The sequence below is a fragment of the Cryobacterium sp. TMT1-62 genome (genome assembly GCF_004403145.1).
GTDB classification, from domain to species: domain Bacteria; phylum Actinomycetota; class Actinomycetes; order Actinomycetales; family Microbacteriaceae; genus Cryobacterium; species Cryobacterium sandaracinum.
Window position 1 is genome coordinate 1 of sequence record NZ_SOGZ01000035.1, and the last position, 57351, is coordinate 57351.

54 protein-coding genes and 3 tRNA genes (1 of these 57 only partly in view) are annotated in these 57351 nt (G+C 67.5%); 34 read left to right on the forward strand and 23 right to left on the reverse strand.

Annotated elements, in window-relative coordinates:
* Nucleotides 1-205 (forward strand): transposase (locus tag E3T34_RS10350; RefSeq protein ID WP_166785881.1); only part of this gene is annotated, 205 nt, incomplete at its 5' end.
* 107 nt (nucleotides 206-312) lie between these two features.
* Here the strand turns inward: E3T34_RS10350 and E3T34_RS10355 are convergent.
* Nucleotides 313-1677, reverse strand: coding sequence for a zinc-dependent metalloprotease (locus E3T34_RS10355; protein ID WP_370327501.1), 1365 nt, complete (start codon nucleotides 1675-1677; stop codon nucleotides 313-315).
* A 130-nt stretch (nucleotides 1678-1807) separates the two neighbouring features.
* Here E3T34_RS10355 and E3T34_RS10360 point away from each other — a divergent pair, with 130 nt between their 5' ends.
* The 3 genes from E3T34_RS10360 (at nucleotide 1808) to E3T34_RS10370 (ending at nucleotide 6164) form a co-directional block, all read left to right on the forward strand.
* Entirely contained in the window at nucleotides 1808-2911 is a 1104-nt protein-coding gene (locus tag E3T34_RS10360; RefSeq protein WP_134342931.1) for a PDZ domain-containing protein, read from the forward strand.
* A gap of 95 nt (nucleotides 2912-3006) precedes the next feature.
* The gene (locus E3T34_RS10365) at nucleotides 3007-5922 is read left to right on the forward strand and encodes a UPF0182 family protein (RefSeq protein WP_174721900.1); all 2916 of its coding nucleotides are present in this window, start codon (nucleotides 3007-3009) and stop codon (nucleotides 5920-5922) included.
* A 165-nt stretch (nucleotides 5923-6087) separates the two neighbouring features.
* Nucleotides 6088-6164: transfer RNA gene (locus E3T34_RS10370), tRNA-Met, on the forward strand.
* 181 nt (nucleotides 6165-6345) lie between these two features.
* Here E3T34_RS10370 and E3T34_RS10375 read toward each other — a convergent pair.
* On the reverse strand, nucleotides 6346-7983 hold the full coding sequence (locus E3T34_RS10375) for a galactose oxidase-like domain-containing protein (protein ID WP_255570934.1): 1638 nt from the start codon (nucleotides 7981-7983) through the stop codon (nucleotides 6346-6348).
* Nucleotides 7984-8163: 180 nt separating this feature from the next.
* Entirely contained in the window at nucleotides 8164-8559 is a 396-nt protein-coding gene (locus E3T34_RS10380; protein WP_166785882.1) for a discoidin domain-containing protein, read from the reverse strand.
* A gap of 406 nt (nucleotides 8560-8965) precedes the next feature.
* Between E3T34_RS10380 and E3T34_RS10385 the strand changes: the two genes are divergently transcribed.
* The 7 genes from E3T34_RS10385 (at nucleotide 8966) to E3T34_RS10415 (ending at nucleotide 14141) form a co-directional block, all read left to right on the forward strand.
* Nucleotides 8966-9042: transfer RNA gene (locus tag E3T34_RS10385), tRNA-Met, on the forward strand.
* A 215-nt stretch (nucleotides 9043-9257) separates the two neighbouring features.
* Nucleotides 9258-10220 carry a sugar ABC transporter substrate-binding protein gene (locus tag E3T34_RS10390; RefSeq protein WP_134342934.1) on the forward strand — a complete coding sequence of 321 codons (963 nt, stop codon included), beginning with the start codon at nucleotides 9258-9260 and terminating at the stop codon, nucleotides 10218-10220.
* Entirely contained in the window at nucleotides 10217-11257 is a 1041-nt protein-coding gene (locus E3T34_RS16085) for an ABC transporter permease (RefSeq protein WP_134342935.1), read from the forward strand. Before E3T34_RS10390 ends, E3T34_RS16085 begins: the two co-directional genes overlap by 4 nt.
* Nucleotides 11254-12048 (forward strand): ATP-binding cassette domain-containing protein, encoded by a 795-nt coding sequence (locus E3T34_RS10400; protein WP_134342936.1) that lies wholly within the window; start codon nucleotides 11254-11256, stop codon nucleotides 12046-12048. The genes E3T34_RS16085 and E3T34_RS10400 overlap by 4 nt, the downstream gene beginning before the upstream one ends.
* A gap of 616 nt (nucleotides 12049-12664) precedes the next feature.
* Nucleotides 12665-12871: a hypothetical protein gene (locus tag E3T34_RS10405; protein WP_166785883.1), complete on the forward strand. Its 207-nt coding sequence runs from the start codon at nucleotides 12665-12667 to the stop codon at nucleotides 12869-12871.
* Nucleotides 12872-12979: 108 nt separating this feature from the next.
* Nucleotides 12980-13249 carry an HNH endonuclease gene (locus E3T34_RS10410; protein ID WP_370327503.1) on the forward strand — a complete coding sequence of 90 codons (270 nt, stop codon included), beginning with the start codon at nucleotides 12980-12982 and terminating at the stop codon, nucleotides 13247-13249.
* A 160-nt stretch (nucleotides 13250-13409) separates the two neighbouring features.
* Nucleotides 13410-14141 (forward strand): maleylpyruvate isomerase family mycothiol-dependent enzyme, encoded by a 732-nt coding sequence (locus E3T34_RS10415; protein WP_134342939.1) that lies wholly within the window; start codon nucleotides 13410-13412, stop codon nucleotides 14139-14141.
* 91 nt (nucleotides 14142-14232) lie between these two features.
* Here E3T34_RS10415 and adhE read toward each other — a convergent pair whose 3' ends face one another.
* The 8 genes from adhE to E3T34_RS10455 form a co-directional block, all read right to left on the reverse strand.
* Entirely contained in the window at nucleotides 14233-17034 is a 2802-nt protein-coding gene (adhE, locus tag E3T34_RS10420; protein WP_134342940.1) for a bifunctional acetaldehyde-CoA/alcohol dehydrogenase, read from the reverse strand.
* 264 nt (nucleotides 17035-17298) lie between these two features.
* Nucleotides 17299-18444: a cysteine desulfurase family protein gene (locus E3T34_RS10425; RefSeq protein WP_134342941.1), complete on the reverse strand. Its 1146-nt coding sequence runs from the start codon at nucleotides 18442-18444 to the stop codon at nucleotides 17299-17301.
* A gap of 11 nt (nucleotides 18445-18455) precedes the next feature.
* Nucleotides 18456-19316 carry a carboxylating nicotinate-nucleotide diphosphorylase gene (nadC, locus tag E3T34_RS10430; RefSeq protein WP_134342942.1) on the reverse strand — a complete coding sequence of 287 codons (861 nt, stop codon included), beginning with the start codon at nucleotides 19314-19316 and terminating at the stop codon, nucleotides 18456-18458.
* Nucleotides 19310-20968: an L-aspartate oxidase gene (gene nadB / locus E3T34_RS10435; protein WP_134342943.1), complete on the reverse strand. Its 1659-nt coding sequence runs from the start codon at nucleotides 20966-20968 to the stop codon at nucleotides 19310-19312. Before nadB ends, nadC begins: the two co-directional genes overlap by 7 nt.
* Nucleotides 20969-20970: 2 nt before the next feature.
* On the reverse strand, nucleotides 20971-22281 hold the full coding sequence (gene nadA, locus E3T34_RS10440) for a quinolinate synthase NadA (protein WP_134342944.1): 1311 nt from the start codon (nucleotides 22279-22281) through the stop codon (nucleotides 20971-20973).
* Between the two features lie 82 nt (nucleotides 22282-22363).
* On the reverse strand, nucleotides 22364-23074 hold the full coding sequence (locus tag E3T34_RS10445) for an NUDIX domain-containing protein (protein ID WP_134342945.1): 711 nt from the start codon (nucleotides 23072-23074) through the stop codon (nucleotides 22364-22366).
* A gap of 97 nt (nucleotides 23075-23171) precedes the next feature.
* Nucleotides 23172-23927, reverse strand: coding sequence for a polyprenol monophosphomannose synthase (locus E3T34_RS10450; RefSeq protein ID WP_134342946.1), 756 nt, complete (start codon nucleotides 23925-23927; stop codon nucleotides 23172-23174).
* Between the two features lie 4 nt (nucleotides 23928-23931).
* Nucleotides 23932-25467, reverse strand: a complete 1536-nt coding sequence (locus E3T34_RS10455; protein ID WP_134342947.1) for a glycosyltransferase family 39 protein — start codon at nucleotides 25465-25467, stop codon at nucleotides 23932-23934.
* Nucleotides 25468-25578: 111 nt separating this feature from the next.
* Here E3T34_RS10455 and E3T34_RS10460 point away from each other — a divergent pair, with 111 nt between their 5' ends.
* A complete protein-coding gene (locus tag E3T34_RS10460) occupies nucleotides 25579-26454 on the forward strand; it encodes a carbon-nitrogen hydrolase family protein (protein WP_134342948.1) in 876 nt (291 codons plus the stop codon).
* A gap of 13 nt (nucleotides 26455-26467) precedes the next feature.
* Here E3T34_RS10460 and E3T34_RS10465 read toward each other — a convergent pair whose 3' ends face one another.
* A complete protein-coding gene (locus E3T34_RS10465; protein WP_233191304.1) occupies nucleotides 26468-26872 on the reverse strand; it encodes an ATP-dependent DNA ligase in 405 nt (134 codons plus the stop codon).
* A gap of 147 nt (nucleotides 26873-27019) precedes the next feature.
* The gene (locus E3T34_RS10470) at nucleotides 27020-28051 is read right to left on the reverse strand and encodes an alpha/beta fold hydrolase (protein WP_158250232.1); all 1032 of its coding nucleotides are present in this window, start codon (nucleotides 28049-28051) and stop codon (nucleotides 27020-27022) included.
* Nucleotides 28052-28214: 163 nt separating this feature from the next.
* Between E3T34_RS10470 and E3T34_RS10475 the strand changes: the two genes are divergently transcribed.
* Nucleotides 28215-29288: an alkene reductase gene (locus tag E3T34_RS10475; RefSeq protein WP_134342950.1), complete on the forward strand. Its 1074-nt coding sequence runs from the start codon at nucleotides 28215-28217 to the stop codon at nucleotides 29286-29288.
* Nucleotides 29289-29328: 40 nt separating this feature from the next.
* Here E3T34_RS10475 and E3T34_RS10480 read toward each other — a convergent pair whose 3' ends face one another.
* On the reverse strand, nucleotides 29329-30528 hold the full coding sequence (locus E3T34_RS10480) for an aminotransferase class I/II-fold pyridoxal phosphate-dependent enzyme (RefSeq protein ID WP_134342951.1): 1200 nt from the start codon (nucleotides 30526-30528) through the stop codon (nucleotides 29329-29331).
* 78 nt (nucleotides 30529-30606) lie between these two features.
* Here E3T34_RS10480 and E3T34_RS10485 point away from each other — a divergent pair, with 78 nt between their 5' ends.
* From E3T34_RS10485 to E3T34_RS10515, 7 genes are all read left to right on the forward strand, one after another.
* On the forward strand, nucleotides 30607-31194 hold the full coding sequence (locus E3T34_RS10485; RefSeq protein ID WP_134342952.1) for a hypothetical protein: 588 nt from the start codon (nucleotides 30607-30609) through the stop codon (nucleotides 31192-31194).
* Entirely contained in the window at nucleotides 31194-32054 is an 861-nt protein-coding gene (locus tag E3T34_RS10490; RefSeq protein ID WP_134342953.1) for a hypothetical protein, read from the forward strand. Before E3T34_RS10485 ends, E3T34_RS10490 begins: the two co-directional genes overlap by 1 nt.
* Nucleotides 32055-32173: 119 nt before the next feature.
* On the forward strand, nucleotides 32174-33754 hold the full coding sequence (locus E3T34_RS10495; protein ID WP_134342954.1) for a S1C family serine protease: 1581 nt from the start codon (nucleotides 32174-32176) through the stop codon (nucleotides 33752-33754).
* A 134-nt stretch (nucleotides 33755-33888) separates the two neighbouring features.
* Complete coding sequence (locus E3T34_RS10500) at nucleotides 33889-34950, forward strand: glycosyltransferase family 2 protein (RefSeq protein WP_233191302.1); 1062 nt, start codon at nucleotides 33889-33891, stop codon at nucleotides 34948-34950.
* Nucleotides 34947-35759 (forward strand): CDP-alcohol phosphatidyltransferase family protein, encoded by an 813-nt coding sequence (locus E3T34_RS10505; protein WP_134342955.1) that lies wholly within the window; start codon nucleotides 34947-34949, stop codon nucleotides 35757-35759. The genes E3T34_RS10500 and E3T34_RS10505 overlap by 4 nt, the downstream gene beginning before the upstream one ends.
* A complete protein-coding gene (locus E3T34_RS10510; RefSeq protein WP_104100224.1) occupies nucleotides 35746-36645 on the forward strand; it encodes a glycosyltransferase family 2 protein in 900 nt (299 codons plus the stop codon). Before E3T34_RS10505 ends, E3T34_RS10510 begins: the two co-directional genes overlap by 14 nt.
* Nucleotides 36646-36718: 73 nt before the next feature.
* Nucleotides 36719-38020, forward strand: coding sequence for a hypothetical protein (locus tag E3T34_RS10515; protein ID WP_104100223.1), 1302 nt, complete (start codon nucleotides 36719-36721; stop codon nucleotides 38018-38020).
* Here the strand turns inward: E3T34_RS10515 and E3T34_RS10520 are convergent.
* Nucleotides 38017-38904: a hypothetical protein gene (locus tag E3T34_RS10520; protein WP_241977390.1), complete on the reverse strand. Its 888-nt coding sequence runs from the start codon at nucleotides 38902-38904 to the stop codon at nucleotides 38017-38019. The two genes, E3T34_RS10515 and E3T34_RS10520, sit on opposite strands and share 4 nt — an antisense overlap.
* Before the next feature lie 90 nt (nucleotides 38905-38994).
* Here E3T34_RS10520 and E3T34_RS10525 point away from each other — a divergent pair, with 90 nt between their 5' ends.
* Nucleotides 38995-39288, forward strand: coding sequence for a helix-turn-helix domain-containing protein (locus E3T34_RS10525; protein WP_104100222.1), 294 nt, complete (start codon nucleotides 38995-38997; stop codon nucleotides 39286-39288).
* On the opposite strand, the gene E3T34_RS10530 is transcribed toward E3T34_RS10525, so the two are convergent.
* From E3T34_RS10530 to E3T34_RS10540, 3 genes are read right to left on the reverse strand one after another with little or no spacing between them, the layout of a single operon-like run.
* Nucleotides 39285-40031 carry an ABC transporter ATP-binding protein gene (locus E3T34_RS10530; RefSeq protein WP_104100221.1) on the reverse strand — a complete coding sequence of 249 codons (747 nt, stop codon included), beginning with the start codon at nucleotides 40029-40031 and terminating at the stop codon, nucleotides 39285-39287. The genes E3T34_RS10525 and E3T34_RS10530 overlap by 4 nt on opposite strands.
* A complete protein-coding gene (locus E3T34_RS10535) occupies nucleotides 40031-40831 on the reverse strand; it encodes an ABC transporter permease (RefSeq protein WP_233191298.1) in 801 nt (266 codons plus the stop codon). Before E3T34_RS10535 ends, E3T34_RS10530 begins: the two co-directional genes overlap by 1 nt.
* A gap of 46 nt (nucleotides 40832-40877) precedes the next feature.
* A complete protein-coding gene (locus tag E3T34_RS10540) occupies nucleotides 40878-41570 on the reverse strand; it encodes an NTP transferase domain-containing protein (RefSeq protein ID WP_134342956.1) in 693 nt (230 codons plus the stop codon).
* A gap of 804 nt (nucleotides 41571-42374) precedes the next feature.
* Here E3T34_RS10540 and E3T34_RS16540 point away from each other — a divergent pair.
* The 3 genes from E3T34_RS16540 (at nucleotide 42375) to E3T34_RS10555 (ending at nucleotide 45568) form a co-directional block, all read left to right on the forward strand.
* A complete protein-coding gene (locus tag E3T34_RS16540; RefSeq protein WP_241977391.1) occupies nucleotides 42375-43550 on the forward strand; it encodes an ABC transporter ATP-binding protein in 1176 nt (391 codons plus the stop codon).
* The gene (locus tag E3T34_RS10550) at nucleotides 43526-45100 is read left to right on the forward strand and encodes a PAM68 family protein (protein ID WP_241976694.1); all 1575 of its coding nucleotides are present in this window, start codon (nucleotides 43526-43528) and stop codon (nucleotides 45098-45100) included. The genes E3T34_RS16540 and E3T34_RS10550 overlap by 25 nt, the downstream gene beginning before the upstream one ends.
* 177 nt (nucleotides 45101-45277) lie before the next feature.
* Nucleotides 45278-45568, forward strand: a complete 291-nt coding sequence (locus tag E3T34_RS10555; RefSeq protein ID WP_104100218.1) for a DUF3039 domain-containing protein — start codon at nucleotides 45278-45280, stop codon at nucleotides 45566-45568.
* 15 nt (nucleotides 45569-45583) lie between these two features.
* Here the strand turns inward: E3T34_RS10555 and E3T34_RS10560 are convergent, their stop codons facing one another.
* Together E3T34_RS10560 and E3T34_RS10565 are read right to left on the reverse strand one after the other, a co-directional pair.
* Nucleotides 45584-46906 (reverse strand): nicotinate phosphoribosyltransferase, encoded by a 1323-nt coding sequence (locus tag E3T34_RS10560; protein ID WP_104100217.1) that lies wholly within the window; start codon nucleotides 46904-46906, stop codon nucleotides 45584-45586.
* A gap of 52 nt (nucleotides 46907-46958) precedes the next feature.
* Nucleotides 46959-48191 (reverse strand): beta-ketoacyl synthase, encoded by a 1233-nt coding sequence (locus tag E3T34_RS10565; protein ID WP_198411977.1) that lies wholly within the window; start codon nucleotides 48189-48191, stop codon nucleotides 46959-46961.
* A 243-nt stretch (nucleotides 48192-48434) separates the two neighbouring features.
* Here E3T34_RS10565 and murI point away from each other — a divergent pair, with 243 nt between their 5' ends.
* From murI to E3T34_RS10585, 4 genes are all read left to right on the forward strand, one after another.
* Complete coding sequence (gene murI / locus E3T34_RS10570) at nucleotides 48435-49298, forward strand: glutamate racemase (protein ID WP_104100215.1); 864 nt, start codon at nucleotides 48435-48437, stop codon at nucleotides 49296-49298.
* Nucleotides 49295-50029 carry a ribonuclease PH gene (gene rph, locus E3T34_RS10575; protein WP_104100214.1) on the forward strand — a complete coding sequence of 245 codons (735 nt, stop codon included), beginning with the start codon at nucleotides 49295-49297 and terminating at the stop codon, nucleotides 50027-50029. Before murI ends, rph begins: the two co-directional genes overlap by 4 nt.
* Nucleotides 50030-50033: 4 nt before the next feature.
* Nucleotides 50034-50624, forward strand: a complete 591-nt coding sequence (gene rdgB, locus E3T34_RS10580) for an RdgB/HAM1 family non-canonical purine NTP pyrophosphatase (RefSeq protein WP_104100213.1) — start codon at nucleotides 50034-50036, stop codon at nucleotides 50622-50624.
* A gap of 92 nt (nucleotides 50625-50716) precedes the next feature.
* The gene (locus E3T34_RS10585; RefSeq protein WP_104100212.1) at nucleotides 50717-51628 is read left to right on the forward strand and encodes a cation diffusion facilitator family transporter; all 912 of its coding nucleotides are present in this window, start codon (nucleotides 50717-50719) and stop codon (nucleotides 51626-51628) included.
* Nucleotides 51629-51710: 82 nt separating this feature from the next.
* Here the strand turns inward: E3T34_RS10585 and E3T34_RS10590 are convergent, their stop codons facing one another.
* From E3T34_RS10590 to E3T34_RS10600, 3 genes are all read right to left on the reverse strand, one after another.
* Nucleotides 51711-52475, reverse strand: a complete 765-nt coding sequence (locus E3T34_RS10590) for a DedA family protein (protein ID WP_370247015.1) — start codon at nucleotides 52473-52475, stop codon at nucleotides 51711-51713.
* Nucleotides 52476-52584: 109 nt separating this feature from the next.
* Nucleotides 52585-53268 carry a DedA family protein gene (locus tag E3T34_RS10595; RefSeq protein ID WP_134342957.1) on the reverse strand — a complete coding sequence of 228 codons (684 nt, stop codon included), beginning with the start codon at nucleotides 53266-53268 and terminating at the stop codon, nucleotides 52585-52587.
* A 1-nt stretch (nucleotide 53269) separates the two neighbouring features.
* Nucleotides 53270-53351 (reverse strand) — tRNA-Leu (locus E3T34_RS10600).
* Nucleotides 53352-53537: 186 nt separating this feature from the next.
* Between E3T34_RS10600 and E3T34_RS10605 the strand changes: the two genes are divergently transcribed.
* From E3T34_RS10605 to E3T34_RS10630, 6 genes are all read left to right on the forward strand, one after another.
* Nucleotides 53538-54770 carry a CpaF family protein gene (locus E3T34_RS10605; protein ID WP_134342958.1) on the forward strand — a complete coding sequence of 411 codons (1233 nt, stop codon included), beginning with the start codon at nucleotides 53538-53540 and terminating at the stop codon, nucleotides 54768-54770.
* The gene (locus E3T34_RS10610; protein ID WP_104100209.1) at nucleotides 54767-55624 is read left to right on the forward strand and encodes a type II secretion system F family protein; all 858 of its coding nucleotides are present in this window, start codon (nucleotides 54767-54769) and stop codon (nucleotides 55622-55624) included. Before E3T34_RS10605 ends, E3T34_RS10610 begins: the two co-directional genes overlap by 4 nt.
* Complete coding sequence (locus E3T34_RS10615) at nucleotides 55621-56559, forward strand: type II secretion system F family protein (protein ID WP_134342965.1); 939 nt, start codon at nucleotides 55621-55623, stop codon at nucleotides 56557-56559. The genes E3T34_RS10610 and E3T34_RS10615 overlap by 4 nt, the downstream gene beginning before the upstream one ends.
* A gap of 92 nt (nucleotides 56560-56651) precedes the next feature.
* A complete protein-coding gene (locus E3T34_RS10620; RefSeq protein ID WP_104100207.1) occupies nucleotides 56652-56840 on the forward strand; it encodes a hypothetical protein in 189 nt (62 codons plus the stop codon).
* A 6-nt stretch (nucleotides 56841-56846) separates the two neighbouring features.
* The gene (locus E3T34_RS10625; protein WP_233191293.1) at nucleotides 56847-57257 is read left to right on the forward strand and encodes a TadE family protein; all 411 of its coding nucleotides are present in this window, start codon (nucleotides 56847-56849) and stop codon (nucleotides 57255-57257) included.
* A 25-nt stretch (nucleotides 57258-57282) separates the two neighbouring features.
* Nucleotides 57283-57351 carry the 5' portion of a hypothetical protein gene (locus E3T34_RS10630; protein WP_104171587.1) on the forward strand. It continues 375 nt past the right edge of the window, so the window shows 69 of its 444 coding nt (coding positions 1-69); it begins with the start codon at nucleotides 57283-57285; the stop codon falls past the right edge of the window.

Genomic DNA, 57351 nt, shown 5'->3' on the forward strand with positions numbered 1-57351 from the left:
ACTCCAACGCTCCATCGTCAAGCACCGGGCCGCGATCCTTGCATCGATCGAGCACGGCCTCTCCAACGGCCGCATCGAATCCATGAACACCAAGATCCGACTACTCACCCGCATCGCCTTCGGCTTCAAATCACCCGACGCCCTCATCGCCCTCGCCATGCTCAGCCTCGGCGGCCACAAACCCGCACTCCCCGGCCGGGATTAACCCACAGAAGCAGCAGGAGAGCCGAGATTTTGCCCAAAACGGCGCAAAACCGCCTTCCGGGCCTCAGAACCCCAAAATCTCCGTCGAATTCGTCAGGGCCAGCCGGGCTACGCCTCGTGCGGCCGCTCGGTGTCGTCGTCGCGCAACAAGTCTTCCAGGGCCTGGTCCACCTCGTCGAGGACCGGCTCAACCCCGGCTGCCGAGCTGGTCAGGCGGGCCACGAGGGCCTGTGGGTCGTCGAGGTCCGCTGACGAGGGCAGAAGGTCCGGGTGGGCCCACAGCTCGTCGCGCTTCTCGTTGCCAACGGCATCCGTCACGGCCTGCCACAGGGCGGCGGCCTCGCGCAGGCGCCGGGGGCGCAGCTCGAGCCCGACCAGGGTGGCGAACGCCGACTCGGCGGGCCCACCGGATGCCCGGCGCCGCTTCACCGTCTCGGCGATCGCGTCCGCGCGGGGCAGCCGGCTCGTGGCCTCGAGGGTGACGACATCGACCCAGCCCTCGATCAGGGCGAGCATCGTTTCGAGCCGGGAGAGCGCGGCCAGCTGGGCCTCGCTCTTCGGCGGGATCAGCGAGCCGTCGACCATGGCGGCGCGCAGTTCTTCCGGGTTGGCCGGGTCGAAGCCGTCGGCCAGCTGCTCGAGGCGGCTTGAGTCGATGTGGATGCCGCGGGCGAAGTCGGTGATCGAGCTGATCAGGTGCAGGCGCAGCCAGCGGGAGTGGCGGAAGAGGCGCGCGTGGGCGATTTCGCGCACCGCGAGGTAGATCTGCACCTGGTCGGCGGGAACGTCGAGGCCTTCCCCGAACGCGGCCACGTTCTGGGGGAGCAAAGCGGCCTGCTGGTCGCTGAGCAGAGGGATTCCGACGTCTCCACCGGAGACGACTTCGCTGGACAGCTGACCCACGACCTGGCCGAGCTGCATGGCGAACAGGGTGCCGCCGATGCTGCGCATCACCTGGCCGGCACCGGCCATCATGCCCTTGAGCTCTTCCGGGGCCTGATCGGTGAGCACCCGGGTCAGGGAGTCGGAGATGCTGGTCGCGACGGGCTCGGCGAGCTGGGTCCAGAGCGGCATGGTCGCGGAGACCCATTCCTTACGGGTTATCAGGCGCGGAGGGGTGGTGAGCTCGGCGACCGAGATCACCTCGTCCAGCCAGAGGGAGGCGATGTGGAATGCCTGGTCGAGGGCGGCGCGTTCGGCCGAGGTCACGTCGAGCTGACTCTGGGCCGCGCGCTCCTGGCCCTGGTTGAGGGCGGCATCCCAATTGATGGATCCGTCGCCGCCGCCGCGCAGAGCACCCTGCAACTGATTCATCAGCGCGGAAATGCTCGCCGGGTCGCTGGGAAGCCCCGCCGCGCCGGCCAGCTGGCTCGGGTCGATGGACGACTTCCCACTCAGGATGTCGCGCAGCATGTCCCGAAACTCATCTTCGGGATTGTGACCCTCGTCGGGTCGGGAGTCGTCGTCGGCCACTTCAGGCACCTCTCAGTCGCGTCCTTCTACGCTAGCCGGAGATCCCCGGCGCGGACTGGGAAATGACCTACGCTGGTAAACCGGTGTCCGCCTGCCGCGAACAGCCAGCACAATCCCTGGAAGGAGACCGGTGGCCCTCTTCACCGATCACCCAGTACAGCCGCCCGACCGATCCGCGCGCGCCGTCGGGACAGGCTGGGTGGTGCTCGGGATCGCGATGGTCATCGGCCTCATCCTCGCCGTGACGCCGTCACCGTATGTGATCGAGAAGCCAGGACCGGTCTACAACACCATCGGCACGGCCGAACAGGACGGCAAGCAGGTGCCGCTCATCTCCATCTCCGGCGAACCCGTTTACCCGACCGAGGGCAGCCTCGACCTGCTGACCGTGTCGCTGCTGGGCAACCCCGACAACCGGCCGAGCTGGCTGACGGTCGCCGCCGCCTGGCTCGACCCGAACCAGGCCGTGATCCCGATCGAGTCGGCGTTCCCGCCCGACGTGAGCACGAAGCAGCGCGAGGAGCAGAGCCAGGCGCAGATGGTGAATTCGCAGCAGGATGCGATCGCCGCCGCTCTGACCAGCCTCGACTATGACTACCCGACGATCCTCTCGGTCGTCTCCCTGCCGGGCGACTCGCCCGCCGAGGGAGCCATCGAAGCCGGCGACGAGGTGGTCTCGGTGAACGGTGAAGACGTCGCCGACATCACGGCCCTGCGGGACGCGCTGACGCGAAACGGTGTCGACGACGCCGCCTCCATCGGAATCATCCGGGACGGCGCCAGCGAGACGGTGCAGGTCACCCCGGTTGAATCGGGCGACGCCGTCGTGGTGGGCATCAATGTGACGAGCGACTACGACTTCCCCTTCGACGTCACGATCGAACTCGACTCGGTCGGCGGGCCCAGCGCGGGCATGATGTTCGCCCTCGGCATCATCGACACGCTCACCTCCGGCTTTATTCAGGGCGGTGAGGATGTCGCGGGCACCGGCACGGTAAACCAGGCCGGCGAGGTGGGTCAGATCGGCGGTATCCGACAGAAGCTGATCGGTGCCGACCGAAGCGGCGCCGATTGGTTCCTCGCGCCCGCCGACAACTGCGACGAGGTCACCGGTCACGTGCCCGACGGGATGACGGTCTTTTCCGTGGACACCCTCGACGACGCGCTGGCCGCGCTGGACGCCATCCGCACCGGTTCGGACACCGACGCACTGGAGCAGTGCGCACTCGGCTAACCCCGGGCCGCTGCCCAGCGAATGTGCGGCTTTCGTTCGCGGCGGCTGTCTAGAATGGGCGATGACCGCCGATTTCGAGATCAAGAGGCCAATTCGTGACGTCACAACAAGCCCGAAGCGCTCCCGCGCCACAGCGCAGCCGTGCTCCCCTTGCCATTACGGCAGCGATTATCGCGGGGCTGGTGATCATCTTCTTCGTTTTCGCCGGGCTATATGCCGACGTTCTCTGGTTCGACCAGTTGGGCTTCCTAGCCGTGCTGACCACGCAGTGGTTCGCCGGTGCCGTGCTGTTTCTGATCGGGTTCGTAGCGATGGCGGTCCCCGTCTGGGCGAGCATCCAGATCGCTTACCGCTTGCGGCCGGTCTATGCGAAGCTCAACTCGCAGCTCGACCGCTACCAGCAGGTCATCGAGCCGCTGCGCCGCCTCGCCATGTACGGCATCCCGGCTCTGCTAGGTCTGTTCGCCGGCGTCGCCGCGGCCACCCGCTGGCAGGTCGTTCTGATGTGGCTGAACCGCACGGACACCGGCCGAGTTGACCCCCAGTTCAAACTGGACATCTCGTTCTATCTGTTCGATCTCCCCTTCCTGCACTCCGTGCTCGGCTTCGCGTCGGCCGTGGTGCTCATCTCGGCCCTCGTCGCCGCGGCTACGAGCTACCTGTATGGCTCGATCAGGGTGAGCGGGCGCGAGGTCATGGTTTCCAAGGCCGCCCGCATCCAGATTGCCAGCACGGCAGCCCTCTACCTGATGCTGCAGGCCGTGAGTATCTGGCTCGACCAGTACTCCACGCTGACCAACACCAACGACATCATCACCGGCGCCGGCTACACCGACGTGAACGCCACGATTCCGGGCCGCGCCATCCTGGCCGGAATCGCCGCCGTCGTCGCTATCCTGTTCCTCCTCACGGCCTTCATCGGCCGCTGGCGCCTGCCCATTGTCGGCACCGCGCTATTGATCGTGAGCAGTCTCCTGCTCGGCTCGCTGTACCCGTGGGTCGTGCAGCGCTTCCAGGTGGTGCCGAGCGCCAAAACGCTCGAAGAACCCTATATTCAACGCAACATCGACCTCACCCGCGACGCCTACGACCTGGCGGATGTGGAAGAGATTCCGTACAACGCGATCACGACGGCCGCGCCCGGCGCCTTGCGCGCCGACGCTGAGACGACCGCCAACATTCGTATTCTCGACCCTGCTCTGGTCAGCGACGCGTTCTCCCAGCTCGAGCAGTTCAAGCAGTATTACCAATTTCCGCAAAACCTCGACGTCGACCGGTACCCGATTGACGGCAAGTCCCAGGACACAGTGGTCACCGTGCGCGACCTCAACCTGGCCGGTTTGAACGCCGGCAACACCTGGGTCAACTCGACCGTGGTCTACACGCACGGCTACGGCGTCGTGGCGGCCTACGGCAACCAGCGCTCGGCCGCCGGCCAGCCCGTGTTCCTCGAGTCCGGCATCCCGACCACCGGGTCGCTGCCCGAATACGAACCGCGGATTTACTTCGGCGAGACGTCGCCGCCGTACTCCATCGTGGGTGCGCCCAAGGACAGCAAGCCGGTCGAACTCGACTACCCGTCGGGCACGGATGGGGCGCAGCAGACCTACACGACATTCACGGGCGACGGTGGGCCGAAGCTCGACAACGCGTTCAACAAGCTGATCTACGCGCTCAAGTTCCAGTCGGAGCAGATCTTCCTGGCCAACGCCGTGAACGAGAAATCGCAGATCCTTTACGACCGTGACCCGGTCACCCGGGTGCAGAAGGTGGCTCCGTACCTGACCCTCGACTCCGACGCTTACCCGTCGATCGTCGACGGCAAGCTCAAGTGGATCGTCGATGGCTACACCACCTCGGCCGACTACCCGTACTCCACTTCCGTGGGCCTGAGCGACGCGATCGCCGACACGGAAACGCCCCCGCAGCCATTCGCGCTCGACAACATCAACTACATGCGCAACTCGGTCAAGGCCACGGTCGACGCCTACGACGGCGAGGTCACCCTCTACGCCTGGGACGACGAGGATCCGCTGCTCAAGACCTGGCAGAAGATCTTCCCGTCGACGATCAAGCCGATGTCCGAGATGAGCGGCGATCTGATGAGCCACGTTCGCTACCCGGCGGACATGTTCAAGGTGCAGCGCCGGGTTCTGGGTAAGTACCACGTCACCGACCCGGGTTCCTTTTACTCGGTCGACGACGCCTGGACGACGCCGAATGACCCGGTGTCGCCGTCGACGAACACGACCCTACAGCCGCCCTACTACCTGACCATGCAGGTTCCGGGCCAAGAGAAGCCATCCTTCTCGCTGTACACCACGTTCATCCCGGACGCGAGCGGCGCGACGAGCCGGAACGTTCTGACCGGCTACCTTGCGGTCGACGCGGATGCCGGTTCGACCGACGGGGTGCGGGCGGAAGGCTACGGGAAGCTCCGCCTGCTCAACCTGCCGGAGGACGTGACCGTGCCTGGCCCCGGCCAGGTGCAGGCCAAGTTCAACGCGGACCCGACCGTCTCACAACAGTTGAACCTGCTGAAGCAGGGCCAGTCGAAGGTGCTCAACGGAAACCTGCTCACCGTGCCTGTGGGTGGCGGCCTGCTCTACGTGCAGCCGGTTTACGTGCAGTCCACGGGTGAGACCAGCTACCCGCTGCTGCAGAAGGTGCTCGTCGCCTTCGGAGACCAGATCGCGTTCGAGGACACGCTGGACAAGGCGCTTGACGTGCTCTTCGGAGGCGACTCCGGCGCCAGCGCCGGAGACACCGATGTGCCGCCGTCCGAGACGCCCGTGGAGGGGGAGGCCCCTGCCGAGGGCGAAACCACCCCGTCGACGTCGACCGGTGACCCGGCGACGGATGCTCAACTGAAGTCGCTCCTCGCCGCGGCCAGGCTGGCCGTCACCGAGAAGCAGGCGGCCCTGACGACCGGTGACTTCACCGCCTATGGGGTAGCCGACAAGAAGCTGAACGATGCGATCGCCGAAATGCTGGTGCTGCTCGACCAGTAGCGAGTCGTTCGCCGTTTCATCCGCTGCGCGGGTGCTGCGCCGTTTCGCCGGGGGCACGCCTCCCGCGGAACGGCGCAGCATCCGCGTTCCGCGGGCCGGGACGGCCGGTTCCGCAGCCCGTGTGGTCGGATCGCGCCGGAGGCTGTGGTAAATTTATCGTTGCAGCGCGGGGTGGAGCAGTTCGGTAGCTCGCTGGGCTCATAACCCAGAGGTCGTAGGTTCAAATCCTGCCCCCGCAACCAAGGGCGTTTCAGGCAATGCCAGCGTGATTTTCATCACATACGCAGAAGGACCGGTTCAGCAGAAATGCTGCACCGGTCTTTTTGCTTTAACTCACGGAGGCCAGTGAATGTCCGGACTTTTCAGAGAAAGTGTCGGGGAGGCCATCACCCTGACTCCACATTCATCACGGCCGTAGTCCGACTACTCGATCCGGATCGTCTGGGCGACGCTCGGCACCCCGTTAACGTCCATGGCGAACAGGAGATAATGCCCGGGGACCACGACTCCCGGATCGGACGGAATCGTCAGGGATGCGGTATTGCCGGTTACGCCGGTGGGCGTGAGTGGGATGCGACGCTGGTCAGTGTTGATCGAGTGGGTGACCGTGCTCATGCGGATGAGGGGGAACGCTGGTGTGGGCCCGGACGTCGTTACGTGGATGGTGGAACTCCGCACCGCAGCGGTAGGCGCCGTGGTGATCGATGGACGAGGGCGGGCGGTGCCGTCGGCGTTGAACAGGTAGGGCGGGGTGAATATCTGCCCGTCCGGGTGATTGGTCGTGCAGGTGCCGCAGAGGCCGCCACCGCCGACGAAGACCCGGGCATCAGGCAGCAGTAGCCCCACGCTGTGATATGTGCGCGGCGCAGTCATCGGCGCGAGCGCGGTGAACTTGCCTGTCACCGGGTTCCAAACCTCAGGCGCCATGGCGGCCGTTGCGTCCGAGAACGGCTTCGCGTACGCCTGACCGCCCAATGCCAGAACCTGTCCGTCGGGCAGCACGACGGAGTTCAAGAAAGCCCGTCGCGCCGCCATGTCGCCGGTTCGCGTCACCTTGACACCATTGTTGATGTCGATTGCATAGGCCCGCGCGGTCGCGTCACTGTCCTGGTACGCGGGCGAGCCACCGAGGGTGAGTATCTTGCCGACGTCGTACATGACCGAATTTCCGTTCATCGCGTCGCCACTGTCGGCCCGGAGACCAAGATCCTGAACAGCGCTGGTGCTGCTGGTCATGTACATGTTCATCCGACGGCTCGGGCCGGCATTGAACACCTTCCCGTCGGCCACCGCGAACAGCCACGCGTGGTGGTCGGATCGGAACACCCCTTGCGGGTCGTTCGTCAGGATCGGTGCGACAGGCACGTTGGCCAGCCCGCGCCACCCGGCGCTAGTCGACCAGATTTCACCGTTCTTACCGCCCTGGCCGCCCGCCCAGGAACCGCCGAGAAGGAACACCTGCCCATTGCAGAGCGTGACGTTCGACTGATAGGCGCGCGGGATGTTCATGGGTGTGGCGGCTGACCACGTGTTGTTCGCCGGGTCGTAGATCGTCGACGAGGCGGCGTTGCTCCCCCCGCTGATCAGGATCCTGCCGTCCGAGAGGATCGACACTCCGGGGCAGAACATGTCGTGCCCCGTATTAGCGACAGTAAGCGGGGTGACCACGCCGGTGTTCAGAGCGAGGATGGCGGTCTGGGTCTTGCCGTTGGCCCCGCCGAAGGTCGTGTTGGAGTACGAGAACCAGGTGAGCACTTTGTTGCCGGGCAGGAGGGCTGCCGCCGTGGTCCACTGTCCGCGATTGCCGGCCTCGGTCGTCGCGGTCAGGCGAACGTATCGCGCCTGAACAGCCGGGAACGTGAGGGCCTTCGCCTGGCTGTTGTCAGCCCAGATTCCGCTGGCGACCGGTGCACTCCAGCTCGTTCCGTCGGAGCTCACGGCGATGGCGTATTGGCCGATGGCGCCGTTCCGGGACGTGCCGGACCTCGGGGTGTAGGTGAAGCCGGAGACCTCGTTGATCGCCCGCATGTCGAGAACAATGCTGTGCGGAAACGGGATCAACGGGGGGGGGGGGGGGCTGGGAGTGCCAGATCGTGGTGAGGTCGCCGTCGAGCATGTTCGCGGCGCCGCCGCTTTCGCGGGTTGTCTCTTGGTCGCTCGCCGTCACTATCCAGCCGGTCCGGGTGAGCGCCGTCGGCGCTGGCGCGGGTGGGGGCGGCGGGGTGGTGCCTGTTTCTGCGATCAGATGGAGTTCGGCGGCGCTGGTCCAGGGCCGCCGTGACCTGCCTCCGTGATCGCGGTCAGCCGGATGAAACGGGTCGCCACAGGGGTGAATCCCGTCGTCTTCTCCAACGCGTTGTCGGCCCAAATTCCTGTTGCGACGGCGGCACCCCAGTTCGTGCCATCCGGGCTGGCATGGATCTCGGAACGGCCGATTCGTCCATTCGAACTGCATGTGCGCGGCAGGTACTTCAGGGCTGCGACGGTGTCGGTTTTGTACATGTCGATGGTGATCGAATGGGGCAGCGGCACCGCGGTTCCGCTCCACTCACTGTGCCAGTAGGTCGAGGCGTTGCCGTCGAGCACGTTAACGGCTGCGCCGTTCTCACCTGTGGTTTCCTGGTCACTCGCGGTCACGGTCCACCCTGTGCGCGGCAGCGGAGTGGACGAGAAGCCGGGCAGCAGTCGGCTTGCGGCGCATGCGGAATACCTCGTTGGGTACCTCGGGGAAGGTGCAGGCACTGTCGATAGAGTCCCAGATCCACCGTCAATGAAAGGGTGTGGGGAGAGCAATTCGACGAACGTCGACATCCCCGGCACAGCGTCGCGCGCGGTCGCCCAGGACGTCCGAAATCAGTTTCCGGACTTGTCGCCGAAGCCCTCGGCATAAGCGGCGGTGTCGGACAGGACTTCTGTGAGAACGGTCACGGGTGAATCTCTCTCTATCGAGAGCGGTTTCAGGAGTACCCAGAGCGTGGCCATCACCTCTGAGGTCTGACCATGCGTTTCACAACCCGAGGCTGTGGTAAGTTTGTTCTTGCAACGCGGGGTGGAGCAGTTCGGTAGCTCGCTGGGCTCATAACCCAGAGGTCGTAGGTTCAAATCCTGCCCCCGCAACCATCAGCCCCCGGAACCACACGGTTCCGGGGGTTTTTTTGTGTCTGGCACACGTGGCTGTGCGCCGAACGAATCGTCACGAAGGAGTCACTCATGCCACTGGTTCGAATCGATCTGAATCGAGCGGGCCCCCAGTCCAGTAAGTTCGATATGCATCAGGTCACCGGCGAACCCTCGCTGTTTCAGGCCGCCGCACGACAGTCGGGAACAGTTCAGATATGAAGCTCAAGATCAGCCTGCTGGCCGTTTTCGGTGTCGCGTCGCTGGCGCTGACGGGGTGCACCGCCACGGGAACGGATGCTGACGGGGGAGCGGCAGGGGAGCCGGTCACCATCGCCGTGGTCACTCACGGCACCGCGGGCGATTCCTTCTGGGACGTCGTCAAGAGCGGCGCCGAGCAGGCAGGCACCGACCTCGGAGCCACGGTCACGTATCAGGGCGACGGCGACCCGGTCAAGCAAAGCCAGCTGATCGAAGCGGCCATCGCGGCCCAGCCCGACGGGCTCATCATCTCGCTGGCGAACCCCGACGGCGTGAAGAGCGCCGTCGAGAAAGCCGTTGCCGCCGGCATCCCAGTGATCACCATCAACTCGGGCCTGGAGAGGTCCGTCGAATTCGGCGCCCAGACCCACGTCGGCCAGAGCGAGTTCATCGCGGGCCAGGGAGCCGGTGAACAGCTGGCCGCCGCCGACGTGACCAACGTGATCTGCATCATCCACGAGGCCGGCAACTCGGGGCTCGAAGAACGCTGCACGGGTGCCGCCGACACGGTCGGCGCGGACGTCAGCAACGTGCAGGTCGACGTCGCCAACCTCGCGGATGCCCAGAACACCATCAAGAGCAAACTCCTGGCCGACCCGTCCATCGACGCCGTCCTCACCCTGCAGACCGGGGTCGCCGTGGCCGCGAGCCAGGCCATCGACGAGGCGAAAAGCCCAGCCACGCTGGCCACGTTCGACGTGTCCGCCGACGTGACCCGGCTCATCCAGGGCGGCAAGATACTGTTCGCGGTCGACCAGCAGCCGTACTCCCAGGGCTACTTGCCCGTGACCTTCCTCACCCTGCAGAAGCGCAACGGCGACGTCGTCGGCGGCGGGCTGCCGGTCTATTCAGGCCCGGGCTTCGTGACGAAGGACAACGCGGCCCAGGTCGCGAAGTTCGCGGAGAACGGCACGAGATGACCGTCGCTGTGGGCGCGGGGATCGATGAACGGCCGACGAGGGCGCATCCGCTGCCCACCCTGCTGCGCAGGCCTGAGGTCGGCGCACTCGTGGCGACCCTGGCGATCTTCCTCTTCTTCTCGCTCTCCACGCAGGCGTTCCTGACTCCCGCGGGCATCTCCACCTGGCTCTACTCGGCCTCCCTGTTCGGCATCATGGCCGTGGCCGTCGCCCTGCTCATGATCGGCGGGGAGTTCGACCTCTCGGCGGGCGCGATGACGGGCACCACGGGGCTCATCGTCGGCGTGGTCACCACTCAGTGGGAGCTGAACATCTGGTTCGCCCTCGTGCTGGCCCTCGCGGTGGCCCTCCTGATCGGCGCCGGCAACGCCTGGGTCGTCATGAAGACCGGCCTGCCGAGCTTCATCGTGACCCTCGCGGCCTTCTTCATCCTGCAGGGCTGCAACCTGGCGTTGACGAAACTCTTCACGGGCAGCGTCGCCATTCAAGGGATGGGGGCGGTGCCCGGGTTCGACCAGGTCAAGGTCTTCTTCGGCTCCTCGTTCCCGTTCCTGGGCATGGACGTCAAGATCTCGATCGTCTGGTGGATCGCGTTCACCGCGCTGGCCACCTGGGTGCTGCTGCGCACCCGGCCCGGCAACTGGATCTTCGCCGTCGGCGGCCAGGTCACGAGCTCCCGGCAGGTCGGCGTTCCCGTGTTCAAGGTCAAGCTCGGGCTGTTCATGACCACGGCCAGTGCCGGCTGGCTCGTCGGCATGCTTCAGCTCTTCGACGTGTCGACCGTGCAGGCCACGACCGGGGTCGGTCAGGAATTCATCTACATCATCTGTGCCGTCGTGGGCGGATGCCTGCTCACCGGCGGTTACGGATCGGCAATTGGTGCGGCCCTCGGAGCCCTGATCTACGGGATGACCCTGCAGGGCATCGTGTTCGCCCAGTGGGACAACAATTGGCTCAAGGCATTTCTCGGCGGGATGCTGCTGCTCGCCGTGCTGGTAAACCTGCTCGTTCGCCGCCAGTCCGGGGTGCGCGCATGACGCCGGCCCCGATCCGTCCGGAGCCGATTCTCGAGGTGCATAACATCGGGAAGTCCTACGGTTCGGTGCGGGCGTTGGCGGGCGTGTCGGCATCCGTCGGCGCCGGGGAAGTGCTCTGCGTGCTGGGCGACAACGGCGCGGGCAAGTCAACGTTCATCAAGATCCTCTCCGGTGCCCACCAGCACTCGGAGGGCAGCCTGCGCGTCTTCGGGGTGGAGCGCCGATTCGCGCATCCGCGGGAGGCGCTCTCCCTCGGCATCGCCACCGCCTACCAGGACCTGGCCGTGGTGCCGTTGATGCCGGTGTGGCGCAACTTCTTCCTCGGTTCCGAGCTCACCCGAGGCCGAGGCCCGTTGCGGCGCCTCGATGTCACCGGCATGCGGGCCACGACCAAAAACGAGCTCGCCCGGATGGGCATCAACCTACGCGACGTGGACCAGCCGATCGGAACGCTTTCCGGCGGGGAACGGCAATCCGTCGCCATCGCACGCGCCGTGCATTTCGGGGCGAAGGTCGTCATTCTCGACGAGCCCACGTCGGCCCTGGGGGTCAAGCAGGCCGGGGTGGTGCTCTCGTACATCGCCCGGGCCAGGGACCGCGGGCTCGGCGTCGTCTTTATCACGCACAATCCGCACCACGCCTATCCGGTCGGCGACCGTTTCCTGCTGCTGCAGCGCGGCACCAGTATGGGTGATTTCGCCAAGAGTGAGATCACGATCGAAGAGATGACCGCGCTGATGGCGGGAGGGGCCGAACTTGAGGCGCTGGCCCACGAACTGGAGCGTGCGTAGGGCCTGAGATGGCCGCCCCGTCGCCGCGCGGGCGGTGGAAAGGCGTTGATTCATTCGTATACATTTACTAAACTAGTTCTCGTTATTTGTGAGCTACTCTCGGCTTCAGGTTCTAGTCAGGGTAGAATTATTCCGTGACCAACCTTTTGGAACAGCCCGAAGCGGATGCCGCGCACGGCCTGTCCGCGGCGGCTCGGGCGGTCGCGGGGCTGCCGCAACGCCGGAGAACTACTCGAGCGCCTGACGCTCGTCTCCGGGCCGACCGCGGGGCGACAGATGCGGTTGGGCACGCAGCTGCGCACCGGCCGCTCCTTGGGGTGGCGAACCACTGCCGCTCACCTTCCCCGCCACGGCCATCGGCCTGGCCGCCGGGCGATCGGCGTCGACGCGGCCGACGCGATCCTCACCGCGTTGACGCCGACGCTGCGGTACACCGACCTGGACTCGGTGCAGGCAGCCGAGAGCGAGCTGGTCGCCTCGGCCACCGGCACCATTTCTGAGACCCCGGTGCCGGCGTCGGTGCCGGCGTCGGTGCCGGCGGATGAGATCCGGTTGCAGGGTGCGGTCTGGAAGGCCGTGCTCGCGCCCGACGGGTCCCGACCAGCGGCGCCACGACGTGCTCGCCGTGATCCTCGACGTCGTCTCCCGGGCCGGGGAGGCCCCGACCATCGGCGGCGCCCCGGCCACGGTTCTGGTCAGTGTGCGGGAACAGGACCTGAACGCGGACTTCGGTCAGGGCCGCGGCGTCGGCTGGATCGACGGCGTCGAAACCCCGATCTCGATCAGCGCCGTCACGGACCTGATCAGCAACGGCGGTCAGTAGAAAGTCGTCATCACCGACGAGGGACGCATCATCGCCCTCGGCTCACCTGAACGGTGCTTCACCGCCGCGCAACGCCGGGCGATTCAGCTCCGCGACGGCACCTGCGTCATCCCAGGCTGCAAAATCCCGGCCGGGATGACCGAGATCCACCACGTGATCCCGCACTCCGAGGGCGGACCGACGCACACCGACAACGGCGTCTGTTTGTGCTGGTGGCATCACCGCTACCTCGCCGCCTCCGGCTGGGCAATCCGGATGGTCCGCGGCGCCGTGCAGATCATGGCACCACCCTGGCTGGAGACCGGGGCCCGCAAATGGCGGAACGAGACCAAGTCCCGCCCCCGAATGACGGACGCGGTCGAACGGAAAAACGGATAGGGGGTCCCTGGCCCCTGGTCCCTGGTCCCTGGTCCCGGTCCCAGGTCCCAGGTCCCTAGTCTCGGTCTCGACAGGCTCGACCAGCGTCGAGGGAACGTTGGGGAGGGTGGGTCGCCGGGTAGCGTGGGGACCATACGCGTTGACCCGAGAAAGGGGCCTCATGAGCGCACCCCACGATCCGTTTGAGCTTTCTGCACGCCGGTTGACGCTGGACCTCGCCCGGCGGGGCACGGAATTCTTCGGTCGCGAACTGCAGGGGCTAACGGACGATGAACTCGACGGGGACTCCCTGCTGCCGGGCTGGACCCGGCGCCAGGTCGTCGCGCACGTCGCGTCCAACGCCCGCGCGATCGGAAGGCTGGCACAGTGGGCCGACACCGGAGCCGAGACGGTGATGTATGCCTCGATGGAGGCGCGGAATGCGGAGATCGCCTCGGGCAGCATCCTCAGTTCCGACGCGCTCCGAGAATCCTGGGCGGACTCGGCCGCCGACCTGGACCGACGCTGGCTGGCGCTGGCGGACGACCGCTGGGTCGTTCCGGTCAGGAACGGGCAGGGTGCCATGGTGCCGCTGCGGGACACGATCTGGGTGCGCACCCGCGAACTCTGGATCCACGCCGTCGACCTCAACCACGGTGCCGGCTTCCGGGACCTGCCGGAGGAGGCTCTCGAGCGGCTTCTCGGCGAGATCGTCGGTGCCTGGGCCGCCCGGGGTGACACGGGCCGCCGGCTCACCGCGACGGATTCGACGCACACAGGCTACGGCGATCCGGATGCCGCCCACCAGGTCACGGGGTCGCTCGCCGACCTGGCCGCCTGGGCCGCCGGCCGTGCCCGATCGGGCGTTACTTCCGATGCGGGGGAGACCCCCGTGGCAGCGCGCTGGCTCTGAACCGACTGTGACCAGGCTCGCTCCTGCCACAGGGTGGGCCGTACACGAGAACGGCCCCGCACCAACAGGTGCGGGGCCGTTCCCGAGTCAATCAGGCGGTGACGGCTACTTGCCTGCCTTGCGGGCCAACTTCTTTTCTTCGGCCGGTGCCACTGCTTCGACGGCCGCGCGAGCGGCGCGGACCTCGTTGAAAGAGGTGCCGTAGTACGCGGCCTCCATGATGGTGTGCATGTCGNGCGGCGCGGACCTCGTTGAAAGAGGTGCCGTAGTACGCGGCCTCCATGATGGTGTGCATGTCGTCGAGCATCGGCATGCGCGGGTTGGCCGGTGCGCACTGGTCACCGTAAGCACCCATGGCCAGGCTGTCGAGGCGGCTGATGAAGTCCTCTTCCGGCACACCCTGCGCCTGGAAGGACGGCTTGATGCCGGCCAGGTCGCGCAGCTTCTCCACGGCCAGGGCGTAGGACTCGACGCCCTCCGCCGGGGTCGACGCCGGGAGGCCGAGGTGCTTCGCGATCTGCTGGAAGCGCTCCGGGGCGATGTAGCTCTCGTACTTGGGCCAGCTGGTGAGCTTGGTGGGGATGAGGCCGTTGTAACGGATCACGTGCGGCAGGTAGGTCGCGTTGACCCGGCCGTGGATCAGGTGGAGCTGCGCGCCGGTGACGTGAGCCATCGCGTGACAAATACCCAGGAACGCGTTGCCGAACGCCATCCCGGCGATCGACGAGGCGTTGTGCATCTTCTCGCGGGCCTTGATGACCTCACCGTCGGTGCTGGCGGTGGTGCCGTTGACGCTGGTCACGATGTTCTCGAAGATCAGCTTGATCGCGTGCAGGCAGAGGCCGTCGGTGAAGTCGTTCGCGTAGACGGACACGTAGGCCTCGGTGGCGTGTGTGAGAGCGTCGAAACCCGAGTCAGCAACCAGGAACGACGGCATCATGGCCGTGAGCACGGGGTCGATGATCGCGACGGTCGGCAGGAGGGCGTAGTCCGCGAGCGGGTACTTGACTCCGGTGACTTCGTCGGTGATCACGGCGAACGGGGTCATTTCCGAACCGGTGCCCGAAGTGGTGGGGATGCAGACGAGCTTGGCCAGTTCGCCGAGGTCGGGGAACTTGAACGCGCGCTTGCGCACGTCGAAGAACTTTTCCTTCATGTCGGAGAATTCGATTTCGGGGTGTTCGTACAGCAGCCACATGACCTTCGCGGCGTCCATCGGCGAGCCGCCGCCGAGAGCGATGATGGTGTCAGGCTTGAAGGCCCGCATTTCGGCGGCACCCTTTTCGACCGCTGAGACGGTCGGTTCGGGCAGCACGTTGTCGATGATCTGCAGTGCGACGCGGCCCTCGCGCCGGTTCAGGATGTCGAGGATCTTGTCGACGAAACCGAGGCGGGTCATGGTCGAGTCGGTCACGATCGTGACACGTTCGACGTTGCGCATGTCCGCCAGGTAACGGATGGCGTTCGGCTCGAAGTACGTCTTGGCGGGGACCTTGAACCACTGCAAGTTGTTGTTCCTTCTGCCGATGCGTTTGACGTTGATGAGGTTGATCGCGGAGACGTTGTTCGAGACGGAGTTGTGTCCGTACGAGCCACAGCCGAGCGTCAACGACGGGATGAACGCGTTGTAGATGTCACCGATACCACCGAGCGAGCTGGGAGCGTTGGTGATGATCCGGACCGCCTTGACGCGGGTTCCGAACTCTTCGATGATGGCCGGGTTTTCGCTGTGGATGGAGCCCGAGTGGCCGAGGCCGTCGAATTCAACCATCTGCTCGGAGAGCGAAATGCCCTCTTCAGCGTCCTTGGCATGCAGCACGGCGAGAACGGGTGCCAGCTTTTCGCGGGTCATCGGCTCGTGCGGTCCCACTCCGGCGACCTCGACCAGGAGGATCGATGTGTCGGCCGGGATGGTGAATCCGGCCTGCTGGGCGATCCAGACCGGCGACTTGCCGACGACGGCGGCGTTGAGCTTGGCCTCGCCACAGTTGGTCGAGTTGGCCTGGACTCCGAAGATGTAGTCCTCGAGGAGAAGCTTCTCGGCCGGGGTGACCAGGTAGGTGTGCAGGATCTTGAACTCGGCCATGGCTTCTGCGTAGAGCGGCTCTTCGATGATGACGGCCTGCTCCGACGCGCAGATCATGCCGTAGTCGAAGGACTTGGAGAGCACGACGTCGTTGATGGCACGCTTGAGCTTGGCGCTCTTCTCGATGAAGGCGGGAACGTTGCCCGCTCCGACGCCGAGGGCGGGCTTGCCGCAGGAGTACGCGGCCCGGACCATCGCGTTGCCACCGGTGGCGAGAATGGTTGCGACGCCCGGGTGGTTCATCAGCAGGCTGGTGGCCTCGAGGGACGGCGTTTCAACCCACTGGATGCAGTTTGCCGGTGCACCGGCGAGGATGGCGGCGTCGCGCACGACGCGCGCTGCGGCCACAGAGGACTGCTGGGCGCCCGGGTGGAAACCGAAAACGATCGGGTTGCGGGTCTTCAGCGCGATGAGCGACTTGAAGATCGCGGTCGAGGTGGGGTTCGTAACGGGGGTCACACCGCAAATCACGCCGACCGGTTCAGCGATCTCAGTAATGCCGGTAATGTCGTCTCGGCTGATAACGCCGACGGTCTTAAGGTTTTGCATCGAGTTCGTAACGTGCTCGCATGCGAAAAGATTTTTAACGGCCTTGTCTTCGAATACGCCACGGCCGGTTTCGGCTACGGCGTGAACGGCAAGCTCGGCGTGTTTGCTGAGAGCAGCCACCGAGGCTTTCTTAACGATGTGGTCGATTTGTTCCTGCGTGAAGTTCGCGTAATCCAGAAGCGCGACCTGAGCGGCTTTAACCAGAGAGTCAATTTGAGTGGCAAGTGACTCGGTGACTGGTTTGTCGATTATTGTCATTGTGTCCCTTTTTGGCGGCCCACCTTGGGCTTATCGCCTCTTACTTATAACCTTAGGGTGCTGGCCAGACGGCCGCACGTCGAGGGACGTGCAGTCAGCGGTCCAGGGTCGGTCACCGTCAGCAGATTAGCTGATCGGGGGCATCTTCGCCGCGAGGAACGAAACCTTCGGAAATTGTCTGACAACTCGCAGTAAGTTCGGTTTCTGGCGCGCGCGTGCACGCGCGCGCCGCGCGCGCGAAGCCGGGCCTGAAGCCCCGGCAGGTCAGCCTCGGCCGAGACTGCGAACGGTGCCCACGGCGGCCTGAACGGATGCGGCCGCTTCAGACGCATCCGCTGCTGTGGTCGTCGATGCCAGCGTGAACCGCACGGCGGTCTGGGCGACCTCAGCCGGGATGCCCAGAGCGGTCAGCACGTGGGACGGTTCGTCACTGTCGGCCGCGCAGGCCGACCCGCTCGAGCAGACGATGCCGCGCTGTTCCAGCTCGAGCAACACCGCCTCGCCGCTCGTGCCCGGGAAGACGAACGAGGCGGTGCCCGGCAGACGCTCCGTCGGGTGGCCGGTGAGCCGGGCCGACGGTGTGCCGCTCAGAACCGTGGCGATGAAGGCATCCCGCAGCGCGGTGATGCGGGGCGCTGCCTCCGCGCGTTCCGCCTCGGCGAGGCGCAGTGCGGTCGCCAGCGCCAGCGCCCCGGGCACGTTCTCCGTTCCGCTGCGGCGCCCGCGCTCCTGACCGCCGCCGTGCAGCACCGGTTCGACCGCGATGCGGCGGCGCAGGAAAAGCATCCCGATGCCGGGAGGTGCGCCGAGTTTGTGGCCCGACAGGCTCAGGGCATCGACGCCGAGAGCCCCCACGTCGACCGAAAGCCAGCCGGCCGCCTGCACGGCGTCGGTGTGGAGCGGCACGCGGGCGCCCTGGGCGATGGCCGACAGTTCCGCGAGCCGCTGAACGGTGCCGACCTCGTTGTTGGCGTATTGCACCGAGACGAGGGTGGTATCCGGGCGGATCACGGCGCGGAGCTGTTCCGGATCCACCCGGCCGGAGGCATCCGGGTCCAGGAGCGTCACCTCGAAGCCGTGCAGGCGGCGCAGATAGTCGCAGGATTCGAGTACCGCCTCGTGCTCGATCGGCGTCGTGATGAGGTGACGGCCGCGTGGAGCGCCCAGGGCGATGCCCTTGATCGCGAGGTTGTCGGACTCGGTGCCGCCGGTCGTGAACACAACGTCGGCCGACCGACACCCGAGCACGCCCGCGACCATGGCCCGCGCCTCGGCCAGCGCGGCGGCCGCGGCCTCACCCACTCGGTGGTGGCTCGACGGGTTGCCGAACCGGCCCGCGAGCTGCTGCCAGAGCACCTCGAGAACTTCCCGTCGCACCGGGGTGGTCGCGGCGTTGTCGAGATAGATCATGGCCGGACCGGTCAGCCCTCGGTGAGGATGACGACGTCGAGGCCGAGGTCGAGGGAGCGCACGCTATGCGTGATGGCCCCAACCGAGATGATGTCGACGCCGGTCTCGGCGATGCCGCGCACGGTCAGCAGAGAGACGCCGCCGCTGGCCTCCACGCGTGCTCGGCCGCCCGTGAGGCGTACGCCCTCGCGCAGGTCGTCGGGGCTGAAGTTGTCGAGCATGATCGTGTCGACGCCGGCGGCAAGCACAAGCTCGATTTGGTCGATCCGGTCCACCTCCACCTCGAGGTGCGTGGTGTGGGAGATGCGGTCGCGCACCTGCCGGAGCGCCTCGGTGAGGTTCAGGCCGCCCGCGGTTAGCACGGCCAGGTGGTTGTCCTTGGCCATGATCGCGTCGGAGAGGCTGAACCGGTGGTTGTGGCCGCCGCCGTCGCGCACCGCGGCACGTTCCAGCACACGCAGGCCCGGGGTGGTCTTGCGGGTGTCGACGATGCGGGCGCGGGTGCCGGCCGTCTCGGCCACGTAGAGCGCTGTCAGTGTGGCGATCCCGCTCATGCGCTGCACGAAGTTCAAGCCGATGCGCTCGGCCTGCAGAATGCCGCGGGCGGACCCCGACACTTCCGCCAGGGTGTCACCGGCGTCGAAGACGGTGCCGTCGGCCACGAGTATCCGAACGACGACGCGCGCGTCGGTCAGTCGGAAGGCCGCCGCGAACACGGCACCACCGCTGAAGACGCCGGATTCCCGGGCGACCAGCTGCGCGGTCGCGGCGGCGTCGGCGGGGATCAGCACCTGCGAGGTGAGGTCACCCCAGGGGGCGTCCTCCTCGAGCGCGGCGCGCACGACGGTGTCGATGGCGTTCATGGTCAGCATGCAATGGCCTCCTCGGCCTCAGTGGGGTGGTCCAGATTCAGGGTGCTCCGCATGCCGTCGGCTGTGTCCGGGGCTGTGCCGCGGTTCCAGGCGACGGTGCGGGTCCAGGCGACGGTGCGGGTGAGCTCGAGCCGGCCGTCGGGGTAGTCGGAGCGGTGATGTGCGCCGCGCGATTCCTCCCGGGCCAGGGCGGAAGCCACGGTGACCCGCGCCAGGTCGAGCAGGTTGGCGTCTTCATATGCCCGAACCCGCATATTAGGTGCAATGGTTTCGTCCGGGCCCGTCGGACGGGTGGCCCAGTCGGCCAGGGTGACGGATGCCTCGGCGAGCTTCTCCCCACTCCGCAGCACTCCCGCGCACTCCCACATCAGCTGCTGTACCGCGTCACGGTCGACACCGGCAGGCAACCCCCCGGTGGTCGAGCCGGTCACGACCGAGACCCCCGCCGACACCCGAACCGGCAGGCGCAGCGCGCGCACGGCCCGGTCGGCGAACACGGCCGCCTCGAGCAGAGAGTTGGAGGCCAACCGGTTGGCGCCGTGGGCGCCGGTGCGGGCCACTTCCCCCACGGCGAACAGGCCGGGCAGGCTGGTGCGGCCCCAGATATCCGTGAGCACCCCGCCCATCCAGTAGTGCGCCGCCGGGGCGACCGGGATCGATTCGACGGCCCAGTCCAGGTCGGCAGCACGGCAGGCCGCGGTGATGGTCGGGAAGCGTCGCTCGAGAAGTTCGCGGCCGAGACCGGTGGCGTCCAGTCGCACCGGTTCGCCGCCCTGCCTGGTCATTTCCCGGGCGATGCCTCTGGCCACGATGTCGCGCGGGGCGAGTTCCGCATCGGGGTGCAGGTCGAGCATGAAGCGGTGGCCCAACGCATTTCGCAGCACGGCGCCTTCCCCGCGCACCGCCTCGGAGACCAGCGGGGTACCGGGAACGGCGAGTGCGGTCGGGTGGAACTGGTAGAACTCGAGGTCGGCGACGGATGCCCCCGCGCGCCACGCGGCGGCCACGCCGTCGCCCGTCGCCAGAGCCGGGTTCGTGGTGTGCGGGAAGAGCTCGCCGGCACCGCCGGTCGCCAGGATCACCGTGTCGGCCAGGATCGTGCGGAGTGCTTCGTCGGGCCCGAGGAGGACAGCCCCGGTCACGCGACCGTCCTGCACGGTCAGATCAACCAGCATTGTGTGTTCCTGCACGCGCAGGCGGGCGCCCACGCCCCGCAGCGAGCGGGCGGCCCGTTCACGCACCGTCGCCACGAGGGCAGCCTCGATGGCTGCGCCCGTGGCGTCCCCGCCGGCGTGCAGCACCCGCGAGCGGGAGTGGGCAGCCTCCAGTCCGCGGGTCACCCCGGACTCGTCGCGGTCGAAGTCCACACCGAACCGGATCAGGTCCCGCACCCGAGCCGGTCCCTCGGAACAGAGCACGTGCACTGCGACCGGGTCGCAGAGTCCGGCCCCGGCTCGCAGGGTGTCCTGTACGTGTGACTTGACCGAGTCGTCGGGGAACATGGCCGCGGCGATCCCGCCCTGGGCCCAGCGGGTGTTGCTGTCGGGCAGGGCCGCTTTCGTGACGAGGGTGACCTGGTGGCCGGCATCCGTCGCACGCACCGCGGCGATGAGTCCGGCCAGCCCACTGCCGACGACGAGCACGCGGGTCACGGTCAGGCCTCGATGGAGACGGGCGGCTTGGCGGAAAGCATCCGTTCGAGGGCGACGCGGGCGTTGCCGGCAACCTCGCCCGATACCTGGATGCGATTGAGCACCTCGGGCGCGCGGTCCGCGGTGCCGACCAGCGCTTCGAGCACCCAGGCCAGGTAGCCCGAGTGGATGCGGTACATGGTGGAGCAGGGGCAGACCACCGGGTCGAGGCAGAAGATGGTGTGCTCGGGGTGCTGTGCGGCGAGCCGCTGCACCAGGTTGATCTCGGTGCCGATGGCGAACGTAGACCCGGCCGGGGCTGCCTCGATGGCCTTCTTGATGAAGTCGGTCGAGCCGTAGGAATCGGCGGCGTCGACGACGCCCATCGGGCACTCCGGGTGCACGACCACGCGCACGTCCGGGTGCGACTGGCGGGCCGCGGTGATCTGGTCCACCGTGAAGCGCTTATGCACGCTGCAGAACCCGTGCCAGAGCACGACCTGGGCGGCCTCGAGCTCCTCGGCCGTGTTGCCGCCGAGGGCCTTGCGCGGGTTCCACATCGGCATCCGCTCGAGGGGCACCCCCATCGCCTTGGCGGTGTTGCGGCCGAGGTGCTGGTCGGGGAAGAAGAGAACGCGGCGGCCGCGGGCGAAGGCCCACTCGAGCACGGTCTCGGCGTTGGAGGAGGTGCAGACGATGCCGCCGTGCTCGCCGCAGAACGCCTTCAGCGCGGCCGAGGAATTCATGTAGGTGACCGGGATCACGGGCACGCGGCCGTCGACGCCCTGCTCGCTGCCGTAGAGGTCCTCCAGCTGTTCCCAGCAGTCGGTGACGGAGTCGATATCGGCCATATCGGCCATCGAGCAGCCGGCGGCGAGGTTGGGTAGTATGACCGCCTGCTCCGGCGTGGAAAGCAAGTCGGCGGTTTCGGCCATGAAGTGCACTCCGCAGAAGACGATCGCCTCGGCATCCGGACGGCTCTTCGTGGCCTGCGCCAGCTGGAAGGAGTCGCCCACGAAGTCCGCGTGCGCCAACACCTCCTCGCGCTGGTAAAAGTGCCCGAGGACCACGACCCGGTCGCCGAGCGTGGCCTTGGCGGTACGGATGCGGTCGCCGAGTTCCTCCGTCGACGCGCGACGGTAGACCTCGGGCAGCTCACCCTGCCGCGGTGACCCGGTGGGGATGACATCGCCCATCGACGACCCCGGGCCGTAGCCCGGCGTGCCGGAATCAAACTCCCACGGAGCGGTGAGCAGGTCGGGGCTGCACGTGCTGCCGGTGGCAGCTCCCGTGCTGATGAGTCGAATGGTCTGGTCGACCGATGCGATGGTCATGCGGTTACTCCTCGATATTCATACAAAGCGATAGTCGGACAAGCGGTGGCCAGCAGGAGGGTGCTGGGAGGAAGAGTCATGCTCAGCCGATGGCCGGCTCGAGCGCACCCGGAGTGGTGGCATGAACGGAATCGTTGTAGCGGTAGAGGCGGGGCGGCCGATGCGGTACGCCGGCTACGCGCTGGCCGGTGTCGACCACGGTGCCTGACCCCTCGATCGTGCGGCGGAAGTTGGCCGGGTCGAGGGCCTTCTGCAGCACGGCCTCATGCACCTCGCGCAGCTGCGCGAGCGTGAAGGTCTCGCCGAGGAACGCGTGCGCGATGCGGGAGTACTCCACCTTGGTGCGCAGGCGCCAGAGGGCGTATTCCACGATGAGGTTGTGGTCGAAGGCGAGCGGCGACAGGTGGTCGGCCGGAAACCACCGCACATTCTCGTCCTCGACGGCCAGCGCCGCCTCACCGGACTCGACGAGCGCCCAGTAGACGACCGAGACGACCCGGCCGCCGGGGGAACGCCCCGGATCCCCGAAGGTGTAAAGCTGCTCGAGGTACTTGGGGGTCAGGCCCGTGGTCTCGCGCAGGGCGCGCGCGGCCGCGCCGGCCAGGCGCTCATCGGCCCGCAGGCCGCCGCCGGGCAACGCCCACTGACCGAGGTAGGGTTCCCGGGTGCGGCGTACAAGCGGCAGCCACAGGGTCGAGTGGCCGGATTCCGGATCCGGCCGCAGGGCAAAAATGACCGTCGACACGGCGAGGGCCGCCTCAAGCTGGGTGTTTATTCGCGCATCCACTGTCATTCACCAAGTAAAGGTCATTGTGACTCTAACTGAATGGATTCATCTTATAGTCACTCTGACCAGAAGTCACGCCCTATGGGGAGGCGTGCGGGTCCGGTCAGCGGGCACGCGGCAGGGATGTCGGTGTAGACGCGGCAACGCGGCGAGCGTTCCTGCCGGTGAGACCCCAGATAGTGACACGGGCCATCGCCTCGGCCACGATCGCGGCACTCATCTTCGAGGAACCGACGGTGCGCTCCACGAACGTGATCGGCTTCTCGACAACGCTGAGCCCGGCCCGAACCGCATGCAGCAGCATGTCGATCTGGAAGCAGTAGCCCAGGCTCTCGACGCCGGAGAGGTCCATTCGCCGGAGGGCATGCGCCGTGAAGACGCGGTAACCGCCGGTGACGTCTCGCTGGGGCAGCCGGAGCAGCACGCGCGAGTAGACCGATCCGCCCCGCGACAGCAGACGCCGGTGCCACGGCCAGTTCCGCACCATTCCGCCCGGGACCCAGCGGGAGCCCAGCACCACATCCGCCGTCTCCGCGGCCTCGAGCAGGGTCGGCAGTTGCTCTGGCAGGTGCGATCCGTCGGCGTCGAGCTGCACCAGTCGGTCGTAGCCGCGGGAGAGCCCCCAGGCGAAGGCCTCGAGATAGGCGGCTCCGAGGCCGCTCTTCCGGGAGCGGTGCAGGGCGTGCACTTGGGAATCGGTGGCGGCCAGCGCGTCAGCCAGCTGCCCCGTGCCGTCCGGGGAGGAATCATCGACGACCAGAACGTCGGCCGCCGGCACGCTCGCGCGCACCCGGGACACGATCGACGCGACGTTGCCCTGCTCGTTGTAGGTCGGGATGATGATCAGAGTCCGAGCCATGGGGCTACCTTGTCATTTCGATGATCTGCGTTCGGTTCAGCATGGTCGACTCGGCGACCGTGAACCCGAGTTGTTGCAGGATGCGGATGTTGTCCCCCCGCCTATTCTCACCGCTGGCCTGGTTCAGCAGCACCCAGACCCGGTTCGTGCCGGTAAGTCGGTCGGTCACCTGCTCCAGCGGCACAGCCACGTCCCACAAGTCGTTGGTGGCGTCGAACGGTACCGCGAGGGTGACGTCCCGCAGGCCCTCGAACGCGGCCGGGTAGAGCCGCAGGGCGAGGCGGGGCTTGCGGGAGGGCCGCACGCTCTCGTCGAAAACGACCGCGTCTCCGGGCTGCGCGCCGGCCCGCACGACCTCGGACGCCTGGCGCAGGTCACTGCCGTAGTTCTTGCCGAACTCGCCGCGCTGGTCGAGATAGGTGGGCAGCATGAGAGCCGTGATCAGGCCCAGCGCGGCGGCCTGCGGCCAGAGCGGCCGGAGGCAGGCGATCCCCATGGCGATGGCGATCGCCGCCGCCGGCGTACCCACCGACAGGTACCGCAGCGAGTACATCGGCGTGACGAGGTGCGTGCCGATCAGGAGCGCTGCGCTCGGCACGATCAGCCAGGCCAGCATGACCGCCAGGGCCGCCCTGGTTGCTGTTGGTGCGGCCCGCCGCCCGCGCACGGCGAAGACCATCACCACCGCCAGCAGGATCAGACCCCACGCCAGAACGGCCAGCGGTACGTTGCCGAACCACTGGTGCACTGCGGCGGTGAGCACGGCGATCGGCGGGCGCCGCCCGATGAAGGCGATCTGATCGCGCTGCTGAAGGCTGGCCGCCATCACGGGGGCAGCCAGGGCGAGCCCGGAGGCCGTGGCCAGGGTCCAGGCGCGAATGCCCGCCCACCTGTCGCCCTCCGGCGGTATCAGCAGCACGGCGAGGCCGAGCACCGGGATCAGCAGCAGCACAAAGAGGAAGAAGTAGATTCCCAGGGCCAGGAGCGCGGTGTAAGCCGCCCAGAGCGCGAAGCGGGTGGCGCGATCCTGATAGCGGCTCCGCAGCAGGTGCATCAGCAGAACGGTCAGCCACACCACAACGGCCGTGGCGACTGCGGCCGAACGGGCTTCGGCGCCCATGTAGGTGACCCGGGGGAGCAGCGCGAAGACGATGGCCGCGAGCACGCCGACCCGGTGGGAGATCAGGGTGCGTGCCAGCACGAAGGTGCCGGCCGTCGCGAAGCCGACGAAGAGAGCGCTCAGCCCGCGAGTCGCCAGCTCCGAAGAGCCGAAGAGGCCGATCCAGACGTGCAGCAGCAGATAATAGGCGCCGTGCACCGCGTCGACGTTGTCCAGAAGTCGGAAGAGCCCCGGCAGGGAACGTTCCGCCGACATCACGCTGGCCGCCTCGTCGCCCCAATACGAGGGCCGCCACGATCCTGCCGCCGAGACGAGGAGGCCGAGCAGCCCGAGAATCGCTGCCAGTCCTTCGGTTCGGCGCAGGGGCAGGGTCAGCGCCTCGGGGCGAACCAGGCGGGAGACCAGCGGAGGGGGAGACACGCATATACGTTAGGCCACCCCGCTGAACCCTGGAACCCAGGACCGGTACGGACCGAGGGCTACGGATGCCGCGACCCCGGCCGAGGCGTTGCCGGCGGCTAGGCTGACGCCATGATCGATCCCCTCGAGACGCGCGATCCTGCTCCCGCTGCAGCTGCAGCTGCCGGCGCTGGCTCCGGCCCTGTGGCTGCCCTGGGGGTTGCGGTGGCCCAGTTCGCCCCCGGCCGCGAGCCGGCCGTGAATCTCGCCGCCATGCGTGCCCTCGCCGAGACGGCCGTCGGCCGCGGAGCCCGGCTGGTCGTCTTCCCCGAGTACTCCTCTTTCTTCGAACCGGTCCTGGGGCCCTCTTTCGTCGCCGCGGCCGAACCTGTGGACGGCCCCTTCGTGGCCGCCCTCGCCGCGCTCGCGGTGGAACTCGGCGTGCATGTCGTGGCCGGCATGCTGGAGGCCACGGATGACCCGAGCCGCTTCTTCAACACCCTCGTCGCGGTGGATCCGGCCGGCGAACTCGTCGCGAAGTACCGCAAGCTGCACCTCTACGACGCTTTCGGCGACCGTGAATCGGACTGGGTGCGGCCTGGCGCCGTGGAGGAACCCGAGACGTTCGAGGTGGCGGGACTGCGGGTGGGACTGCAGACCTGCTACGACATCCGTTTCCCGGAGGTGACGCGCCGCCTGGTCGACGCGGGGGCCGAACTGGTGCTGGTGCCCGCCGAGTGGGTGCGGGGACCGTTGAAGGAACAGCACTGGCGCACGCTGCTGACAGCGCGCGCCCTGGAGAACACGGTCTACGTGGCGGCCGCCGACCACGCCCCGCCAGTGGGCGTCGGCAACAGCATGGTGGTCGACCCGATGGGCGTGGAACTGGTCACCATCGGCGAGACAACGGATGTCGCCGTCGCCTGGGTGCTGTCGGAGCGCCTCACAGCCGTGCGCGCCCGCAATCCATCGCTGGCCCTGCGTCGCTTCGCGGTCGTGCCCCGCTGAGCGTGCAGCCAGCTCAGAGTTCGGTGGCGATGGTGTCCTGCGAGGCGGGCGCCGCGCGCACCGTGAACTTCTGATCCGGGCGATGACCGCGGTCGGTGCGCTCCGGATGTTCGGGTTCACCCATCGCCCGCTCCTCGCCGGTGGCCACCAGACCCTGGGAACTGTTAGCGGAACGGGTGAGCTGGGCGAGCCATAGCGGGTTGATGCTCGGCGGCTGACCGCCGGAGAACTTGAAATACAGGGGAATGGCCGGGTGCAGCCACGCGGAACTGCGACCGTTTCCGGCTTCGGCGGCGTTTCGCCACGAGAGCAGGAAGCTTTCGCCCCGGCGAAGTTTCTGTACGATCACGATCTGGAGATGCGCCAATATCCGGTCGTCGAATTCGACCGTGACCCTGTCATACGTCAACGAACCCATGGGGAGCCGCTTTCAATCGGTGGGGCTGTTCAGAGGCCGGCCGCACAGGGTGACCAGATCTCAGGACTGCTCCTCAGTTTGGTCGCTATGAACCCGCTTGACAAGGGAAACAGCCGTGCCGCGGGATCGTCCAGGACACAGCGACTACTACTGCGGGAACACGCCTGACCGGGGCAGGCATCCGTTCGGCAACAGGTGAAGCAGCGTCTCATACGGTTTCTCCACGTGCGCGAAATGCCCGGTGCCCGGCACCGTGACCAGATCGAAGCCGCGGATGACCGCGCGGAGCCTGGCCGCATCCGTCGCCGCCACGAAAATGTCGGCGTCACCCTGGGTTGCGTGCACGGCGCACTCGATCCGGGCCCAGCGGTTGGCGTCGTAGGTTCCGGCGAGGTCGGATGCCACGGCGAACGCCTGCGGGCGCAGCTCGGTCGCAAGGGCCCCGATGACGCTCTCGTGCAGCAGCTCCGGTCGGCGGAACAACGGCGCCGCCAGCGTGCGCAGCAGCCCGGTGCGGTGGAGCAGGCGGATCAGACCGTGGCCGGCGCGCCCGGCCCGGGCGACGGCCCGCAGTACCGGCAGCAGGGCGCTGTACCCCGGCAGCGCGGCGAACCGGGCGACCGGGTGCCGCACGGTGTCGATCACCGAGAACGTCGTGGCCGAGACGAGGCCGACGAACGCGGTCGACCGGGTCTCGCTTGCGGCAAGTTCGAGTGCCACGAAGCCGCCGAGGGAGTGGCCGATCACGGTCCAGGAGCGGTAGCCGAGCGCCCAGGCGATCTCGGCCACCACCGCAGCGGTTGCCTCGATGGAACGAGAGGGTCCCGCCGCCGGAAGCGGCGAGTCCCCCCAGCCGGGCAGGTCGGGGATGATCAGGTCGGTCAGGCCGAGACCGGAGGCTTCGGCCGCGGCCAGCAGCGGCGTCCAGGTCGTCCAGGATCCCGCGGCGCCGTGCAGCAGGATGGTCGCGGTTTCGCTCCCGGTACGGCGGCCGTGCCGCACCGAAACCGTTGCCTGGCGCAGCCGCATGGAGCTCGTGGTCAGTCCGAAGGCCCGGGCGTCGGACGACAGAGGGAACGGGCAGTATCCGGTGCGGTCCGGGTCCTCCCGGGTCGGTGCATCCGGGGTCGGGAAGCTCCGTGGCGACGTCGTCGGCCGGGTCTCGGCGATGGTGCTCATAATGCTGGTTCGGTGCGTCGGCTCCTGTGGATTGCCCGACCGTGACGGGTGAGGGGAATGCGCGGGAGAGCAGGGCCGTTGGCCCCAGGGGGAAGCTGCTTCCCCTGTCCGAGACGGCGCACGCTCCGTCCGGCGACACCCTGACCCACAGAAAGAGCTATTCGTGAATCTTTTCTCCCCGTTGTCCCTCGGCGACCTGGAACTGCCCAACCGGCTCGTCATGGCGCCGCTGACCCGGGTTCGGTCCGGAATCGAGGGCGTTCCCGGCCCCCTCGTCGTCGAGCACTATAGGCAGCGTGCTTCGCTCGGCTTGATCGTGACCGAGGGCACCTACCCCAGCCACGCCGGTCAGGGCTTCCCCGGCCAGCCAGGGCTGGTCACCCCCGAGCAGATCGTCGGCTGGACCAACGTCGCCGACGCCGTGCACTCCGCCGGCGGGCGCCTAGTCGCCCAGGTAATGCACGCGGGCCGCGTCACCCACGAGGGCACCAACGGCGGCCGCGAGGTCGTGGCTCCCAGCGCCATCGCCATCCAGGGCGATACCCGCACCTACGCGGGAAAGGCTGCCTACCCGGTACCGCACGCCCTCACACTCGACGAACTCCCCGGCGTGATCGCGGACTTCGTGCAGGCCTCCCGTAACGCCATCGCCGCGGGACTCGACGGCGTCGAGATTCACTCCGCGAACGGTTACCTCCTGCACGAGTTCCTCTCGCCGGCCTCCAACCAGCGCGACGACATCTACGGCGGCTCCCCGCAGAACCGGGCCCGTTTCGTTGTCGAGGTCGTCACCGCGGTGGCCGAGGCGATCGGCGCCGGCCGCGTCGGCATCCGGGTCTCGCCGGAGCACAACATTCAGGATGCCCTCGAAACGGATGCCGCCGACCTTATGGCCACCTACGGCGCGCTCGCCGATGCACTCGCTCCGCTGGGCCTTGCGTACCTGAGCATCCTGCACCGCGAGCCGGCCGGCGAACTGGTGCAGCAGCTGCGTGCCCGTTTCGCTGGGCCGCTCTTGGTGAACAGCGGCTTCGGCGAGGTCACCGACCGGGACGAGGCGATGGCCATCATCGCCGACGAACTGGCGGATGCGGTCGTCGTGGGCCGTGCCGTGATCGCCAACCCCGACCTCGTGTCGCGCTGGCTCAAGGACCTGCCGCTGAACGCTCCCGACCCGCTTACCTTCTACGGTGCCGGAGCCGAGGGCTACACGGACTACCCGGCACTGGCGCACTAGAACCCCTGTCGGCACCTCCAAAGCGGCGGCTGCCGGGCTGCTAACGGGCGATGATGCCGGCCAGCTGGGCGGCGGCGCGCTCAAGCACGTCCACCTTTTTACAGTAGGCGAATCGCACCAGCGAGGCATACTCGGACCGGTGCCGGGCGGAGCAGAACGCGCCGATCGGAACCGCGACCACCCCGGCGAGATCGGGCAGCACCCGGCAGAACTCGGCGCCATCAGGGTAGCCGAGCGGCGCGGCATCCGCCACGATAAAATACGACCCCTGAGGTCGACTGACCGTGAACCCCGCTTCGATCAGGCCGCTCTCGAGAACATCGCGCTTGGCCTGCAGGTCGGCGGCGACACCAGTGTAGAAGGTGTCCGGCAGGTCGAGGCCCCGCGCGATCGCCGGCTGGAACGGCGCGCCGTTCACATAGGTGAGGAACTGCTTCACGGCCAGGATTGCGGTGACAAGAGCGGACGGGGCGGTGAGCCAGCCGATCTTCCAGCCGGTGGTGTTGAACGTCTTCCCACCGGAGGAGATCGTGATGGTGCGCTCGCTCGCGCCCGGAATCGTCGCGACGGGCACGTGGGCGACACCGAAGGTGAGGTGCTCGTAGACCTCGTCGGTCACGATGAGCGCGTCGTGACGGTGTGCGAGGGACACGATGAGTTCCAGGGTCTCGCGCGGCAGCACGGCCCCGGTGGGGTTGTGCGGATTGTTCACGATAATCAGTCGGGTGCGGTCCGTGATGGCGGCGCGCAGTTCGTCGGGGTCCGGCTGGAAATCGGGCGCCCGCAGGCGCACCGTGCGATGGATGCCCCCGCCCAGCGCGATCAGGCCGCCGTAGGCGTCGTAGAACGGCTCCAGCGTGACAACCTCGTCGCCGGGGTCGAGCAGTGCGAGAACGGTTGCCGCCAGCGCCTCGGTGGCACCCGCCGTCACCAGGACCTCGGTATCCGGATCGACGGACAGGCCGTAGAACCGGTGCTGATGCCGAGCGATGGCGCCTCGCAGCACGGGCAAGCCGCGCCCCGGCGGGTACTGGTTCGCACCGTCGGAGATCGCCTGGCGTGCGGCTTCGAGAACCTCGGCAGGGCCGTCCTCGTCGGGGAATCCCTGGCCGAGGTTGATGGCGCCGGTGCGCAGGGCAAGGGCACTCATCTCCGCGAAAATGCTCGCGGCGACGGTGCCGTCCGCGGCGAGCAGGCCGGCCCCACGGGCCGTGCGTCGCCAGGCCCCGGAGATTGTCATGATGTCACCTGCATGGCTCCAAACTACGACATGTGGAAAGTTCGAGCGGGGCTGCGCCGGATGCCCTAGGTTGGCCGCATGCGGACCGTGCAGCGCGACCTCCTCGTTCTGGGCCCGCTGCTGCTGCTCGGCACACTCGCGCTGACCGGTTGCACGCCCGAACCGGTGCCCCGAGCGCCCCAGGCGTCCGAGACGACCGCGCCGACGGATGCCCCCGTCTTCGCGTCCGATGAGGAAGCTCTGGCTGCGGCCACCGAAGCCTATGCGGCGTATCTGGCAATGTCAGACCAGATCCTCGCGGAGGGTGGGGAAAACCCAGACCGAATTCGTGCGTTTTCCACTGAAACGCTAGCCGAGATAGAGATGGAAGGTTACGCCCAGGTCCGGTCCAACAAACTCAGAAGCGTCGGCGAAAGTCGGTTTTCGGACTTAATCCTTCAGGATTTGAGCCTAACTGAAAAAGCCGGCCGAGGGATAGTTACCACCTACTTGTGCTCGGACATCTCGGAAGTGGACGTGGTGAACGTGAATGGTGACTCCGTCGTGAAGGATGCGAGACCAGATTTCACTCCCTTCATCGTGTCGTTTGATCTCGTCTCGCGAGAGCCGGTCAAGCTCCTTGTGTCGAGCGCTGATGTCTGGGACGGGGCCGGAATATGCAAGTAATGCGGACGAACGTCGCCATCATGATTTGCTTCCTGACCGCCTTGATAGTCCTCACGATCCCCGAACCGACTCTTGCCGCCGATGGTTCCTGCAGTCGTGCTGACCTTCAGATTGGCGGCTGCCCGGAGGCTAACGGTGCCATCAACAACGGCGGGGTGGACCTTTCTGCGGGGTACGAGACCGGCGGGGGACAGGGGTCCGGGAACGAAGCCGGTGGCGGAGCGGGATCCGGGGCGGGCGGGTCCGGTTCCGGCAGCGGCAGCGGCAACGCCGGTGGCGGCCAAGTCGGTGCAGCACCCGTCGTCGATCCGCTGGCGTTCGTGCGCGACGACTTCACGGTCAACTGCATTCCGGGGTCGCCGTGCGACCCGAACCTCGTGGTGAGGGTTAGTGATCTGGTCAACTTCCAGCCCGCGGCGCCGTCCCAGACGATGGAACCGCGCGGCTGGAGCGTGGCGGGTTTGCCCGCGAACTTCATCGCGTCGGCATCCGAGCACTCCCGTACCGGCGCCTTGCTGGGATATCCGGCGGAGGTTCATTTCACCCCGGTCGGCTACCGCTGGTCCTACGGCGACGGTGCCCAGGCAAGCACGAACTCGGGCGGCGCGACCTGGGCGGCACTGGGCCTCCCGGAATTCTCCGACACCGCCACCAGCCACGCGTTCGCCAGTCCGGGAAGCTATGCCGTGGTCGTCGCGGTGGTGTACTCGGCCGAGTATCGCTTCGCGGGCCTTGCCTGGCGGCCGGTGCAGGGTACGCTGTCGACCTCGGCCAGCCCGCTCGGCGTGATCGTGGGGAATGCCCAGACGGTGCTCGTCAACCGCGAGTGCACGACAAACCCGGCTGGTCCGGGTTGCTAACTGTGTTGATCGACCCGGCACCGCGCAAGTCACGGCGTCGTCATTGAATGCTCCCAGGCTGCACAGATCATTCGTTCAGGTTCAGGAGTCAAGGTGGAAATGCTTGGAAGGAGCACACCATGACCGACAATCCGCAGGCACCCGGCACCACTCCCGATCCCGACGACGCAGTCCCATTCGAAGTCAATGCGGCCGGCGAGGCTTCCGCCACGGCCCAGCCCTCTGCGGATCACTCCTCCGGCGGCACCCCCGGCGACGAGAAGCCGACCGAGGTCATCCCCGACACAGTTTCCGCCTCTGAGCAGTCGCCGGCCCAGCCCGCCGCGGCCCAGCCCACCTCCGCCTCGGCCGCGCCCGCGCGCGCGTACGCCACGGATTCCTTCGGTCGCCCGGTCGCGGAAAGCACCACCTCGAATCCCTACGCGCCGAATACCCAGCCGCAGTCCTACGCCCGTCAGAACGGGTACGCCGCCGACCAGCCCGGCGGCCCGCGCACGCAGCCCCGCCGCTCGGGTAATATCGCCCTGATCGCGGCCCTCGCCATCGGCGCTCTCGTCGGAGGGGCATCCGGCGCCGGCGTCACGGCCTTCGTGGTCACCAACCAGACCGTCGGAATCCCGACCAGCCAGGCCGACGGCCCCAGCACGGTCGTGGTCAACAACACCGACAGCGTCAACCAGATCACGGCGGTCGCCGCCAAGGCCACGCCCAGTGTCGTCACCATCGCCGCCTCCGACGGCAGCTCCGGCGGAACCGGTTCCGGCGTCATCCTGTCCGAAGACGGCTACATTCTCACGAACACGCACGTCGTCACCCTCGACGGCGCCGCCGCCGACGCCAGCATTCAGGTCACCGCCAGTGACGGCAAGCTCTACGCCGCCACCATTGTCGGCACCGACCCGGTTTCCGACCTCGCCGTGATCAAGCTGGACGGTGCGAGCGGCCTGACGCCGATCAAATGGGCCGATTCCGGCAAGCTCAACGTCGGCGACAGCGCCATCGCGATCGGCGCACCGCTCGGCCTCTCCGGCAGCGTCACCGACGGCATCGTCAGCGCACTGAACCGCAGCATCTCCATCGCCTCCTCGGCTGCCCCGTCGACACCCGAGAACTCCGCACCCGACGAAGAGCAGAGCCCGTTCTTTTTCGACCTTCCCGACCAGAACGGCGGCGCGGCCCAGGCTCCCTCCACCGGCAGCATCTCACTCTCGGTCATCCAGACGGATGCCGCGATCAACCCCGGCAACTCCGGCGGAGCCCTGCTCAACGCCAAGGGCGAGCTGATCGGCATCAACGTCGCCATCGCCAGCGCGGGCGGCGACTCGGCGGCCGCCGGCAGCATCGGCGTGGGCTTCTCCATCCCGTCGAACCTGGCCAAGCGTATCTCCGACGAACTGATCGCCACCGGCACGGCCAGCCACGGTCTGCTCGGCGCCAGTGTCACCAGCGCTGCCGGCAGCCCGGAGAGCGCCACCGTCGGCGCCCTGATCAGCGAGGTCTCGGCGGGCGGTGCAGCGGAAAAGGCCGGACTCCGAAAGGGCGACATCGTCACCAACCTCAACGATCTACCCATCACCGACGCGAACGACCTCACCGCCCAGGTGCGCGCTCTCGCGGCCGGCGAGACGGCCGACCTCACCTTTGTGCGCGATGGAAAGTCGGCCACGGTATCCGTCACGGTCGGCGCACTCTCCAGCTGACCACTCGCTCCTTCCAGAGAACAACAGCTGCGCCGCCGGTGATCCACCGGCGGCGCAGCTGTCGTTTGCGGCCCCGATGCAGGCAGGAAACACCCGGCTGGTAGGCTCTTACATCCCGCCAGAAGAATGGAACTATGACCAGCCAGGATCCTTCTTCCGGAGCCGCATCCCTGCTCGGGGTTTCCTATGTGATGCCGGTGCTGAATGACGTCACCCATGTGCGCGCCGCCGTGACCAGTCTGCTCCGCCAGGACTACTCGGGGCCCTTCGAGGTCACCCTGGCCCTCGGCCCGAGCATCGACGGCACAACCGAACTGGTTGAGGAGATGGCCGCGGTCGATCCGCGCATCCGCATCGTGGCGAACGAGATCGGCTCCACTCCGGCAGGCCTCAACACGGCTATCCGTGCCTCGCAGTACGCGTTCGTCATTCGCGTCGACGCCCATTCGGTGCTGCCGCCGGACTACGCCCGCATCGCCGTGGAGACCCTTGAGAGCACCGGCGCCGACAATGTCGGCGGCGTCATGGACGCCCAGGGCGAGAGCCCGTTCCAGAAAGCCGTCGCGCGCGCTTATGGCACGAAGATCGGCCTCGGCGGCACTCCCCTGCACATCGGCGGCCCGGAGGGCCCCGCGGAAACCGTCTACCTGGGCTGTTTTCGGATGGACAGCATCGTGCGCGTCGGCCTCTTCGACGAGGGCATCAAGCGCGGCCAGGACTGGGAACTCAACCGCCGTCTGCGCGACCAGGGCGGCATCGTCTGGTTCACACCTCGGCTCCGGGTCGTCTATCGGCCCCGGCCGAGTCTGGCCCGGCTGGCCCGGCAGATGGTGTCCACCGGCCTCTGGCGAGGGGAACTCGCCCGCCGATATCCCGAGGACAACGGCATCCGTTACTTCGCCCCGCCCGTCATGGTCCTGGGTGTCACTGTCGGCACTCTGGCCGGGCTGGCTGGCCTGGTTCAGCTCCTCACCGGGGCGAACCCGTGGTTGCTGCTCGGTTTTCTGATTCCCGCCGCCTACCTGGGGCTCGTCGCCGTGGCCACGGCCCTGGTGACCCGGCCGGACGGGTTTCGTGCCGGGCTGTGGTTTCTCGTAGTCTTGCCCTGCATTCACTTCTGCTGGGGGATCGGCTTCCTGCTCGGGTTTCTGAAATTCACCACCAACATCACGGCCCATACCGGAAGGCACCAATGACGTCAGCGAATCCCGCGGCGACTCGACCCTCCTCAATCGCCGAGCTGCGCCACGTGGCCCAGCCGCCGGAAGTTCGGCTGCGGGCGAACGCCGAGCACTGGACGGCGTCGCTCTACCTGCGCGACATCTCCCCGTATCTGACCTGGATGCTTCTGAAGACCTCTATCTCGGCGAACGGCGTCACCGGCCTGATGATCCTGGTCGGCTGGTCCACGGCGGCCGCGCTGCTCATTCCCGGCATCTGGGGCGCGATGCTCGCCCTCCTGCTTGGGCAGCTGCAGATGTTGGTCGACTGCTGCGACGGCGAGGTCGCCCGCTGGCGCCGGCAGTCCTCCCCGGCCGGCGTGTTCCTCGACAAGGTCGGGCACTACACGACAGAGGCCCTCATCCCGATCGCGTTCGGGATCCGGTGCGCCTTCTACCCGTTCGAGGCCCCCGCCGACTTCCTGTGGACCACGCTCGCACTGCTGCTCGCCCTCGTCATCGTGCTGAACAAGGCCCTCAACGACATGGTGCACGTGGCCCGCGCGAACGCCGGCCTGACCAAACTCGCCGATCGCAAGCACGAGCAGACCCCGACGTCGAGCTTCATCGCCCGCGCCCGCCGCCTGGCCCGGTTCCTCCCGTTCCACCGGCTGTACCACTCGGTCGAACTGACCATGCTGATCTTCGTCGCCGCGGTCGTCGGCAGCTTCCTCGGCGAGCCGGCGGTCGACCGGTTCGTGCTGATCGTGCTCGTCCCGCTGGCCTTCCTCTCACTGGTGGGCCACTTCGTGGCCATCATGGCGTCCAAGCGTGTCCGGTCCTAGCGCTTCACCGGTCGGGCCCGCCCTGCCGACAGTGGGGGTCGTGCTGCTCACCCAGGGCACCCGTCCCGACGACCTTGCCCGCGGCATCCGCAGTCTGCTGGCCCAGCAGGGAGTTCTCCTGGACATCGTGTGCGTGGGCAATGGCTGGCAGCCGACCGGGCTGCCGGACCAGGTGAAGACGCTCGGCCTGCCCGAGAACCTGGGCATTCCGGCCGGCCGCAACCGCGGGGTCTCCCGCGTCGCGGGCGAGTTTCTCTTCTTCCTCGACGACGACGCCAGCATCCCGGACCCGCACTTTCTGCGAGATGCCATCGGCGTGCTGCGGGCGGATTCGACCATCGGCCTCCTGCAGCCCCGAGTGGTCGACCCGGCCGGGATCGTGTCGCCGAGACGCTGGATTCCGCGCATCCGCAAGGGCGAAGCCACCCACTCCAGCAACGTCTTCTCGGTCTGGGAGGGTGCCGTACTGCTACCCCGGGCCGCCTTCGACGCCACCGGGGGCTGGGCCGAGCCGTTCTTCTACGCCCATGAGGGCATCGAGCTGGCCTGGCGTGTCTGGGACCTGGGCCTGCGCGCCTGGTACGCCGGCGAGCTGGAAGCGAATCATCCCGTGATCGCGCCCACCCGGCACGCCGACTACTACCGATTGAACGCCCGCAACCGGGTCTGGCTGGCTCGCCGCAACCTTCCGGTCCTGCTCGTGCCCGTCTACGCCGGGTCCTGGCTTCTGATCCAGGTACTGCGCTGGGCTCGAAATCCGGGCGCACTGCGCGCCTGGCTCACCGGTTTCCGCGAGGGGTGGACCACCGACCCGGGGGAGCGGCGTCCCCTCAGGGCGCGCACGGTGTGGCGGATGACGCTGGCCGGACGGCCGCCCATCGTCTAACGATTCCGTCGTCACGTCCCCTTCGGGGGGCCAGCGGCGCTCGGTCGAGTGGCATCGTCGGTACTCTTGACGGGTGGGTATTCAACGAGACGTCAGGCTTGGGCTCAAGCTGGTCAGGGACGTCACGGCGTCCCGCAAGGCACAGCGGCTGCTGAACGGGCGGCTGTCCACGCGTGAGCCGCTGCCCCGGAATCACTTCAAGATCGCGGTCTACTTCGCCGACGGCGACGTCAATCTGTACCAGATGCGGCAGTGGTACAAGCCGCTCGCGAAGCTCGCCGAGACCTGGCCCGTCCTGGTGCTGAGCCGCAGCGGGGCAGGTGCCCTGCCGCTGATCGATGAGTCCCCGCTCCCGGTTGCCTACGTTCGCCGGGTCGTCGACCTCGAGCAGGTGCTGGCCCAGCAGGACATCCGGATCGTGTTCTACGTGAACCAGAACACCCGCAACTTCCAAATGATGCGCTACGGGGGCCGCTGGCACGTTTTCATCAACCACGGTGAGAGCGACAAAATGTACATGGTCACGAACCAGATCAAGGCCTACGACTACGCCTTCGTCGCCGGCGACGCCGCGATCGCCCGTCTCGACAAGGTGCTTTGGGACTACGACTTCGACAAGCGCGCACTGAAGATCGGCCGCCCCCAGGCCGACTTCTACTCCGGCGCGACGCCGTTCGCCCCGGACGAGCGCCAGGTCATCCTCTACGCTCCGACCTGGGAAGGCGACCGGCCAGCCGCCGCCTACGGCTCGATCGCGTCCCACGGCGTTGCCCTGGTGACGTCACTGCTGGCCTCGGGCCGGCACCGCGTGATCTACCGCCCGCACCCCCGCAGCGGCGTGGTGAGCAGCGAGTACGGCGCGGCGAACAAGACCATCATCGCGGCCATCGCGACGGCGAATGCGCGCGATGCCTCGGCCCGGCACATCTACGACGCGAGCCCCGACCTGGGCTGGCAGTTGTCGGCAGCGGATGTCGCCATCGTCGACATCTCGGCGATGGTCTACGACCGTCTGGCCTCGGGCAAGGCCCTGATGGTGACCCGCCCGGTCGACCCGGCCGCTCAGATCGACTCAGGCGGCTATCTCTCCGACTGCGAGTGGCTGAACGTCGACGATGCGGGAAGTATCCTCGGCGTGCTCGACGATCTCACCCATGACAGCGAGGCCCATGACCGGCTCAAGATCTGGGTCGAGCGTTACTTCGGCGACACCGGTCCCGGAGTCGCCACGGAGCGTTTCCACGCCGCTGTGGCGCACCTGATGGACGAGTGGGAGCGCTTCGACACATCCCACCCGCAGGCCGTGAGCCTGGAAGTGGTCGAACCAGCCATCGACGCTCCGACGGACGAGGTCAGCGACGTCGAGAAGCTCTAGTCTGCACGGGGCGGTGTCGGCGTTGTCGGGTCCGGTGCTCCGGGCATCCGTCGCCGGGGGGACAGCCGGCCGGACAGGCCGGTCAGGGACAGCCGGGTGATCCCGGGGATGCGGCGGGCCGGCGATTCCCGAACGACGTTCCGCACCTGGGGGTCCAGTTCCTCGCGGAAACCGACCGGCGGCTGGCCGAACGCGAGCCGCGACGAGTGAACGACCCGCGAGCCCAGGATGTGGTTGCCCGCACCCCCGATGATGGCGCCCACACCGAACGGCAGGGCCTTGCCGATGAAGCTGGCGCCGCCCCTGGCGGCGAACTGCCGGATGAAGCTGCTCTTCAGCCGATCGGTCAGCGGTCCCATGATGGCCCGGGGAATGCTGGTCGTGATGAGTTCGCCCCAGTAAGCGGCGCGCGGCACGCCGGAGCCGGAGACCTGGCCGGCCAGCTGGCGCACCAGGTCTGAGCCTTCGCGGCCGAGCATCATCGTCATCACCAGAGCGCGTGCCCGCTCGGGGTCCTCGACCGTGATGCCATGCACTTCGCTCACCGACTGCGTGAACAGGGCGGTGGCCTCGAGGAACCCGGCCGTCTCCACGCCGGAGATGGCCAGGGTGACGGCGGTGCCGACCCCCGGGATGACCGCCGTCGCGCCGACCGCGGCACCCCCGGTGGTGACGGCGGCGAGGTAGCGCCGCTCCAGGATCCGGATGATCTCCACGGGCGACGCCTGTGGGGAACGGCGGCGCACGGAACGGATGTGCGCGAGCACGGCAGGACGGTGAATCGCCATCACGCGGTCGAAGCCCGTGACGATCCCGGTGGGGAGCTGGCCGCCTTTCGGCAGGCCACCCGTCTCGGAAATAATCGGCTTGGTTTTTTTGGCCATCAGAGTGCCCTCCGTCAGTGTCCCGATGAGTTTACGTGCCCCGGCTGGGTGCCACTGGCGGAAAACTCGGTGCGCGCCTATACAAGGAGAATGCCTGAGCCGAAGTCAGAAGCATCCCGAATCCTCGGTGTTCGCCTGCGTCGTCGGCGGCGCCAGCTGTCCCTCAATCAGGAGGCCGTCGCCCACCTGGCCGGCCTCAACGTGTCCAACTACGCGCGGATCGACCGGGGACTTGGCAACCCCACTTTCCATACCCTGATCCGGCTTGCCACAGTGCTCGGCATTGAGCCGGGCGATCTGATGACCGGGTTCAATTCCGCTCAACTGCCGCCCTCCCGGGACGGCCTGGAAGATCCGGATGCCGTGATGGCCTCGGCCCGTTAGGCCGGCTTGATCCCGTATTGCGAGTTGTAGAGCGCCAGCACCTCGGTGATGGGGGCATCCAGAACCAGCGCACCCTTGTCAAGGTAGAGGCCTCGGGTGCAGAAGCGCTTGAGGTCCCGCTCGTTGTGGGACACGAAGAACAGAGTTCGCCCACCGGCGAGCAGTTCCTCGATCCGCCGGTAGCACTTCTCCCGGAACGCCTTGTCGCCGACGGCGAGCACCTCGTCCACGAGCAGGATGGGCTCCTCGAGCCTGGAAATCACGGCGAACGCGATGCGCACCTTCATACCACTGGACAGGTGCTTGTAGGGCGTGTCGACGAAGTCGGCGATCTCCGCGAAGGCGATGATCTCGTCGAAGCGCGCCGCGATCTGCTTCTTCGTCATCCCGTGCAGGCCCGCGGTCAGGTAGACGTTCTCGCGCACAGTGAGGTCGTCCACGAAGCCACCCGTGATCTCGATCAGCGGGGCCACACCCTCGGTCACGCGTACCGAGCCCTCGTCGGGCAGCACGACGCCGGTGACCAGCTTCAACAGGGTCGACTTGCCCTGCCCGTTGCGGCCGACCACGCCGATCGCCTCGCCGCGCTGCACCGTGAACGCAACGTTCCGCAGCGCCCAGAATTCGTTCGGGCGGATGCGCCGCCTCCGGGCGGCGAACAGGTCCTTGAACGAGCGCCGACCGCGTCGATTGCGGCGGAAACGGATGCCGACACCCGTGAGGGTGATCACCGGTGCCGACACTAGATCTCCTTCAGGACGGCGCGCTCGGTGCGCGTGAAGACAACCAGGCCGGCGACAAGAAAGAGGACCGACATCAGCGCGCTGATCAGCACGAGATTCCAATCGAGCTGCTCGGGGAAGAACGCGGCCCGGTACAGGCTGAACAGGCCGCTGAGCGGATTGAAGCCGGCCCAGAACTGCAGTTCCGTGGGCAGGTCCGCGGTGCCATAGATGATCGGCGATGCGTAGAACAGGAAGCGGAGGATGAGCTTCACGGCCCGCTCAAGGTCGCGGAAGAAGACCACGAGGGGAGCGACGATCAGCCCGATCCCTGCGGTCAGGATCGTCTGAAGCAGGATCGCGAGGGCGAAGAGGGCCGCACCCGCGCTGAGTTCAGCCCCGGAGATGAGTGCGAACAGCAGAAGCACCGGGATGGACGCCACAAACTCGATGCCCTTGGACAGCACGAGCCGGTTCACCCAGATCGTGCGGGGTATTCGGGTGGACCGAATCAGCTTCGCTTCGCGCAGGAACGCGCGCGTGCAGTCGGACACGGTGCCGTTGAACCACATCCACGGCAGCAGCGCCGACAGCAGGAAGACGATGTACGGTTCGTTGCCCACCGTGCGCTGGAAAACCTGGGTGAAGACGAACCAGTAGATACCGGCCATGACCAAAGGGTCGAGAATCGACCAGAAGTAACCGAGCAGCGACGTTGAGTAGCGCACCCGCAGATCCCGCTGCGTGAGCAACCAGAGGGAATGACGGTACCTGGCGAAAGACGTGCGCTGCTCAGGGCGCACTTCCGCATATCTACTCACGCGCTCTATCGTAGGGGCGCGGCGCGCGCCCCCGCGAAAGGCGCCGCTAGACGAAGAGGTTCGCCCGTTCGAGATCCTCGGCGAAGTCGACCTCGACCGCGTAGAAATCGGAGATGTCGAGAGGCTCGACCAACAGGTTGTTCTTCTCGATCGCGAGTTCGATGCCGCGCTCGAAGTAGTCCTGGTCGGCGACCTTCGTCAGGTGGTGGACCAGTACAGCCTTGTACGCGCTGGAAATGAAGTTGATGCCCACTGCCTCGCCCAACCCGCCCTTGACAGTCTTGGAGAGTTCTTTGATGTAGCCCTCGGCGCTGGTCGTGTACTTGACCTCCTCGTCGGACACCTTGGAGGTGTTGACGGTGACGAAGGACTGGTCGCGAGCGACCATCGCGGCAGCGCGGTCGAGAATGGCCGGGTCGAAGACGACGTCACCGTTCATCCAGAGCACACCGCCGGTGGTGGACGCCTGGAGAGCGCGCAGAAGGCTCTTCGAGGTGTTGGTCTGGTCATACTCTTCGTTGTAAACGAAGGATGCCTGCGGGAAGGCCTCGATGATGTGCTCGAGCTTGTAACCGACCACGATGGTAACTTTCGCCTTCTTGCCGAAGGCGTGCGCGATGTTGTCGAACTGCTGCTGCATGATTGTTCGACCGTCGTTGAGTTCGGTGAGCGGCTTCGGAAGCGAACGTCCGAGTCTGCTGCCCATACCTGCTGCCAAAATGACTACCTGGGTGGTCACGATTGTCTCCTCAAAAAAGAATTCGAGTGACCGAGACTCCCTCAGATTCAGATCGAGTTTGTCTAGGGTTCACTTGTACGTTCACGTATAGACACACCGTTATGCCAACTCGAGAGTACCCTACGCCCTCGGTTGGGGGGAAGAGCGGACTCCTTTCCGTGTTGCTTTCGTGACCCGGGCGCCCGTGGCTGGGCAGCGCCTGACTGTGTTTTCGGGTGACCCCCGAAGCCTGCGATGTCAGACGGTCCTTGGTAGGTTAGCGAGGTGACTCCAGCGCCCCCGACATCCGAGCCCGACGAGCAGAAGGTGCCCTCTTCTGCGCTAGATTCTGCTGAAACACAGGCCACGACGCCGGCTGTTGTGCGCACCGTCCCGGTGCGCAAGGCCCCTGTCCCCAAGGCGCCGCCGCGCACGAAGGCTACCCCCCGTGTGGCCGCCGGGCGACCGAGTACGGCCCGCGCAAAAGCGGCTGCAGAAGCGAGGGAGGGCACCCCCGGGGCGCCCCTTCCGAAGAAACCCGCGGCCAGGGCCAGCCCAAAGCCCGCACCGAGACCGGGCCCGAAAAGGCCCGTCGCAGCGCCGGAGTCTGACTCTGAAGGCACGTCGCCGACGGCCGACGCCCCGACACTCGCCTCTCCTCCCATCACCGCGGCTCGCACGACGTCGGCTCGCACGACGTCAGTACGGGCCACGGCCGCGCGCACGGCGGCGGCGAAATCTGAGTCCGTCGCGAAAACCGGCGCGGCCCGGTCCAGTGCGGCCAAGGCCAGCGCAGCGCGGGCTGCGGCCATCCGGGCGGCGACCTTGGCTGCGGCCGCGGCCGCGGCCGCCGTCGCCGAACCTGACGCGAGGTCAGTCGAACCTGTCTCTGAGCCTCTCACCACTGACTCTGAGAGTGTCGAACCTGACGCGGAGCCCGCCACGCAGGTTCTGCCGGAGTTCATCCCGTCGCCGGGCGAGGAGGCCGAGCCGGTCCTGGTCACCGCGCTGTCCGTGCCCCAGCCATTCGCTGCCGACGCATCCGCTGCCGACGCATCCGGTGCCGACGCATCCGTGTCGGCAGGCATCGAACTGGTGCCCGTACCGGTGCAGCTGCCTGGGTCCGCCGAAACGGAGCTGCTGCCTGCCGCCGCCCCCGCTGCCGCGGAACCGCCCGTCGTGAAACGGGCCTCCCGCAAGCGCGCCCCGGTGATTGCGCCGACTGCGCTCGATCTCGCCCCGCCGGTTGTGCTCGCGGTCAGCGGTCTGCACAAGAGCTTTGGCCGGACCGTGGCGGTATCGGGCATAGACCTCGAGGTTCGCGCGGGGTCGTTCTTCGGGATCGTCGGGCCCAACGGCGCCGGCAAGACCACGACGCTCTCCATGGTCACCGGGCTGCTCCGGCCGGATGCGGGCACCGTCACGGTGAACGGCATCGACGTCTGGGGGAGCCCGATGGCCGCCAAGCGCATCATCGGCGTTCTGCCTGATCGACTGCGCCTGTTCGACCGCCTGACCGGAGCCCAGCTGCTCTATTATTCCGGGGTGCTCCGGGGTCTCGACGACGTCACCGTGCGGCAGCGCGCGGCCGACCTGGCAACCGCCTTCGGCCTCGAAGACGCGCTTAATCGCCTCGTCGCCGACTACTCGGCCGGCATGACGAAAAAGATCGCACTCGCCTGCGCGATGATCCATTCGCCGCGACTGCTCGTGCTCGATGAGCCGTTCGAGTCCGTCGACCCGGTCTCCGCCGTCAACGTCACGGAGATCCTGCAGAAATACGTCGCCAGCGGTGGAACGGTCGTGCTGTCGAGCCACGGAATGGATCTGATCCAGCGCGTCTGCGATCGTGTCGCCATCATCGTGGAGGGTGCGGTGCTGGCCTCCGGCACCATCGACGAGGTTCGCGGCGAGAAAACGCTCGAGGAACGGTTCATCGAGCTGGCCGGTGGACGCAAGGTGGCGGAGGGCATGGAGTGGTTGCACAGTTTCTCGGACTGAAAGTCCGCCTGCTCGCCAATCTGTTCCGGCGCAGCCCCTGGCAGGTCGCCGGCATCGTGATCGGCCTGCTCTACGGCCTCGCCCTGGCCGTCGGCCTCTTCGTAGTGCTCGTCGGGCTGCGCTTCACGGGAGATCCCGTCGCCATTCGCGACGGCCTGGTCGTCGCTGGATCACTCGTCGTGCTCGGCTTCCTGCTGTTCCCGCTGGTCTTCGGGATCGACGACACCATGGACCCGCGCAAATTCGCGACCATGGGCATCCCTAGCCGGAGGCTTTCATTCGGTCTGGCGCTGTCCTCTCTGGTCGGGGTGCCCGCGTTCGTGCTCTCGGTCGTACTGCTCGGCACGGTCGTGACCTGGTCCCGCGGCCTCTTAGTGACGGTGCTCGCCCTCGCCTCCGCCACCCTGCTGCTGGCCACCTGCATGCTCGTGTCCCGGGTGAGCACGTCGCTGGGGGCGTTCCTGCTGGCAACGCGTCGATCCCGGGAATTCACCGGAATCATCGGGGTGCTTCTTCTGGTGATGATCGCCCCCGTCGTGCTTCTGGCGCTCAACTTCGATTGGGGTCGCTACGGCCTCGACCTGATCGGCGGGCTGGCGGGCATCCTCGGCTGGACGCCCCTCGGTGCGGCCTGGGCCGTTCCCGGGGATGCCTCCACCGGGCTCTGGGGTGCGGCCGTGCTCAAGCTCTCGATGGCCGCGGCAACGACGTACCTGCTGTGGCTGGCCTGGCAGGGACTGGTGGCACGGATGCTCGTCACGCCCGGCCGCGAGGCTCAGGCCCGCCAGTACGGCGGGCTCGGGTGGTTCGACAGCATGCCGCACACTCCGATGGGTGCGATTGCGGCCCGTAGCCTCACCTACTGGCGCCGCGACTCCCGGTACTGGATGTCGGTGATCGTCATCCCGGTCATTCCACTGATCGTCATCTTGCCGTTGTCGTTCGCGGGGTTGCCGATCTCCTACCTCGCTCTTCTGGCGGTGCCGTTGATGAGTGTGTTCCTGGGCTGGACCCTGCACAACGACGTCGCCCTGGACCACACCGCGGTCTGGCTGCACGTGGCTTCCGGCACCCGCGGATTCGAGGACCGGATGGGCCGGTTGGTTCCCGCACTCTTCGTGGGGATCCCGATGATCGCGGCGGGGTCGGCGATCAGCGTGTCGGTCTACGGCGACTGGGCGGTGATGCCGTCCATCCTGGGGGTGAGCACCAGCATCCTGCTGACCGGGCTCGGGCTCTCGAGTTATTCATCGGCGCGCTTCCCCTATCCGGCGACCAAGCCGGGAGACAGCCCTTTCGCTCAGCCTCAGGCGTCGGACACGGCGGCCGCGCTGATCCAGTCGTTCACCTTTGCGGGGTCGATCCTGCTTTCGCTCCCGGCTCTCGCCTGCGCGCTGCTCGGCGTCTTCGTCGACCCGGTCTGGAACATTCCGGCGCTCGTGCTGGGCGTCGCCAGCGGACTGATCACGCTCGTGGGCGGGGTCTTTCTGGGTTCGCTCGCGTTCGAACGGCGCGGGCCGGAGATGATCGCCTCCGCCGTGCGGGCCTAGGCGTCCTGACGTTCGCGTGGCGCGCGTGCTGCGCCGCTGCGCCGCTGCGCCGCCGGCACGCCACGCGCGGAGGGGCGCAGCTCCCGCGCGACTCGCTCGCGGTATCCTCCGGGCTCCGGCTCGCGGGCAGGATCGGCAGGCCTGCCGGTGTGCCCGCGGGTTGTTTAGACTGAGTGCATGACTGATCACTTTCGCGCGAGCATCGCAGAACCCGGAAACCCCGGCAGCGGCGGCGGCACCTCGACGCTCGACCGTGAGCTCGAGCAACTCCTCAACCAGGAGCACATCGAGCCGGGCGACCACGAGCGTTTTTCGCATTACGTGCCCAAAGACAAGATTCTCGAATCGGCTATTTCCGGCAAGCCGGTGCGCGCCCTCTGCGGCAAGAAGTGGCTGCCCGGACGCGACCCGGAGAAGTTCCCGGTCTGCCCGGCCTGCAAGGCCATCTACGAGAAGATGAAGGCCTGACCTGCCGGTTGAGCGCTACCGGTACAGGGTCGGGATGACGGGGTCGCCGCGCCCGAGGCGGAAGGCCTCGATCGGCAATTCCTGCATGACGGCTGCGTGGTGCGCGCGGGCGCGGGTCGTGCCGGCCGCCCCGAGGTAACTTTCGTCGATCACGCCGTCGGTGATCAGAGGCACCAGCAGCACGCGGTCCCGGCCCGAAGGCTCTGCGGGCGGAGTGGAGTCGGCCGGATCCTCGCCGATCAGGACGACCTCGGCGCGCGCGATCCCGGCGGAGTCGAGCCGGCGCACGGCCCGCTTTCGGCCGCCGACCGAGCTCTTCGCGGGTGAGGTCTTGGCGACGGGCACCCAGTCTCCGGCGTCGTCGCGGTGCGCGACGAGTTTGTAGACCATCCCGGCGGCGGGGGAGCCCGAACCGGTCACCACCGATGTGCCCACGCCGAAGGCGTCCACGGGCGACGCGGACAGGGCGGCGATGGAGAACTCGTCGAGGTCGCTGGTGACGGTGATGTGCGTGTTGACGGCACCGAGCGAGTCCAGTTGGCTGCGGGCCTCCGCCACCCTGGTCGGCAGGTCGCCGGAGTCGATCCGGATCGACCCGAGCGCCGGTCCGGCCACCCTGACGGCCAGTTCGATGCCCGCGGCGACGTCGAAGGTGTCCACGAGCAGAGTGGTGGCCGGTCCGAAGGCCGCGATCTGGGCACGGAAGGCGTCTTCCTCGCTGTCGTGCAGGAGAGTGAAGGAGTGGGCGGCGGTGCCCATGGTGGGCACGCCCCAGCTGCGGCCGGCCTCCAGGTTGCTGGTCGAGGCGAAACCGGCTATGTAGGCGGCCCGGGCGGCGGCGACCCCGGAGTACTCGCCAGTGCGGCGCGAACCCATTTCGGCGAGGGGGCGGCCCAGGCTGACCGAGACCATCCGTGCGGCCGCGCTGGCGACGGAGCTGTCGTAGTTGAGCACGCTGAGAATCAGGGTTTCGAGGATGACGCATTCGGCGAAGGTGCCGTCCACCGTGATCAGGGGCGAGCCCGGGAAGTAGGCCTCGCCTTCCCGGTAGCCCCAGATGGTGCCGCGGAAGGCGTAGTCGGCGAGCCAGGCGATGGTGGGCTCGCGCACCACACGGTTGTCTCTCAGCCAGGTGAGTTCGGCATCCGTGAACCGGAAGGCCCGGATGAGATCGAGCAGCCGCCCGGTGCCGGCCACGATGCCGTAGCGGCGGCCGGAGGGGAGGTGCCGGGCGAAGGCCTCGAACTGGCACTCTCGTGCGGCGGTTCCACTTTGGATCGCGGCGTCCACCATGGTGAGTTCGTACCGGTCGGTGCGGAATGCTGAGGTTTCGGTCACCCGGAAAGCTTATCCGCCCGGCCCGATACGTGTTCTTGTCGGAGCAGAAGGCCTACAGCGCCCCGAAGGCGACGATGCAGTTCTGCCCGCCGAAGCCGAACGCATTCGCCAGGGCGAACTTCACCGGCTTCTCCCGGGCGACCCGGGGCACGTAGTCGAGCGTGCAATCCGGGTCCGGGGTCGTGTAGTTGATGGTGGGCGGGATGATGCCGGTTCGGACCGACAGGGCGCAGAGCAGGCCGGAGAGGGCACCCGCGGCGCCGATCATGTGGCCGGTCATCGACTTGGGGGCGGTGACGGCGATGGAATCGGCAGCGTGCCCGAGTGCCTGGCGTATCGCCGAGGTCTCGGCCCGGTCGTTGGCTTGGGTGGACGTGCCGTGGGCGCAGATCATGTCGATGTCGCTCGGGTTCAACTTCGACTTGATGAGTGCGCGGGTCATGGCCAGGCTCGCGAACTTGCCGGTGGGTTCGGGCGCGACGATGCTGTGGCCGTCGCTGGTGAGGGCGCCGCCCAGCACCTCCGCGTAGATCTGGGCGCCGCGGGCTCGGGCGTGGGAGAGCAGCTCCATCACGAAGATGACCGCTCCCTCACCGAAGACGAGTCCGTTGCGGTCGGCGTCGAACGGCCGAGAGGCCTCGGCCGGGGAATCGTTGTTCTTGGAGGCCGCGTGCATGGCGTTCAGGCCCGCGAACATGACGGGCGTGATCGCAGCCTCGACCCCGCCGGCGATGACGACGTCGGCGTCACCCATGACGAGCATGGTGCGTGCCTCGAGGAGTGCGTAGGCTCCGCTGGCGCAGGCAAGGGCACTCGCGTTGACCGGTCCGTGGACGCCGAGGTCGATCGCGATCTCGCAGGCGGCCATGTTCAACAGGGCGGAGGGCACGAAGCGCGGCGGGATGCGCCGGGAGTCGCCGGAGTTGACGAGCTCGGTGGCTTCCTGGATCTCCGCGAAGCCGCTCACGGCGCTGTTGACGACGACCGCCGTGTCGATGCCTTCCATGGAGGCGCCGAAACCGGCGTCAGCCACCGCCTCGCGGGCTGCGGCGATCGCGAGCTGCGAGGCTCGGGATGCGCGCTTGACCTGCTTCACGGTCATCCGCTCGGCCGGAATGAAGTTCTTCACCTCGCCGGCGATCTGCGTCGGCAGACCGGCGGGATCGAATTGGGTGATCCGGGCTACGCCGCTGCGGCCGCCGGTGAGACCCGACCACGTGTCGCGCCAATTGTTGCCCAGGGGCGTCAAGGCGCCCAGCCCGGTGATTACGACTCGATCATTCACGGCGATCATCTCCTCAAACAACGAATGTGACGTCATTCTGTTGCGGCGTCCGTCGGTTGGCGGGAGCCATATTCCGAGTGTAGTTACGGCCATATTCCCCGAATGGAACGTGCTGACGCTACCGGGGCGAGACTGGGAACATGCCGTCAATCTTCCTGTCCGAGAGGTGATCTCCGGCCGCGCCGGACCGGGTGCCGCGCGTACACGGGTGGGGGTCAGGGATTCCGACTAGGCTCGACTGTCGTGACGGATGCACCGATTGGAATCTTTGATTCCGGAGTGGGCGGCCTGACTGTCGCCCGGGCAATCAAGGATCAACTGCCGAATGAATCGATCCTCTATATCGGAGACACTGCGCATTCTCCTTATGGCCCGAAGAGGATCGCGGATGTGCGCGGTTTCGCCCTTGACGTTCTCGACGACCTGATTGCCCAAGATGTGAAAATGCTGGTCATCGCCTGCAACACCGCTTCGGCCGCGATGCTCCGGGATGCCCGTGAGCGCTACAGCGTTCCCGTGGTCGAGGTCATCCAACCGGCCGTGCGCCGTGCCGTGCGCACCACCCGCAACAACCGGGTCGGCGTGATCGGAACACTGGGCACAGTCAAATCGCGCGCCTACGACGACGCGTTCGCCGCGGCCACCGACATCCAGCTCCTGACGCAGGCCTGCCCACGGTTCGTCGAATTCGTCGAGGCGGGAATCACCACGGGCGACGAACTACTGTCGGTCGCCGAAGGCTATCTCGCCCCGCTGCGGGCCGCGGAAGTCGACACGCTCGTTCTCGGATGCACGCACTACCCCTTCCTGCGCGGTGCCATCTCCTACGTGATGGGGGACACCGTGACCCTCGTCTCCAGCGACACTGAGACGGCCAACGACGTGTACCGGCTGCTGGTGAGCCAGGGCCTGGAACGCACCGAGCAGGCGCCACCCAGCTACCGGTACGAGGCCACCGGCGACAGCGCCGACGATTTTCTGCACCTGGCTCACCGGCTGATCGGGCCGGAAATCGGTCGTGTCGACCTGGTCGAGACCGGGTCCTTCAGTTTGAGCGAGCTTGCCGAGTTCGCCGCATCGCATCCCAACCCCAAGGAGACCCCGTGACCGACACCGTGCGCGTAGACGGACGAACGAACGACCAGCTGCGCCCCGTCACGATCGAGCGCGGTTGGAGCGACCAGGCCGAAGGGTCGGCCCTGATCTCGTTCGGGCGCACCAAGGTGCTCTGCACGGCCTCGTTCACCAACGGCGTACCTCGCTGGATGGCCGGCAAGGGCAAGGGCTGGGTCACGGCCGAGTACTCCATGCTGCCGCGCTCCACCGACTCTCGGATGGACCGCGAATCGGTCAGGGGCCGCATCGGCGGGCGCACCCACGAGATCAGCCGCCTGGTCGGACGCAGCCTGCGCGCCGTGGTCGACATGAAAGCGCTCGGCGAGAACACCATTGTGTTGGACTGCGACGTGCTCCAGGCCGATGGCGGTACCCGCACCGCGGCCATCACGGGAGCCTACGTGGCCCTGGCCGACGCCCTCGAGTGGGGCAGGGAGAAGAAGTTCCTCAGCCAGAAGGCCCAGCCTCTGATCGACAGCGTCGCGGCCATCTCCGTGGGCATCGTCGGCGGTGAGTCCATGCTCGACCTTGCCTACACCGAAGACTCCCGTGCCGAGACCGACATGAACGTGGTCGTAACCGGCCGCGGCCTCTTCGTGGAGGTGCAGGGCACGGCCGAGGCCGCGCCGTTCGACCGCACCGAACTTAATTCTCTGCTCGACCTGGCGCTGGCCGGGACGATCTCCCTGACCGAGTTCCAGACGACGGCGCTGGGGCGCTAGGGCCATGCAGGTCGTTCTCGCCACCCACAACCAGCACAAGGTCGAGGAGCTGCGGCGCATCCTCGCCCCCCGGCTCCCCGACCTCGACGTGCTGGCCTACGACGGCCCCGAGCCGGTCGAAGACGGCGTCACCTTCGCCGAGAACGCTCTGATCAAGGCGCGCGCCGCCGCCGCGCACACCGGTCTGCCGGCCATCGCCGACGACTCCGGCATCTGCGTGAACGTCCTCGGCGGTTCACCCGGCATCTTCTCGGCCCGCTGGGCCGGGCCCGCCCGGGACTCCGACCAGAACCTGCAGCTGCTGCTCTGGCAGTTGGGCGATGTGGCCGCCGAGCACCGCGGCGGACACTTCACCTGCGTCGCCGCGCTGGCCATGCCCGACGGCACGGAGTGGCACGTGACCGGGGAATGGCTCGGGCAGATCCTGACCGAGCCGAGCGGCGCCGGCGGCTTCGGCTACGACCCGATCTTCCTGCCCGACGGCTATGCGATCTCCGCCGCCGAGCTGACCCCGAACGTGAAGAACGAGCACAGCCACCGGGCGAGGGCCTTCGGCAAGCTGATTCCGGTGCTGGAGACGCTGCTGGAAGCCTGACCGGCGCATCCGTCTCGACTGCTGAGAACGGCACTCATTCCCAACTGACGGCTGAACTGGCGGCCGGGTGCCCGCGGCCCTAGCGTGGAGGCATGGGCCATGATCACGCGCACACCTCGCAGACGAACCGTGCGCGTCTGTCGGTGGCGATCGGGATTGTCGCCGCGGTGCTCGTGGTGGAGGTCGTCGGCGCCTGGCTGACCGGTTCCCTGGCCCTGCTGGCGGATGCCGGCCACATGTTCTCCGACCTCGCGGGTCTGATCATCGCTCTGACGGCCACCGTGGTGGCCGCGCGGCCGGCTACCGACCGGCAGACGTTCGGTTACCAACGGGCCGAGGTGTTCGGCGCCCTGCTGAACGGGCTCATCCTGGTGGGGGTTGCCATCGCCGTCGTGATCGGCGCCGTCGGCCGACTGGTCGACGCCGGCGGCAGCGAGGTGCGGGCAACTCCCATGCTGGTCGTGGCCGTGATCGGCCTCTTGGCCAACGTTGCGGCCCTGCTCCTGCTGCGCCCGGCGGCCGAGTCGTCGATCAATATGCGCGGCGCTTACCTCGAGGTGCTCGGGGACACCCTGGGCTCAGTGGCGGTCATCGCCGCGGCCGGGGTCATCCTGGTGACGGGCTTTGTACAGGCCGATGCGATCGCGTCGCTGGTCATCGCCGGCATGATCGCGCCCCGAGCCCTCGTGCTGCTGCGCGACGTGGTGCGGGTGCTGAGCGAATCGGTGCCGGCCGCAACGGATGTCGCAGAGATCCGACGGCACCTGCTGGAAACGAACGGCGTGGTGGCGGTGCACGATGTGCACGTGTGGATGATCACCTCCGGAGCCCACGTCTTCAGTGCCCACGTCGTGGTCGAACCTGTGGTGCTCGGCTCGGGTGGCTCCGGCGCACTTCTCGATGAGCTTTCCGCGTGTCTGGCCGACCATTTCGATGTGGACCACTCGACGTTCCAGCTCGAGCCGGCCGAGCACGCGGCGCACGAGGAGAACCCGCACCGGTAGCGTGACCCGCCGGGAGCAGCCCGGACTGTGTTGAGCCCGACTGTGTTGAGCCCGGACTGTGTTGAGTCCGACTGCGTTGAGCTCAGAGGTCGTGCTTGTGCTCGTCGTGCGTGTGCTTGTGGATGTCCTCGAAGGCGTCGGCGTCGAGGACGAGGCTTCCGGTTTGGATGGTCCGTCCGGTGCGCGCGTCCCGGCGGGCTCTGGACGCGGACTGTAGGTAGTGGAAGACGGTGGGGATGAGCGTGATGAAGACCGCGGCCAGCAAGATGATGTCGATGTAGTTCTGAACGAAATCTGCGACTGGCGGGATGTAGCCCAGGAAGAAGCCGAAGTAGGTGAGGCCGGTGCCCCAGAGGAGGGCGCCGATCAGGTTGTACAGCGAGTACTTGCGGTAGTCCATGTGGCCGACGCCGGCCGCGACCGGGGCGAAGGTGCGCACGATCGGCACGAAGCGGGCCACGATGACGGCCACGCCGCCGAAGCGAACGAAGAACGCGTTCGTGCGCTCGACGTTCTTGATGCTGAACAAACCGGATTCTTTGCGCTCGAAGACCCTGGGCCCGAACTTGTGCCCGATCAGATAGCCGACTTCTCCGCCGAAAAAGGCCGAGAATCCGATGGCCAGGGCCACCCACCAGATGTCGATCTGGATGACCCCGGCAAAGGTCAGCAGGCCGGTGATGACCAGCAGGGTGTCGCCGGGAAGCAAAAACCCCACCAGCAGGCCGGTCTCGGCGAAGACGATCGCGCAGACGCCCAGGAGGGCCCAGGGTCCGAACCCGTTGATCAGGACTTCCGGGTCGAGCCAGGGGATGACTGCCGTGGGAAGCAGGGCTGTATGAATCACTAAGAAACTCCTGTGGGCGTCGGTCAGATCGGCCGGGCGGCGGGATCACTGTGTGCTCTGTTATAGGCTAACGCGGTTTTCCGACAGTGCGCCGTGGGCTCGCAGTGGGTCAGGGAGCCTGGACCACTGTCGGGTCGTCGGGGAGCGCGCTGCGGGCATCCAGCCGGTTCTGGGCGCGATCCATCAGCAGGGTGCGCATGCCGAAGATGATTGAGGCGGTGATGAAGACCCCGGCGATGACATAGGCGGTGCTCTTCACGCCAGGGATGGCGGCCGCGTAGTAGCCGGTCAGAGTAAGACCCACGCCCCAGGCCAGGGCTCCGACCAGATTGCTGGTCAGGAACGTGTAGTAGTTCATGCGGCCGACGCCGGCGATCACGGGCACGAAGACGCGGCCCCATGGCATGAACCGGGCGACGACCACTGACCACCAGCCGTACTTGCGGTAGAAGGTCTCCGTCTTGGCGATGGCCGTGCGGGTGTGGCGGCCGCCGTGGCGGTCCAGGTAGGAGCGGCCGAAGTGGCGCCCGAGCAGGAAACCGACCTGGTCACCCAGGAACGCGGCGATGCCGGTTCCGACGGCCAGAACGGCGATGCTCAGGCTCGGCGTGGATGCAGCCACCAGGCCGGAGCCGAAAAGCAGGGAGTCGCCGGTGATGAACGGGATGAAGACCCCAAGGAACACCGCCGTTCCGGCGAAGACCAGGGCCCAAACGAGCAGGTAGAACAGAACGACGCTGGTACTCTCCAGCAGTTTGTTCAATTGGCCGTCCAGGGCCGAGATGTGACTCATGTGCGGGAGAGGGGACTTGAACCCCCACGCTCGAAAGCACAGGAACCTAAATCCTGCGTGTCTGCCAATTTCACCACTCCCGCGAAGTGCGCTTCCAGTGTACTTCGAGGGAGAGCCCCGCCCGTGAGCGTTGGCCACCTCTCTGGACCGGGCACCGGGGCCACCGCACTGTCGCATCGCCGCACGGGTCGGCCAGATCTGCACGTCTCCGGGCGCGTGGCTGTGGATAAGTCGGGCGTGGTCGGCGAGGGATGGGCGATCATGCAGGAATGAGCGAAGCCGTGCGCATCATCACCGAGCAGGTTCGCACTCGGGTGCGTCGCGACGGCGTCGACCTGGCGTCGAACTCCGGGCTCGCCGAGCAGTACGTGCGCGACGAGGTGCAGCGCTACGCCGAGCGGGCGCTCGGCAACTCCCTGCCGCTGATCGCCGACGAGCGCCAGGCGGCGCGCGAGGTCGTGGCCTCACTGACCGGGTTCGGGGCGCTGCAACCGTTCCTCGACGATCCCGGCATCGAGGAAATCTGGATCAACGCGCCCAGCCGGGTGTTCGTGGCCCGCGACGGGGTGCCCGAGCTGACCACCATGGTGCTCACCGCGCGGGAGGTGCGCGATCTGGTCGAGCGGATGCTGCAGGCCTCCGGCCGCCGCGTCGACCTCTCCTCCCCGTTCGTCGATGCCTCTCTGCCCGACGGGTCGCGGTTACACGTGGTCATCCCGGATATCACGCGCCAGCACTGGGCGGTCAATATTCGCAAGTTCACCCGGCGCATCCGCGACCTGAACCAGCTGGTCGGGCTCGGGTCGCTCACGCAGCAATCGTCCGAGTTTCTGCGCATGTGCGTGCTGGCCGGGCAGAACATCCTCGTCTCCGGTGCCACCCAGACCGGCAAGACCACCATGCTCAACGCCCTGCTCTCGGCCACGCGCAAGAACGAGCGCATCGTGACGGTGGAGGAGACGTTCGAACTCGACCTGGCCGCGCGCGACGTCGTGGCGATGCAGTGCCGCCAGCCGAGCCTCGAGGGAACCGGGGAGATCACCCTGCGCCGCCTGATCAAGGAGTCGCTGCGGATGCGCCCCGACCGGCTGATCGTCGGCGAGGTGCGCGAAGCCGAGAGTCTCGACCTGCTCATCGCCCTGAACAGCGGGCTGCCGGGCATGTGTTCGATCCATGCCAACAGTGCCCGGGATGCGCTCGGCAAATTGTCCACGCTGCCGCTTCTGGCGGGCCGCAACATCGACTCCTCGTTCGTGCTGCCGACCGTGGCCGGCTGCATCGACATCGTCGTGCACTGCGAGATCGACCGGAACGGACGGCGCCGGGTGACGGAGATCCTTGCGCCGAGCGGCCAACTGTCAGGGGCGATGATCGAGGCCAGCCCGATCTTCCTGGCCCAGCGGGGCGCCCTTGAGCCGACCGGGGGGTATCCGACGAAGCTGGCCAAGTTCCACGCGGCCGGACTCGACCCGGCCATCGTGCTGCGGGCCGGGGCCGTATGACGCTCGCACTCGGGGCTCTGCTCGGCACCGGGCTGCTCCTGGTCGCCGCGCCGTTCCTCTGGCCGCGCACCAGGGGCAAGGCCCGGTCCCGCACGCCGGGACGGCTGCGGGCGAACCTCGCCCAGGCCGGACTCGGCAGCCTGCCGCTGCCGGCCTTCGTCGCCCTCTCGGTGGTGCTGGGGCTGGCGGTGTCGGCGCTGAGCCAGGCCCTCCTGGGCATCGCTGCCCTGTCGATCGTCACCGCGCTCGCCGGGCTGTCGCTGCCGACGCTGATGGTCGTCTGGCGGGTGCGCGCCCGGCGGCGGGCGAACCGCGCCGTCTGGCCCGACGTCGTTGACCACCTGGTGTCAGCGGTGCGGTCGGGCCTGGCACTGCCGGACAGCGTCGGCAGCCTGGCAGGGGCTGGCCCGCTGTCGACGCGGCCCGCCTTCGCCGAGTTCGCCCGGGAATATCAAGCGACCGGCAACTTCGGTTCCGCCGTCGACGGGCTCAAGGTCTCCCTGGGTGACCCGGTGGCCGACCGCATCCTGGAGACGCTGCGCATGGCCCGGGAGGTAGGCGGCAGCGACCTCACGGTCGTGCTGCGCAGCCTCGCGGCCTGGCTCCGGCAGGATGCCGCCATCCGCTCGGAGGTCGAGGCGCGCCAGTCCTGGATCGTCAACGCGGCGCGGCTGGGCGTGGCCGCGCCCTGGATCGTGCTGCTGCTCCTGGCCTCCCGGCCGGAGGCGGCGGTTGCCTACAACACCTCCGCCGGTGTCGTCGTGATCGTCGGCGGCCTCGGCGTCTCCGTGGTTGCCTACCGCCTGATGGTGGCGCTGGGACGGCTGCCAGAGGAACGCCGGTGGTTCAAATGAGCGCCGCGCAGGCCTGGGCGCTGTTCTGCGGCACCGCGTTGGGCGTGGGGCTCTGGTCGCTCGCCAGCTTGGTGCCTCGGCTGAGTCGGCCGCGCCTCGCGCAGAGGCTGGCGCCGTACATCCTCGACGTGTCGGCGGAGGCGCGGCTATTCGTGGGGCGCACGACGGTGCATCCGTTGCCGGTGCTCGGCACCCTGTTCGCGCCCGTGTTCGGCGCCCTCAAACGAGCGTTCGGCGCCGTTCTCGGCGGCACGGAGACGATCGCCCGACGGCTCCGGCAGTCGGGGTCGGTCCGCGGCACCGACGAGTATCGATCGGAGCAGGTGGTGTGGGCGCTCGCTGGACTCTTCGTCGGGGCAGGTGCGGTGGTTGCCCTGCCGGCGTTTCGGTCGATGCCGGTGCTGGTGCAGGTCGTTCTGCCGGTGGTCGCCGCGGCGGGCGGCGCGCTGGTCCGCGATTGGATGCTCGGCCGCACCGCCACCGCCCGCCTCGCGCGCATGCAGAGCGAGGTTCCGACCGTCCTCGAGTTCATGACGCTGTCTCTGTCGGCGGGGGAGGGCATCCTGGATGCGCTCGCCCGGGTCTCGCGCACGAGCACGGGCGAATTGTCGCGGGAGCTGGCGGGGGTGGTGGCGGATGTGCGCACCGGGGTGCCGCTCGCCACCGCCCTGCACGCGTTGTCACGTCGGATCGCGCTGCCTGCGGTGACCCGGCTGGTCGATCAGGTCACGGGTGCGCTCGACCGGGGAACCCCGCTCGCGGAGGTGCTGCGCGCCCAGGCGCAGGATGCCCGCGACGAGGCCAAACGCGAACTGATCGAGGTGGCCGGCAAGAAAGAGGTGGCCATGCTCGTGCCGCTCGTTTTCCTGATTCTGCCCATGACGATCCTGTTCGCGATCTTCCCCGGCCTGTTCATCCTGCAGAGCGGATTCTGAACCACTGAACCACTGAACCACTGCCGCACTGAACCACTGAACCACTGCCGCACGAGAGAACCACTGTCCCCACGAGAGAAAGTGAGTCAATCATGAAGACACTGCAGCGACGTGTGCGCGACCGGTGGAGCGATGCCGGGGGCGATGAACGAGGCGACGTTCCGGGATGGGTGCTCATCACCCTGATGACGGCCGGGCTGGTCATGATCATCTGGGGTCTGGCCGGTCCGGCGTTGAGCGGCGTGTTCCAACAGGCGATCGACCGGGTCAGCGGAATGTGACCGGCCGTGACGCGCACGCGGGGGAACCGAACCCGATCGCTCGGTGGTGAGGAGGGGTCGGCGGCCGCCGAATTCGTGATGGTCGGCGCACTGCTGACCGCGCTGACGCTCGGCGTCATGCAGCTGGGGCTGACCCTGCTCGTGCGCAACACCGTGCTTGACGCCGCCGCCGAGGGAGCCCGGTACGCCGCGCTCGCTGACAGCGGGCTGGGTGAGGGTGCGGCACGCACCCGCGAGCTGATCACGACGTCGATCGGGCCCGCGTATGCAACCGATGTGGAGGCCAGCTATGGGGACTATGGCGGGTTCCCGAGCGTGCAGGTGCGCGTCGTGGCGCCGCTGCCGCTGCTGGCCCTGTTCGGCGTCGATCGCGGGCTGGAGGTGGTCGGACATGCGGCGGTCGAGACCCTGCGGTAGTGGGGGCCGAGTCAGCCGTTGGCGTGTGTGGTCGGCGAACGGAGAGCAGGGTTCGGCCTCGCTGGAGTTCATCACGGCCGGCCTGATCCTGCTG

Coding starts and splice junctions, on each gene's coding strand:
- E3T34_RS10390 (WP_134342934.1), top strand. CDS start 9,258: ATGAAGCTCAAGATCAGCCTGCTGGCCGTTTTCGGTGTCGCGTCGCTG.
- E3T34_RS16085 (WP_134342935.1), top strand. CDS start 10,217: ATGACCGTCGCTGTGGGCGCGGGGATCGATGAACGGCCGACGAGGGCG.
- E3T34_RS10400 (WP_134342936.1), top strand. CDS start 11,254: ATGACGCCGGCCCCGATCCGTCCGGAGCCGATTCTCGAGGTGCATAAC.
- E3T34_RS10415 (WP_134342939.1), top strand. CDS start 13,410: ATGAGCGCACCCCACGATCCGTTTGAGCTTTCTGCACGCCGGTTGACG.
- E3T34_RS10425 (WP_134342941.1), bottom strand. CDS start 18,444: ATGATCTATCTCGACAACGCCGCGACCACCCCGGTGCGACGGGAAGTT.
- nadC (WP_134342942.1), bottom strand. CDS start 19,316: ATGCTGACCATGAACGCCATCGACACCGTCGTGCGCGCCGCGCTCGAG.
- nadA (WP_134342944.1), bottom strand. CDS start 22,281: ATGACCATCGCATCGGTCGACCAGACCATTCGACTCATCAGCACGGGA.
- E3T34_RS10445 (WP_134342945.1), bottom strand. CDS start 23,074: ATGACAGTGGATGCGCGAATAAACACCCAGCTTGAGGCGGCCCTCGCC.
- E3T34_RS10450 (WP_134342946.1), bottom strand. CDS start 23,927: ATGGCTCGGACTCTGATCATCATCCCGACCTACAACGAGCAGGGCAAC.
- E3T34_RS10460 (WP_134342948.1), top strand. CDS start 25,579: ATGATCGATCCCCTCGAGACGCGCGATCCTGCTCCCGCTGCAGCTGCA.
- E3T34_RS10465 (WP_233191304.1), bottom strand. CDS start 26,872: ATGGGTTCGTTGACGTATGACAGGGTCACGGTCGAATTCGACGACCGG.
- E3T34_RS10470 (WP_158250232.1), bottom strand. CDS start 28,051: ATGAGCACCATCGCCGAGACCCGGCCGACGACGTCGCCACGGAGCTTC.
- E3T34_RS10480 (WP_134342951.1), bottom strand. CDS start 30,528: ATGACAATCTCCGGGGCCTGGCGACGCACGGCCCGTGGGGCCGGCCTG.
- E3T34_RS10485 (WP_134342952.1), top strand. CDS start 30,607: ATGCGGACCGTGCAGCGCGACCTCCTCGTTCTGGGCCCGCTGCTGCTG.
- E3T34_RS10490 (WP_134342953.1), top strand. CDS start 31,194: ATGCGGACGAACGTCGCCATCATGATTTGCTTCCTGACCGCCTTGATA.
- E3T34_RS10495 (WP_134342954.1), top strand. CDS start 32,174: ATGACCGACAATCCGCAGGCACCCGGCACCACTCCCGATCCCGACGAC.
- E3T34_RS10500 (WP_233191302.1), top strand. CDS start 33,889: ATGACCAGCCAGGATCCTTCTTCCGGAGCCGCATCCCTGCTCGGGGTT.
- E3T34_RS10505 (WP_134342955.1), top strand. CDS start 34,947: ATGACGTCAGCGAATCCCGCGGCGACTCGACCCTCCTCAATCGCCGAG.
- E3T34_RS10520 (WP_241977390.1), bottom strand. CDS start 38,904: ATGGCCAAAAAAACCAAGCCGATTATTTCCGAGACGGGTGGCCTGCCG.
- E3T34_RS10525 (WP_104100222.1), top strand. CDS start 38,995: ATGCCTGAGCCGAAGTCAGAAGCATCCCGAATCCTCGGTGTTCGCCTG.
- E3T34_RS10555 (WP_104100218.1), top strand. CDS start 45,278: ATGACTGATCACTTTCGCGCGAGCATCGCAGAACCCGGAAACCCCGGC.
- rdgB (WP_104100213.1), top strand. CDS start 50,034: ATGCAGGTCGTTCTCGCCACCCACAACCAGCACAAGGTCGAGGAGCTG.
- E3T34_RS10585 (WP_104100212.1), top strand. CDS start 50,717: ATGGGCCATGATCACGCGCACACCTCGCAGACGAACCGTGCGCGTCTG.
- E3T34_RS10595 (WP_134342957.1), bottom strand. CDS start 53,268: ATGAGTCACATCTCGGCCCTGGACGGCCAATTGAACAAACTGCTGGAG.
- E3T34_RS10605 (WP_134342958.1), top strand. CDS start 53,538: ATGAGCGAAGCCGTGCGCATCATCACCGAGCAGGTTCGCACTCGGGTG.
- E3T34_RS10610 (WP_104100209.1), top strand. CDS start 54,767: ATGACGCTCGCACTCGGGGCTCTGCTCGGCACCGGGCTGCTCCTGGTC.
- E3T34_RS10615 (WP_134342965.1), top strand. CDS start 55,621: ATGAGCGCCGCGCAGGCCTGGGCGCTGTTCTGCGGCACCGCGTTGGGC.
- E3T34_RS10620 (WP_104100207.1), top strand. CDS start 56,652: ATGAAGACACTGCAGCGACGTGTGCGCGACCGGTGGAGCGATGCCGGG.